We start from the raw sequence: 57671 nt of genomic DNA on the forward strand, positions 1-57671 counted from the left end.
CGGCATCAACACGGTGGTGCTCATCTGTTCCAGCCTGACGATGGCGCTCGCCGTCCGGTCGGCGCAGAAGAGCGACCAGAAGACCACGACGCGCCTGCTCGTGATCACGCTGCTCTGCGCGGCCGCGTTCCTCGTGATCAAGTACTTCGAGTACCAGCACAAGTTCCACGACGGCCTGCTGCCCGGGAAGTACTTCACCGCCCAGGGCTTCACCACGGCCCACGCGGGGATCTTCTTCGCCATCTACTTCATGATGACGGGCATCCACGGCCTGCACGTCGTCATCGGGATGGGGCTCATCACGTGGATCCTCATCCGCAACACGCGCGGTGAGTTCTCGAGCCGTTACTACTTGCCGGTCGAGGGGGTGGGGCTGTACTGGCACCTCGTCGACCTCATCTGGATCTATCTCTTCCCCCTGCTCTACCTGGTGGGCTGAGGCCTAGAGGACAGCATGTCGACACACGCAGAAGCAGCCGACGCGCACGGACACGGGCACGGCCACGGCCACGGCGCCGACCACGTGCCCCACGTCCTGCCGCTCAAGGTCTACATCGCCACGTGGCTCACGCTGCTCGTGCTCACGGTCGTGACCGTGGGCGCGAGCTACGTCGACCTCGGCGCCGCCAACCTGGCCATCGCGGTCCTCATCGCGACGGTGAAGGCGAGCGTCGTGGCGTTCATCTTCATGCACCTCAAGTGGGACCACAAATTCCACACCCTGATCTTCGCCTCGTCGCTCATCTTCCTGGCGATCTTCATCGGCTTCACCATGTTCGACACGACCAACCGGGGCCGGGCCGAGGAGATCGAGGCCGAGCGGCCGGCGGACTGGAAGGCGCCGTTCGACGGCAAGCGCGCCACCGACAACTGGGTCGTGAAGAAGCCGCACAAGGTGGCCCCGCCGCCCAAGCAGGTCCACCAGGGCACCGAGTGACCGGCCGCGGGGCCGCGCGCCCCGCGGTCAGGCGCCGGACGTAAGCTGGCGCACAAACGTAAGCTCCGGGAATTACAGGGGTTTCTCCTGCCGACCCCCGGATGTGGGCGCGGGCGCACCTCGCGCGTGCTCGCGGCTTTGGTGCGCGGTACAAGGGAGCGGTTGAAAGGCAACGTCGAAAGGTTGCTCCCGGCTGAACGCCGGGCGCCTCGACCGCGCCCTGGAAGCCCTCCCTGTCCGCGCGCGGATGCAATCCTCTTTCCAATCCTGGGCGCTTGACGCCGACCCCACCAAGAGCGGCTCGCCGCCGGCCGCGCGGCGGCGGCTCGCGGTGCTGCTGTCCGGGCCGAAGCCCCCGTCCTGGGACACCGCCGACCGCTGGCTGATCCAGCTCAGGTGGGTCGCGATCGCGGGGATGATCGCGACGACGGTCGCGAGCCGGAAGCTCGTGCCCGACCTCCGGCTCGGGCCGCTCGTCCTCGGCATCGGCGCGATCACGGTGGCGAACCTCGCGTGGACCTACCGGGTCCGGCGCGCGCGCCCGCTCGACGGGGGCGAGCCCTCGGCGCGCGAGCCGGCGCAGGAGCTCGCGCGCGCCCAGCTCGTGGGCGACGTGGTCGCGAACGCCTGGATGCTCTGGTTCTCGGGCGGCCTCGAGAACCCGTTCGCGGTCTTCCTCGCCTTCCACATCGCCCTCTCCGGCCTGCTCTGCCCGCGGCGCACGACCGTGCTCGTGGGGCTCCTGACGCTGCTCGCGATCGGCGTGCTCACCGACGCGGAGCCGCTGCCGCTCGAGTCCGCGTCGCTCGACGGCGACCGCATCCGGCAGCTCGGCGACCTCGTCTCGCTCACGTCGCTGACGCTGTTCCTCGGCTTCTTCGTCGTCGTGTACGCGCACCGGCTCGAGGAGCTCCGGCAGCAGAGCCAGCGGAACGAGCGGCTGGCGATGCTCGGGCGCATGGTCGGCGGCATGTCGCACGAGCTCAGCACGCCGCTCGCGACGATCCTCCTCGCGAGCAAGGACCTCGTCGACGTGGCGCGCGAGACGGGCTCCGAGGACGCGGCGCGCATGGCCGAGACGGTGGCCGGCGAGGCCCGGCGCGCGAGCGACATCATCAGCCTGATGCGCGGGCAGATCCGGCTCGACCAGCGGCTCGAGCCGCTGGAGCTCACCCGCTTCGTGCGCGACCTCGCGAAGGCCGAGCTCGCGCGGCTCGGCTACGGCGGCGAGATCGCGTTCGACACGCCGCGGCCGGTGCAGGCGAACGTGCTCAAGCCGGCGCTGCGCCAGGTGCTCGTCAACCTGCTCGCGAACGCGGCCGAGGCGACCGACGACCGGTCCGAGCAGCGGATCGAGGTGAGCGTCATCGAGCGCGGCGACGTCTGCGAGATCGCGGTCTCGGACAGCGGTCCGGGGCTGAGCCCCGAGATCGCCGGGCGGCTCGGGGAGCCGTTCCAGACGACGAAGATGTCGCAGGGCGGGATGGGGCTCGGGCTCTACATCAGCTCGATGATGGCCTCGCGCATGAACGCGGTGCTGCGCATGGAGAGCGTCGAGACCGGCGGGGCGAAGGCGACCTTGCGCCTCCGGCTCGACGGGACCCCGGGCCCGATGGACGCGGATCTGCCCCCCGCGCTGAAGCGCGCCGGGGCGGCCTGAGGTGAAGATGACGCGACGGATCGAGACGGCGCTGCTCGTGGACGACGACGACGCGTTCCGCACCACCTTGCAGGGCGCGCTGCGCCGCCGCGGCGTCGTGGCGAGGACCGCGGCGACGATCGACGAGGGGCTCGTGGCGCTCGAGTACGAGCCGGTGGACCTCGTGGTCATCGACTACCGCATGCCGCGCGGCGACGGGCTCAGCGCGCTCGCCAAGTACCGCAAGCTGCAGCCCGACGCGGCGATCGTGATGCTGACCGGGTTCGGGGACATCCCGCTCGCGGTGGCGGCGATGCGCGAGGGCGCGGACACGCTGCTCAGCAAGCCCGTCGACGCGGACAAGCTCCTGCGCGAGGCCGCGGGCCTCCGCGAGCGGCAGCGGCCGCCCCCCTCCTCGGCGTCGGCCCCGACGCCGCCGCCCGGGAGCCTGAAGCTCGACGACCTGGAGCGCGAGGCGATCCGCGCCGCGCTCCGGGAGTCGGGCGGCGTGGTGGCGACCGCGGCGAAGCTGCTCGGGATCGACCGGCGGACGCTGCAGCGGAAGCTGAAGAAGCTCGGGGGCTAGTGGTTGCCGAGCGCGTCGAGCGCGGCGAGGACGTCCTTCACGACGTCCTCCGTCTCCTCGACGCCGACCGAGAGGCGGATGAGCGCGGGGGAGATGCCGATCGCCGCGAGCTGCTCGTCGCTGAGCTCGTGGAAGCTCATGATGCAGGGCTGCTCGATGAGCGTCTCGACGCCGCCGAAGCTCGGGGCGATCGCGGCGATGCGGGTGCCGTCGACGACGCGCGCGGCCGCCTCGCGCCCGCCGCGCACGATGAAGCTCACGACGCCGCCGAAGCCGCGCATCTGCGCGGCCGCGACCTCGTGATCCGGGTGCGACGGGAGCCCGGGGTAGAACACCCGCTCGACGGCGGGGTGCGCCTCGAGCGCGCGCGCCACCGCGAGCCCCGTCGCGTTCTGCCGCTCGACGCGGAGCGCGAGCGTCTTCATCCCGCGGCCGATCAGCGCCGCGGCGTGGGGATCGATGACGCCGCCGAGGACGCTGCGCATGTCGCGGACGAGCGAGATCAGCGCGCTCGAGCCGGACACCGCGCCGCCGAGGACGTCGTTGTGGCCGGACAGGTACTTGCTGGCGCTGTGGACGACGAGGTCGATGCCGCGCCCGATCGGGTCGGAGTTGCACGGGGTCGCGAACGTCGCGTCGACGATCGTCTTGACGCGCGCCTTCTTGCAGATCTCGGCGAAGCGGGACAGGTCGATGCAGTGCAGGTACGGGTTCGTCGGCGACTCGCTCAGCGCGAAGCGGGTGCGCGGCTTGAAGGCCGCCTCGAGCTGGTCGAACGCGCCCGGGTCGATCAGCGTGTGCTCGACGCCGAGCCGCGAGAGCACGTTGATCACGAACTGCCGCGTGCGGCGGTACACGTCGCGGAAGAGGATGACGTGGTCGCCCGCCTTGAGCAGGGCGAACGCCGTGGTCGTCACCGCCGCCATGCCGCTCGCGAAGAGCACGGCGTCCTCCGCGCGATCGAGCGCCGCGATGCGCTGCTCGACCTCGCGCACGGTCGGGTTGCCGTAGCGGCCGTACTCCTGGCGCTCCGGGTCCGTGTCGCCCCCGGCGAAGTAGCGCTCGAGATCCGCCGTGTTCGCAAACGTGTACGTCGCCGTCTGCGCGATCGCGGGGGCGAGGGTGTGGGACGGCCGGTCGCGGAGCACACCCGCGTGCACAGCATCGGTCGAGTTCGGCAGTTCGGTCTTCATGGGGGCGCTGAGGTGGGGGGGGGCGCCGGGGTGGGGGCGCCGAGGGGCCGGGATCTTCGGTGCACCGGCCTTCAGAATTGTCGCACTTGACGCGTCGGAAATATAGGGAATACCATCGGTTATGTTGCATCCAGTCGAGCGCCTTGCGGCGGCCATCGACGAACACGCCGAGAACGTCGCCAAATTCAAACGTGGTGAGCTGACCCCCGACCAGTTCCGCCCGCTGCGGCTGGCCATGGGGGTCTACGCGCAGCTCGCGCACGTGAAGCACATGCAGCGCATCAAGATTCCCGGAGGGCAGCTCACGGCTGCGCAGCTGGAAGCCCTCGCGGAAGTCACGGAGCGGTGGGGTCGCGGGCTAGCGCACGTCACGACCCGCCAGGACATCCAGCTCCACTACCTGGAGATCGAGGAGACGATCGACCTGCACCGCGTGCTCGTGCGCGCGGGGGTGACGACGGTCGGCGCGTGCGCGGACACGCTCCGCAACATCACCGCGTCGCACCTCGCCGGCGTGGTCGAGGACGAGGTGTTCGACGTGACGCCTTACGCGCTCGCGGTCACCCAGCACTTCCTCTTCCACGAGCACAACCGACGGCTACCGCGGAAGTTCAAGGTGGCCTTCTCGGGGAGCGCGCGCGACCACGCGCAGGTCATGATCAACGACATCGGTCTGTTCGCGAAGATCGGCGACCGCGGGCGCGGCTTCGCGGTCTACGTGGCCGGCTCGCTCGGCTCGACGCCCGAGATCGCGCACCTCTGGAAGGAGTTCATCCCGGAGTCCGATCTGCTGCCGTTGTGCGAGGCCGTGGTGAGCGTGTTCCACCGGGACGGAGAGCGGAAGAACCGGAAGAAGGCGCGCCTCAAGTTCCTGCTGCGCAAGATCGGCGAGGCCGAGTTCCTGCGCAGGCTCGACGAGGAGTTCGATCGCATCAAGGCGGAGCGCGGCGACGCGCTCGCGGCCGAGCTGGCGGAGAATGTGGGCAGGTACCGGGAGAACGATCCGCCCCCGCTCACGCCGCTGCGGGAGACGCTCGGCGACGGCGCGTTCGCGCGCTGGAAGCGGACCAACACGATCGCGCAGAAGCAGCCCGGCTACCGGGTGGCGACGGTCAAGCTGCCGCTCGGCGACATCACGAGCGAGCAGCTGAAGCGCCTGGCCGACCTGTCGCGGCGCTACGGCAACGGCGAGGTGCGGGCGACGAACACCCAGAACTTCGTGCTGCGCTGGGTGCCGGAGGGGCTGCTGCTCAACCTGCACCGTGAGCTCTCGCAGATCGGCCTCGCCGAGGCGGACGCGGGGCACGTCACCGACGTGGTGACCTGCCCGGGCGGCGACTACTGCACGCTCGCGATCACGAAGAGCATGGAGGTCGGGTCGCGCATCCGGGAGCACCTGGTGCCGAACGGCAGCCGCCAGGAGGCCGACGACTTCGTGAGCGCCCTCGGCGAGTTCGACATCAAGATCTCGGGGTGCCCGAACTCGTGCGGGCAGCACCACGTCGCCGACATCGGGATGACGGGGCTGATGGTGAAGGGCAAGGACGGGGTCGAGCGCCCGCACTACTCGCTCCGGGTGGGCGGCGGCTGCGGCCCGAACGCGCGCATCGGCGAGCGCCTCGACGGCCGCATCCCCGAGGAGGAGACGCCCAAGGTGATCGCCGCGATCGCGCGCTTTTACATGGCGGGTCGCGCCGAGGGCGAGAGCTTCCGCGACTTCGTGACGCGCAAGGGCGTGCAGGAGATCACCCGCGCCGGCTTCGCGGCCGCCGAGGGTGCGGCCATCTAGAGCGGCTCTGAGCGGGGACGGAGAGGCCGTGCGCGGTCTCTCGTCCCCGGCTTTCGTTCTGCGGTCCCGCGTCCCCTCTTCTCGTCTCCCGTCTTCCGTCTCCCCTCTTCCGTCTTCCGTCTTCCGTCTTCCGTCTTCCCTCTTCGTGCGCGTGCGCGTGCGCGTTGATTCCGGGGGATCGCGCACGCGCACGCGCACGAAAGACGCGCACGGGAGACGGGAGAGGCGGGACGGAAGACGGGAGAGGGGGGACGGGAGACGGGAGACGGGAGACGGGAGACGGAACCCGGGCCTGTCTCCCGCGCGGGCGAGCCCCGCTCAACGACGACGAGGAATGAGGGGCGGATCGCCGGCGAAGGGGTTCATCGCCAGCGCCGCCAGCACGCCCGCGGCGCCCGCCTTGACCTTCTCCATCCCCGGAGCGACCGGCGCGAGCTCCTCGCGCTCCTCGATGAGCTCGGGGGGAATGTCGAGCAGGAACCTGCTCGGCGTCCTCGGCACCATCTTGCCGCGCGAGCCGCGGTGCTTCGCCCGCGTGAGGTAGAGCCGATCGCGGGCCCGCGTGACCGCGACGTAGAAGAGCCGCCGCTCCTCCTCGATGCTGTGCCCGCCCGTGTCGCCCCCCTCGGCGCCGCTCGGCGCGGCGTCCGTGGCGCGCTCGTCGAGGCTGCGCTGGTGGGGCATCAGCCCCTCCTCCAGGCCGATCACGAAGACGTACGGGAACTCGAGGCCCTTCGCGCCGTGCATCGTGGTGAGCGTCACGCGGTCGGTGGCCTCCTCCTCCTCGGAGTCCTGCCGGAGCGCGAGCAGCCGCAGGAACTCGGCGAAGCTCGCGCGGTCCCCCTTCCCCTTCTCGTCGCGGCGCGCGAAGACGTTGAGCAGCCCCTCGAGGTTGCCCCAGCGGCGCGCGGCGGCGTTGTTCGTGGAGGAGCCGGTCATGATGTCCTCCTTGAAGCCGGCGTCGGCGAGCAGCGCGCGCGCGACCTCCGCGGAGGGCTCGCCGCGCTCGAGCCGCCCGCGCGCGGCCTCGATGATCCGGAGCAGCTGGCGGCACCCCTCGATCGCGGCGGCGCTCAGCTCGTGGACGGCGTGCGGACGCGACACCGCCGTCCAGAGCGAGGTGTCGTGCGCCGTCGCGTAGGCGCCGAGCTTCGCGACCGCGGCGTCGCCGACGCCGCGCGCCGGGTAGTTCAGGATGCGCCGCAGCGACATCTCGTCCTGCGGGTTCAGCGCGACGCGCAGGTAGGCGATGAGGTCCTTGACCTCCTTGCGCTCGAAGAACTGCTGGCCGCCGATCATCCGGATCGGGATCTGCCGCTCCTTGAGGGCCGACTCGATCGCGGCCGCCTGGAGGTTCGACCGGTAGAGCACGGCGATGTCCTTCGGCCGCGCGGCCTCCCGCTCCAGGAGGCGCTGCGCCTCCGTGGCCACGAAGCTCGCCTCGACGTCGGGGTCGACGCAGATGATGGACCGCACCTTGTCGCCGTCCAGGCGGGTGGCGATGAGCGACTTCTTGTGCCGCCGGGCGCCGGACTTCGCGAGCACCGCGTTGGCGACGTCGAGGATCGGCTTGCGCGAGCGGTAGTTGTGCTCGAGCTTGACGACCTTCGCGCCGGAGAAATGCTCCTCGAAATCGAGGATGTTGCGCACGTCGGCGCCGCGCCAGGCGTAGATCGACTGGTCGTCGTCGCCGACGACGACCACGTTGCGGTGCTCGCCGCAGAGCAGGCGCAGGAGCTCGAGCTGGGCGCGGTTCGTGTCCTGGTACTCGTCGACGATCACGAAGCGGTAGCGCATCCGCCAGCGCTCGAGGACGTCGGCCCGCGTCTGCCAGAGGCGGACCACCTCGCAGATGAGGTCGTCGAAGTCGAAGGCCTGGAACGAGCGCAGCGCCGCGTTGTAGCGCGGGTACACGAGCATCGAGATCTCGTCGTAGTCGTCGATGCCCTTGCCTTGCCGCTGCGCCTCGGCCCACGCCTCGGGCTCGAGGAACGCGTTCTTGGCGTTCGAGATGCGCGAGAGGATCGCGCCGACGTCGTAGCTCTTGCCGGCGCGGAGCTCGCGGAGGATCTCGCGGATGACCCCCAGCGCGTCGGACTGATCGAAGATGGCGAACGAGCCGCCGCGCAGGCCGAGGGCGCGGGTCTCGGCGCCGAGCACGTCGAGGCCGAAGCGGTGGAAGGTGCAGACCTTGAGCTCGCGCGCGACCTTGGCGCCGACGAGCTTGCCGACGCGCTCGTGCATCTCGGCGGCGGCCTTGTTGGTGAAGGTCATCGCCAGGATGGAGCGCGCCGAGATGCCGCGATCGAGCAGGCGCGCGATCCGCGTGGTCACCACGCGCGTCTTGCCGGATCCGGCGCCGGCGAGCACCAGCATTGGCCCGAGCTCGTGCTCGACGGCCGCACGTTGAGACGGGTTCAATAAGTCCGACACCGTGCGGTGGCCTAGCCCGGCGTGGGCCGGAGCGGGAGCTTGATTTTATCGGACGGCGGGGCGGGCGCGGGATCACCGCTGGAACGGCTCAAAGTCCGGGCGGCGTGGCGAACTGCCCCGGGAACGGGTTCGCCTCCCGGCGGCGCCGGACGTCGTCGAGCGTCCAGGGCGCCGTGCCGCGCTCGTGGAAGAGGGCGACGCCGATCACGCCCACATTCCTCGTGTCGCCGTGCTTCTGGTTCGCGTAGGAGCCGCGGACCGAGCCGAACCGGAACGCCGCGACCGTGTCCATGCTCTGGCGGAAACCGTCGATCTCGAGCTCGCCGTGGGGCTCGACCAGGTAACCGCGCTTGTCGAACGCCGCGGGCTGGCCGTCCATGACGTCGAGGCCGTCGACGGAGACGACGCACTCGATCCGGTTCGGCGTGAGGTTGCGCAGCACGACGCTGTAGCGCTGGCCGGCCTCGCCGACGACGTGGCTCGTCTCGCCGGCGACGAAGCCGCTCAGGAAGCCGCCGCCCTCGCCGCGCAGCCCGATGGCGACGGCGCCGCCGGCGAGCGTGAAGGCCTGCGGCGACGTGCGGCGGAAGCCGGACGCGCTCGCCATGGCGCGAGCCCCCTCGGCGTCGTTGTAGAACAGGCTCGCGAGCGCGAACGGCCGCTCGACGTCGGCGCGGACGAACGGCGCGGTCGAGATGCGGGACACGCGCGTCTCGCCCCACTCGGTGCCGAGGCCGGGGCGCTCGATCGGCTCCGGCGCGACCTGGCTGCTCGGGGCCCGGCGCGCCGCCCCCTCGGCGCGGCCGGCGCCGTGCGCGGCGGAGGGCGCCTCGAAGTCGGCAGAGGGCGCCGCGGGCGCGGGCGGCGATGCGGAGAGCGGCGGCGGGGCGGGCGCGCCCGGCTCGGCGGCGGCGCCATCCCAGGCGCCGGAGTTGCCCGAGGCGACGAACCCAGGCGCGGGATCGGCTGCCCTCGATGTCGCGGCGTCCGCCGGCCGGGCCGCGGTGCCGCCGCCGCACGAGGCAGCGCCCGCGAGGAGCGATACCGCCAAACAAGCCAGCCCGATTCGTCGCGTCCGGTTCATGGTCCCTCCACTCCGCATTGCGGTGTCGACCGGAGAACGGGCTCGACGAGGCTACCTTACAGCCGAGCGCGCCTCTGCCGCGGCGGGCGCCGACGGCGTCGGCGCGGGGTGATCGCCCGCCGCGAGCCAGCGCTCCGCGAGCGTGAGCCCGAGCGCGGCGGACGCGACGGCGAGCGCGCACACGCCGAGGGCGGCAGCGCGCGACGCGGCGCGGGCGGCGCGCGGCGCCGTGCATGCGCGCCGCCGCGAGCGCGACGGCGGGCGGCGCGCGAGGGGCGCGACGACGGCGCGGCCGCCGCCCTGCGAGGCGAGCGGCGGGAGGCGCTGCGCGGCGGCGGGCGCGGCGGCGCGGGCCGTGGGGACGTCGAAGGCGGTCGGGGTGAGCTCCGCCGTGCTGGCTGCCTCCGCCGCGCCGCGCGGCGCCCCGTCGCGCAGCCGGCGCACGGCGGCGTCCATGTCGTCGGCCGTCTGGAAGCGGTGCTCGGGCGCCTTCGCGATGGCGCGCAGGATCACCCGATCGAGGGCGGCCGGGATCGCCTGCGGCGCGAAGCGCGACGGCGGGGGCGGCTCCCGCTCGCAGTGGGCGAAGCGGAGCGCGTCGCGGCGGCCGTGCAGCTCGTCGAACGGGCCTCGCCCGGCGACGAGCTCGTAGAGGACGAGGCCCATCGCGTAGATGTCGGCGCGCGGATCGATCGGCAGGGAGGCGCACTGCTCGGGCGCCATCGTCCTCGGCGTGCCGATGACCGCGTCCGGGGCGGTCAGCGAGGCGCCGGCGTGGAGGAGCTTGGCGACGCCGAAGTCGAGGACCTTGAGCGTGCCGTCGTCGCACAAGAACAGGTTCTCGAGCTTGAGGTCGCGGTGGACGATGCCGGCCGCGTGCGCGAGCGACAGCGCCGAGAGGGCCTGCTGCACCAGGCCGAGCGCGGTCGGGACCGCGACCACGCCGAGGCGCGCGAGCTCGGTCCTGAGGTCGCGCCCTTCGAGGAGCTCCATGGCGAAGTAGGGGCGGCCGCCTCGGGTGGTGCCGAGATCGAACACCTCGGGCAAGCTCCGGTGGCGCAGGCGAGCGATCGCGCGTGCCTCGGCGCGCATGCGCGCCGAGAGATCGCTGCGGCCGGCGTGGCAGCGGTGCAGCAGCTTCACCGCGAACCGGCGGCCGAGCTCGCGGTGCTCGACCTCGTACACCTCGCCCATGCCGCCCTGGCCGAGCAGGCGCACCACGACGTACGGCGTGCCGTGGATCGGCTCGCCCTCGGCGAGCGCGCGCAGCGGCCGCGCGTCCTCGGACGGCTCGACCTCGCCCAGCGCGCGCAGCAGCCGCGCGTCCGCGGACGGCTCGACCTCGCCCAGCGCGCGCAGCGGCCGCGCGTCCGCGGACAGCTCGACCTCGCCCAGCGCGCGCGGCGGCCGCGCGCGAGGAGCCTGCGGCGCGCGCAGAGCGCCGGGCGCGTACAGGAGCGTGCGCCCGTCGGCGGTCGCGCCGGTCATCGCGCCCCTCCGTCCGCGAGCTGCGCCCGCGCGCCGCGCGCGCCGCGCGCACCGCCAGATGGCGCGGCCTGCCCCGCGCCGTCGGGCGCGGCCGTCTCCCGGCCGCCGTCTTCTCCCTGCGCCTCCGCGAGCGCGGCGGCCATCGCGTCCGCCGTCTGCCAGCGGAGCCCCGGGTCCTTCTCGAGGGCGCGCGCGACCGCGTGGTCGAGCGCCGGAGGGACCCAGAGGAGCGAGCGGAGCCGCGGCGCCGGCGTGCTCAGGTGCGCCCGCATCACCGCCATCGAGTCGACCACCGGAAACGGCCCTCGCCCGGTGATCGCCTCGAACAGCAGGAGCCCCACCGCGTACACGTCGGTGCGCGCGTCGACATCCTCGCCCCGGATCTGCTCGGGCGACAGGTAGCGCGGCGTGCCGAGGACGTTCGAGCCTGTCGGCGGCCCGAGCCCTTCGCGGGTCACCTTCGCGATGCCGAAGTCGATCAGCACCGCGTGCTCGGCCTCGGGCGCGGAGGGCCCGCTCTCCAGATCGGCCGCTCCCTGCTCGGCGCCGCTCACCTGCGCGAGGAAGACGTTGGCCGGCTTGATGTCGCGGTGGATGATGCCGGCGCGGTGCGCCGCGGCGAGCCCGCCGAGCACCTGGATGGCGATGCGCACGGCGGCGGGGATCGCGAGCGGCCCGCGCGCGTCGAGCCGCTCGCGCAGCGTCTCGCCGAAGAGGCGCGGCATGACGAGGAAGGGACGGCCGTCGCTCGTCACGCCGACCTCCTCGACCTTCACGACGTTCGGGTGGCTCAGCGTCGAGAGCGCGCGCCCCTCCTGGACGAGGCGCGCGCCGACCTCGCTCGCCCCCTCGTGCATGGCGCGGAGCAGCTTGAGCGCGCGCAGCTGACCGCGGCGCCCCGTCACCTCGAAGACCTCGGAGCACGAGCCTGCCCCGATCCTCTGGAGCAGGCGGTACGAAGTCCCCGGGAGCGGCTGTCCTTCTCGCTTTTGCACCATGTCCGTCGACCTCCCTTGCGGGGGCGCGCGGCGGAGCGCCGGCGCCTTCGTTCGGGAAGGGAATCGTCGCTCTCGCGGCGGGAGTTGCGCGGACAAACCGCTCAGCTCACCAAAAAACGCGCAATCAACGGATGTGCAGTGGGCGCGGCGCGCCGTTCAGGGCTGTACAGGGGCGCGGGGCGCGCTCAGTGATAGAGGAACCACCGGACGCCCGGCTTGATCTCCATATGGTAATGGTCGGCGTGCGGCGCGTTGTAATTGGGCGTCAGCACGTATGTAAAAATTCCGAGATCCGCCGCCTCGCACACGATCGACCGGAGCTCGCGCGCCTCGGGGAGCTCGGGCTGGGGCGCCCCCTCGCCGCAGGTCTTGTCCCCGATGCGGCCGTGGAAATGGCGCGCGACGCTGATCCAGGTGCCGTCGCGCTTCTTGAGCGCGCCGACGTCGATGGCCAGGCCGGCCGGGTGACGCGTGCCGGGCGGAGCCCACGCGCCGCGGGGCTTCTGGCCCGCGTCGCTGCGCAGCGCCACGTCGCCGCGGGGCTTCTGGCCCGCGTCGCTGCGGGGCTTCTGGCCCGCGTCGCTGCGCAGCGCCACGTCGCCGCGGCGCTTGGTCGCGGACGCCGTGGCCCGGGACGCCGCGGGCTTGCGGCGCGCAGAGCGTCGCGTTCCTGCCTTGCCGGCCGCCGTGGCCGGCGCGCTGCGCGCCGCGGTCGTCCGCCCCTGGGTGTCCGGCGCGCTCGATGCGGCGTTTCGAGGGGGCTCCGCCGCGCCCTTGTCCTTCGCGTCGACCCCCGCCGCGCCCTTGTCCTTCGCGTCGACCCCCGCCGCGCCCTTGTCCTTCGCGTCGACCCCCGCCGCGCCCTTGTCCTTCGCGTCGACCCCCGCCGCGCCCTTGTCCTTCGCGTCGACCCCCGCCGCGCCCTTGTCCTTCGCGCCGGCCCCCGCCGCGCCCTTGTCCTTCGCGCCGGCCTCCGCCGCGGCCTTGTCCTTCGCGCCGGCCTCCGCCGCGCCCTTGTCCTTCGCGCCGGCCCCCGCCGCGCCCTTGTCCTTCATGCGTCGCGGGCGCTCCTCGGGCGCCTTCGACGTCCCATCGAGCGCGCCCTTCTTGCCCAGCTCGACCGGAGGCGCAGGCATCGTCGATTCCTTGCGAGCGTCGCCGTCCGCGGCCTTCGCCTCGACGGCCCCGTGCGCGTGCTCCCCCTCGTGGTCTCCCCGCTCGCGGCCCGGCATCGGCACGTTGGGTCGATACATCGTGTAATGGACGACCTCGTCGATATCGTGCCGCATGAGCACGGCCGCGAAATCGTCGAGGGCGAGCGCGAGGCGCGCGTCCAGGATCTCGAACATGCTCGTCACGCGCTGCTCGGGCGGGAGCACGGAATGGTAGTACACGCCGTTCAGCCGGCCCGTGAGCCGGATCGGCGCGCGCACCCCGGGCGCGTGATCCACCCTGAGGTACAGGATCTTCCGGCGATCCAGCTCGGCCAGCGCCTCGTCGTCCGTCATGTTGGCGTAGCGGTACGCCGGGGAGGCCTCGGCGACGCTCGCCTCCGGCGTCACGAGGAACGGCGACGCGGCCAGCGCGGGCGCCGGATCGAGCGTCGCGACGGACGCGAGCAGCGCGCCCACCAGCGGCTTCAGCAGACAGCGAAGTCGGGAAAACGCCACAGCGGCCGCACTCTAACGTGACCGGGCAGGAAGGCGAAAAAACGGCGACGGCTGGACCGGTGAGCAGCAGCTCGATCGCGGCGCCGCCGCGCTGACCGTCGCGCAGCGCCGTGCTCGCGGTTACGCTGGGCGCGCGGCGCCCAGAACGGCGCGATCCCCGCGCGCATCCCCTCCGCGACGAACACGCCTTTGCAACCACCGACGCCCTTCGAACCGAGCCGCGACGCGCACCCCCGAGCCGGCGCCGAGACGCCCGGCGCGCCGGCCGACGCGGGCGCGCTCCACGGCGAGCGCCCGCGGCCGCCCGAGCCGACCGCCGCGCGCGCGCTCCTCGCCGCGGCCATCACGACCGCCGCCGTGACGGCGGCGTCCTACGCGGCGCCGAAAAGCTACGCCGGCACGCTCGTGGGCCTCGCGTTCCTCGCCGCGACGTACTGGCTCGTGCTGCGGTACGACGAGGCGACGATCCGCGCCCACGGCCTGTCCCTCGGGGGCGTCCTCGAGCCCGCGCCGCTCTCGGCAGCGCGGCTCGCCCGCGCCGCGCTCCGCGCCGTCGCCTGGGCCGCCTTGGTCGCCGCGATCGTCTTCCCGCCGTTCTGGCTCGGCTACCGGCTGTACTGGGGCGTGACCTCGCCGTTCGTGCTGCGCCCGCCGTCCGCCGACGAGATCGCCGCGCAGCTCCTCGTGGTCGCGCTGCCGGAGGAGGCGTTCTTCCGCGGCTACCTCCAGAGCGCCCTCGACCGCGTCTTCCCGCCGCGCGTCCGCGTCCTCGGCGCGCCGCTCGGCCCGGCGTGGCTCATCTCCTCGGCGATCTTCGCGCTCGGCCACGTGCTCACGATCCTGCACCCCGCGCGGCTCGCCGTCTTCTTCCCCGCGCTCGTCTTCGGGTGGCTGCGGGCCCGCACCGGCGGCATCGGGGCGCCGCTCCTGTTCCACGCGGCCTGCAACCTCTTCTCGCTCACCCTCGCGAACGGCTACGTTCACGCGCCGTGAGCACCTCGTCCGACGACACGGCGCCGGGCTCCCCGCGCGGCGGCGGCCGGGCGGGGCAGGACGGCGCCGCGCCGCGGGACGGCCGCGTCGCGCGCCGGCGCGCGGCGCTGTTCGACATGGATCGCACGCTGCTGCGCAAGGAGACGGCGAGCCTCTACGTGAAGTACCAGCGCCAGATCGGCGAGGCGACCGCGCGCGATCTCCTGCGGACCCTGTACTGGGTCGGGCAATACACGCTCGGCGTGCTCGACGCCGAGAAGGTCGCCGAGCGCGCGCTGCTCGCGCTCCGGGGCGTGCCCGAGACCGTCCTCGCGGCCCGCTGCGACGACTGGTTCCGGCTCCACGTCGAGCCGCACATCGCCGACGGGGGGCGCGAGGCCGTGCGGCGGCATCGAGCGGCCGGAGACCTGTGCGCCATCGTGACCGGCGCGTGGCCCTACACCGCGCGCCCGCTGGCCAGGCGGCTCGGGATCGAGCACCTCGTCGCGAGCGAGCTCGAGATCGACGAGCGCGGGCATTTCACGGGCCGCGCCGCGCCCCCGCTCTGCCTCGGGGAGGGCAAGGTCGCGCGCGCGCGGGCGCTGGCCGAGGCGCAGGGCTTCCGGCTGGAGGACGCGACGTTCTACACGGACAGCATCAGCGATCTGCCGCTCCTCGAGCTCGTGGCGGAGCCGATCGCCGTCAACCCCGATCCCCGCCTGCGCCGGGTCGCCGAGCGGCGGGGCTACCGGATCGAGCGCTGGTGAGCGCGCCGGGCGGTCGCCTCACGTAGCCGCGCGGGCGCCTCACGCGGCCGCGTTACGCGGGCGGCGGTCGAGAGCCCGGCGGCGGCCGCGAGGTGGGCGAGCCGAACGAAGGCGGCGGCCGCGACGAGAGCGGCCCCACCGGGAGGCTCGCGCGGGAGAGGCTCGAGCGGGTGTTGACCGCCCACAGGACGATCGCGGCGACGACCGGACCGATGAAGATGCCTGCCGCGCCGAACAGCTCGAGCCCGCCGAAGATGGCGAGCAAGGCGATGAGCGGGTGCATCCCGCCGTGCGAGCTCTGGACCCACGGCCTGATCACGTTGTCCGAGAGCCCGACGAGGACGGCCGCGGCGCACATGCCGATGCCGGCGCCGATGCGCCCGATGACGAACAGGTAGATCGCCGCCCCGACCGTCACCGGCGTGGTGCCGATCATGGGGACGAGCGAGAGCAGCGTGGCGAGGAGGCCGAGGAGGAACGCGCCCGGCACCTTGCAGACGAAGAGCGCGACGGTCGTCAGCGTCCCCTGGACGGCCGCCGTCGCGAGCAGGCCGAGGACGGCGCCGTGCACCGTGTCCTGGATCGAGGCGAAGAGGACGTCGGTCTCCTCGTTCCTGAACGGCGACTGCGTGAGCAGCCAGCGCAGCAAGAGGCCGCCGTCGCGGAGCAGGTAGTAGAGCGCCACGATGAACAGGAAGGCGTCGACGATCGTCTGCGGCACCGCGGCGACCATGCCGCCCGCGAAGCTCGCCATCGAGCTGCCCACCCGCTGGAACAGGTTGCTCACGTACGTGCGGATGTCGTCTCCGGACAGGCCTGCCCTGTTGATGAGCCCCGTCAACCGGCCGTCGTTCAGGAGGCCCTGGACGCGCTCGATGGTGCTGGACCAGTCCCGCGCGAAGAAGCGGCTGATCGAGGCGGAGGCCTCGATGATGATCACGGCGAGCGGGATGCACACGAGGATCACCACGCCGACGGTGGAGATCGCGGGCGCGAACTGGCGGAAGCGGCCGAGTCGCGGCGAGAGGCGGCGCTGGAGCGGCGAGACGAGGAGCGCGACGAGGCCGCCGAGCAGGACGGGGACGAGCAGCCCCTTCACCATCCAGAAGAACAGCGCGACGAGCCCCGCGCGGAGGGCGAACGACAGCCATCGATCCGACTGGGTATCTTGGTTCATCGCCGGGTGCGCTTGCTCGTTGTGCCGCGTTCAGCGGCCTCCGGGGTCAAGGTAGGGTGGGCCTCCGGCGACCACCAGCGATTTCCGCGTTCCGCGAGCGCAGCGCGGCGATTCCGGGATACAGTCAAGCTCGGCCGACGACCGCGGAGGCGACGGCGCCTTCACCGCCGCGTCAGCTGGAGGAAGCAAGATGAGCACGAGCGGTGGCGGGGTTCCGCCCGGGGGCGGAAACTGGGGGAACGGCGGCGGGGGCTGGGGAAACGGCGGCGGGGGCTGGGGAAACGGCGGCGGCTGGGGGTCGAGCCCGCATGGCGGCCAGGGAGTGGCGCCGGGCGGCGGTGCGCCGGCGGGAGGGGGATACCCGCCTGCGGGTGGGGGAGTTGCGCCGCTGGGTGGGGGATCTCCGCCGGCGGGCGGGGGATACCCGCCGCCGGGCGGAGGATACCCGCCGCCGGGTGGGGGATATCCGCCGCCGGGCGTGGGATGGGGGGCGCCGCCCGGAGGAGGACAGGGCGGGCCGCCCGCAGGCGGCTGGGGGCCGCCGCCCGCGTACGGCGGCGGGCCGCCCCCGCCGGGAGCGATGCAGCTCTACTCCGACAAGGATCAGGCGACTGCCTTCCTGCTCGCGGCGTTTCTCGGGATCTTCGGCGCCGACCGCCTTTACCTCGGTCAGACCGGGCTCGGCCTCCTGAAGCTGTTCACGTGCGGCGGCTTCGGCTTCTGGACCCTCATCGATCTGATCCTGATCGGCACCGGATCGATGCGTGATGCCCAGGGCCTCGTGCTCAAGCGCGACGCGCCCGTCGGTTACCCGACCAAGAGCCAGTCCACGGTCTTCTTGCTCTCGTATTTCCTGGGGAGCCTGGGCGCGGATCGCTTCTATCTGGGACAGACCGGGCTCGGCATCGCCAAGCTCTTGACGTGCGGAGGACTCGGCATCTGGTCGCTGATCGACATGCTGATGATCGGAATGGGGCGGTTCCGCGACGCCGAGGGCAACTCGCTGAAGTTCGACCGCTGAGGCGACTACACCTGAGCGGAGGAGAACAGCCCGTCGCTGAAACTGGCGGACTCTCCCCGTCCCCCGTCCCCCGTCTCCGTGCTCGTCTTTCGTGCACGTGCGCGTGCGCGCTCCGTTCATCCCTCTCTGCCCAGAGTCATCCGTTTCCACGCAACTGAGCCGGCACCCGCGACGATCTCGCAAGCATGGCTCTCCTCGATCACGAAAACCTGGACGTCTATCACCGTTCCATCGAGTTCTTGACCCTCGCACTTCGTCTCGTCACGTATCTGCCTCGTGGAGAGCGAGAGCTTCGTGAGCAACTCAAACGCGCAGCCATCTCGGTGCCACTAAACATCGCAGAAGGCTCAGGAAAACCCGCGAAGCCTGACCGAGCGCGCTTCTACGCAATTGCCCGTGGCTCCGCGATGGAATGCGGCGCGCTGATGGACGTGTGTCGCGTGGCGGGCTATCTGGCGCCTGCTGAAGCGGAAGATGCGAAGAGCTTGCTTGCTCGAATCGTCGCTATGCTCACGAGAATGTGCCGCGGGTGAGCATATGACGACATGGTCGCGCACGCGCACGCGCACGCGCACGAAGGACGAGCACGGGAGACGGAAGACGGGAGACGGAAGACGGGAGACGGAAGACGGAGGACGGGAGACGGAAGGCGGGAGACGGCGAGACGGGAGACGGGAGACGGGAGACGGGAGACGGCGAGCGGGCCTCTCAGCGCGCGCCGCCCGAATCACCGAAACGGTCAGCCTCGCTCCCTCACGCCATCACTCCAGCGCCAGCATCCGCACCGAGCGCGGAACGAGCCGCACCTCCAGCGCCCCTCGCCTCGCCTCGAAGTGCGCGTCGTCCAGCACGTCGCGCGCGCGCGCCGCGCTCACCGTGACCCGCGCGACCACGTCGGCGTCGCCGGGGTTCAGCAGGAAGAGCACCCGCGGCGCGCCGGACGCGTCCTCGTGCAGCGTGGCGAACACGCTGTCCGGATCGCACGCGAACGTCGGAAGGCCGAGCGCGTCGATGGCGCGCGACACCGCGGAGTCCGCCGCGGCGGGGTTGTCCTGGAGGAGCGCAGGCAAGTTCTGCCCGGGGGCAAGGAGCCGCCGCAGATCGTAAGGCTGCGGGAGCGCGCGGAACGCGCCGTCGAAGGCCGGCTCGCGCGGGCCCAGCGTGATCAGCGTCCCCTGCCCCGCCGTCGCCTCGAGCCGCGCGAACAGATCCGGGCTCAGGCCGCCCGAGGTCGCGCAAATGACCCAGCGCGCCCCGGCGAGCGAGATGTCGCGATCCTCGCCCCCCACGTGCGCGTAGGGGACGCCGCGCGCGTCGAGCGCCTCCTCGAACGCGCGCACGAACGTGTCGGGCTCCACCCCGAGCGGGTAACCGAGACCCACGTCGTCCTCGAGGCAACGGTCGCGCGGCCCGAAGTTCATGATCGAGAAGAACGCACCGGTGAGCGGGCCGAAGGCGTGCATCACCCGGGTGAGCCGGCGCTCGGTGCGCGGCGTGACGATGCGCACCGGCGCGCGGCGGCGCAGCGCGTGGAACCTCGTGGCCTCGAGGGCCGCGGCGAGCTTCCGCCAGAAGGCGGCGAACGGGCGCGGGCGGCCGTGCGGATCGATCGGCGCGCCGATCCAGCGATCGCGCTCGACCGCCATGTAGATGTTGTACCCGCGCAGCCCGTACGCGAGCGCGGCCATCATCACGAAGATGCTGTCGCGCTCCTCAAGCGGCGGGAAGAACGGCGGGAAGCCGGCGCCCATCTCGCACGCGAACGGCGGCAGGGAGAGCGCCTCGCAGCGCACGGCGAGCTCGCTCGTCCGGCGAGCGATGATCTGGCGGCTGCTCGGGCTCGCGACGCTGTAGTAGTCGAGGCCGACGAGGTCGACGACGCGCGAGATGCGCGCCGGGTTGAGCGGCGTCGCGTCCTGGCCCATCGGGAAGTTGTGCATCGTCGGCAAGCCGTCGAGGCTGGCCGCGGCGAGCGCCTTCGCGAAGCGGCCCATCGCGACCTCGAGGAGGTGCTCGTGGAACTCGCTCCAGTCGAGGTGGCGCGCGAGATCGGCCGGCGCCTCGGCGTCGAACGCGACCGGCGGCATGATCGTGGCGAACCGCAGGTCGCCCTCCTCGGCCGGCGCGCGCTCGCGGGCGACGGCGCGCAGGAGCGCGGCGCCGGCGTCCTCGACCATGGCGCCCTCGGGCGCGGGCTCCGCCCGTCGCGCGTACGCGCGCTGGAGCGCCTCGATCGTGCGGTACTTCTCGCGCAGGAAGTCGCGGTACAGGGAGATCGCGTCGGGGTGGTAGTCCTGGTCGTACGCGCCGTCGCGGAAGTAGAGCGCGCCCTCGTTGTCGATCTGGAAGAGCACGATCGGCCCGTCCGGATAGAGGTGCGGCTTGAGCACCGGGGCGAGCGCGTGGAAGTAACGGGCGACCTCGTCGTGGAACGCGTTGCTCGCGTAGCTCGGGACCGGGAACCCGTAGGGGAGCATCGGGAGCACGACCGGGTTGTTCCGCGGGGAGCGGGCCTGGCAGCTCGGATCCCAGATGACGCGCTCGGGGATGCCGAAGCAGGTGAGCTCCGCGTTGATGTGCGGGCCCGGGCGGGCGATGACGTAGAAGCCGAGGTCGTGCGCGAGGCGGAGAAAGGCGCCGACGTCGCGGCGCACGTCGAGCTGGCCGAAATCGAACTGGCCCGGACCGGTCTCGTGAACGGCCCAAGGCACGTAGATGTCGATCAGGTGAACGCCGAGCGCGCGCGTGGCCTCGAGGCAGGCGCGCCAGTCCGACGGGTCGAGCCGCCAGTAATGCAGGGTGCCGGCGTACAGCGGGACCAGCTTGCCGCCGATGTCCAGGCCGCCTGGGACGAGGCGCACCCCCCGCGTGAAACGTTCCTCTGGAGAGCTCGCGTCCTGCGTCGTGGCCACGCGCGCGCACACTAGCAAGGATCGCAGGGAGATCGATACCGCCGCGTGCGATCGGGCGAGCGCGCGCCGGTCGAGGAGGGCGGCCGCGCGCTCGCTCGACCGCGCGGGGCTCAGCGCAGCATCGTCAGCGAGCGCGCCACGAAGTCGTAAACGGGCGCCCAGTAGACGCCGAGCAGCAGGGTCGGAACCGCGAGCGCGCACGCCGTCGCGCCGAGCAGCGGCCGCACGGCCGCGGGCTCGGCGCGCTCGCCCTGCTCCAGGTACATCGCGCGGAGGACGCGCGCGTAATAGAAGAGCGAGATCACGCTGTTCACCACGCCGACGATCGCCATCACCCAGCGCCACGGGCCGCCGGCGGTGAGCAGCGCCGAGAAGAGATAGAACTTGCCGACGAAGCCCGCCATCGGGGGCAGGCCGGTGAGCGACACCAGGAACACGGCCATCGCCGCGGCGACGAGCGGCGCGCGGCGCCCGAGCCCCCGGAAGGCGGAGAGCGTCTCGTCCCCGCCGCTCTGCTCGGCCACGGCCATCACCACCATGAACGCGCCGAGGTTCATGAAGCAGTACGTGACGATGTAGAACGCGATCGCGGCGACGCCGGCGTCGCTGAACACGGCGAAGCCGAGCAGCATGTAACCGGCGTGCGCGATGCTCGAGTAGGCGAGCATGCGCTTCACGTTCTCCTGGCCGAGCGCCGACAGGTTGCCGACGGTCATGGTCGCCATCGCCAGGCACCCGGCGAGCACCGGCCACGGCGTCGCGACGCCGGGCGGCGCGCTCCCGGCGCCGAGCGCGTCCAAGAAGAAGCGGACCAGCACCGCGAAGCCGGCGGCCTTGGGCCCGACCGAGAGGAACGCGGTCACCGGGGTCGGCGCGCCCTCGTACACGTCCGGCGTCCACATGTGGAACGGGGCCGCGCTGATCTTGTAACCGAAGCCCGCGAGCATGCAGGCGGTGCCGACGAAGACGACCTCGGGCACCTTGCCCTGCTGCGCCGTGAGCGCGGCGATCCGGGCCGCGCACTCGCCGAGGTGCATCGACGCGGTGATGCCGAAGATCCAGCTCATCCCGTAGAGCATGATCCCCGACGCGACCCCGCCGAAGATGACGTACTTGAGCGCCCCCTCGCTCGATCGCGCGTCGCCGATCTTGAAGCCCGCCAGCACGAAGCTGATCACGCTGACGAGCTCGAGCGACAGGTAGATGAGCAGCAGGTGGCGGCTCGCCGCCATGAGGTTCATGCCCAGCGAGAGCACGAGGATCAGCGTGAAGAGCTCGCCCACGTCGCGCCGGAGCTCGGGCGCGGCCGCCGGCCCCGTCGGGGGCACCGCGAAGAGGACGATCGCCGCGGTGACGAAGGCGAAGATCACGCGGAACAGGTTGGAGAAGCGATCGAACGCGAGCATCCCGTAGAAGAGCTCGTGGGGCCCGGCGCCCGTCGCCAGGAAGTAGGCGCCCATCCCGCCCGACGCGCCGAGCGCGGCGAGGCTGATGACGACGAGGCCGGCGATCTTGAGGCGCGCCGGCGACGCGAGGTCCCACACGACGAGCAGCAGGGCGGCGGCGATGAGGACGAGCTCCGGCGCGAAGTACGGGAGGCTCGCGACGTTGTCGAAGGTGCGCGTTTCCACGGCTTATCTGGCGCTGGCGAGGGCGCCCCGGCCCGCCGCGCCGCCCTCCCCCGGGGCGGCCGCGCGGACCGGCGCGCCGCTGTCCACGCCGGGCGCGCCGGCGATCTGGGACGGCCCCGGCCTGTCGACGAGGCGGTGCACCTCGAGGGCCCCGCGGTCGATGAGGCTGAGGAGCGGGCGCGGCCAGAAGCCGAGGAGGAGGACCAGCGCCGCGAGCGGCGCGATCGACGCGAGCTCTCGCCCGTTGATCTCCGGGAACTTCCCGCCGAACGGCTCGAGGTACTTGCTCTGCCGCCACGACGCGCGGAACGTGCCGAGGAACATCCGCTGGAGCGCCCAGAGGTGGTAGGCCGCGGTGATGACGACGCCGACGGCGGCGAGGATCGTGAGGGCGCGGTAGCGCGCGAAGGCGCCGATGAACGTCATCGCCTCGCCCCAGAAGCCGGACAGGCCGGGCAGGCCGAGCGACGCCATGAACGCGAAGCCCACGAACGCCGTGTAGAGCGGCATCTCCGAGGCGAGGCCGCCGAACTTGTCGATGTCGCGCGTGTGCACGCGGTCGTAGACCACGCCGACCAGGGTGAAGAGCATCGCGGTGATCAGGCCGTGGTTGAACATCTGCACGAGGCACGCCTGGATGCCCTGCGGCGTCATCGCGCCGAGCGCGAGCAGCGCGAAGCCCATGTGGCTCACCGAGGAGTAGGCCACGAGCTTCTTCAGGTCGCTCTGCGCCATGGCGCAGAAGGCGCCGTAGAGGATGTTGATCACCCCGAACGCCGCCATCGCCGGCGCGGCCCACTGCGTCGCCTCGGGCAGCAGCGTGAAATTGATGCGGAGGATGCCGTAGGTGCCCATCTTGAGGAGCACCCCCGCGAGGATCACGCTGATCGCCGTGGGCGCCTCCACGTGGGCGTCCGGCAGCCAGGTGTGGAACGGGAACATCGGGATCTTGATGGCGAACCCGAGGAAGAGCCAGATCCAGACCACCTTCACCGCGGCGACGCCGAGGATCTCGAGCCCCTGCGCAGCCCAGGCGACGCGCGAGAGCTCCGGGATGGAGAAGATGCGCTCGGTCGCCTGGCCGTCGACGAGGTAGGTGTGGCCGGCGTTCAGGTAGAACCAGATGAACGCGAGCAGCATGAAGACGCTGCCGGCCAGCGTGTAGAGGAAGAACTTGATCGCCGCGTACTCGCGCCGCGGGCCGCCCCAGATGCCGATGAGGAAGTACATCGGCAGGAGCATCACCTCCCAGAAGACGAAGAAGAGGAACAGGTCGAGGGCGATGAAGACGCCGAACATCCCCGTGACGAGGAGGTTGTACATGGCGAAGTAGCCCTTGAGCTGATCGTGGACGCTGTAGCTCGCGAGCGCGCCCACGAACGAGATCAGCGCCGTCAGGAGGACCATCGAGATCGACACGCCGTCGACGCCGACGAAGTACTCGACGTTCAGCGAGCGGATCCACACGCCGTGCTCGATGAACTGGTAGCCGTCGTTGCCGTCGGCCCGCGTGAAGCTCCGGTCGAACTGGGCGTAGAGCCACCCCGCGAGCACGAGGTTCACGCCCATCAGCACGACGGTCAGCAGCCGGAGCTTGCGGTCGTCCTTGTAGCGCAGGAGGTGCGCGACGAAGACCGCGACCACGCCGAGCAGCGGCAGGAACGTCAGGATCGACAAGATGTGGTCGCCGACGAAGCCGAGGCCGCGCCCGCGCTCCGCGTGGATGCCCATCGCCAGGGTCCGCGGTGTCTCCAGCACGCCGGCCGCGCCGGCCGCGACCGCGTCCGACTCGACGACGACGTGCCCGTAGAGCTCGCGCGCGCGCACGCCCTCGGTCCTCCACCGGACCACGACCTTCCGGCTCGCGCCCGGCGGCAGGCTCGCCGCGGTGCCGCCGCCCTCGAGCTCCGCGCTCACGCCCGGCGGGACGCGCGGGTCCTCGGGCGACGTGCGCACGATCACCCGCGTCACCTTCAGGGGGCCGTCGCCGCGGTTCTCGATCGTGAACGAGCCGGCGTAGTCCGGCCCGCTCGCCGCGAGCTCGACCGGCGCGCCGGGCGCCTCGGCGCGCAGCGCGATCTGGCCGCGCGGCTCGAGCGCCGGCGGCGACGGCGGATCGAGGGCCTGCGCCGCCACGGGCCACGCCGCGCCGAGCACGACGGAGAGCGCGGCCAGCAGGGGGATCAGGAGCTTCATCGAGGTGGACCTCACCGGGGTCGCGAGGGCGACGCCGCGGCGCGTGTTGACGAAGGAGAGGTTCGACATCCGCCGTTCACCGCAGGAAGTAATGAACGATGCTGATCAAGGCGACGCCGCCCAGGAGGAAGTAGACGTAGCTCTGGACGCGCCCCGTCTGCAGGGTGCGGAGCTTCGCGCCCGCGCTCAGCGTGCCCTCGGCGACGAGGTTCACGATCCCGTCGACGAGGTACCTGTCGATGGCGCCCGTGACCCAGGCCGCGGCCCGGGTCAGGACCGCGACCGCGTTGACGATGCCGTCGACGATCCACCGGTCCATCTCGGCGAAGAAGAGGCGCAGCGAGAGGGCGGCGCGCACCACCGTCGCGTCGTAGATCTCGTCGACGTAGTACCGGTTCGAGAGGAGCCGATATCCGGGGAGCCGCCGCTCCTCCTCCGCCCAGCGCGCCGAGCGCCGCTCGCCGTAGCGGGCGCGGGCGCGCGAGAAGGCGAAGATCGCGCCGCCGACCGAGAGCGCCATGAGCGCGAGCTCGAGCCCGAGCCCGTGGCGCTGGAACGAGACGTCCGCGTGGGCGAACACCGGGTGGAGCCACGCCTCGAGCAGGGGCTCGCCGTGGCCGCCGACGAAGTGGCTGGAGAAGCCGAACACCGCGCCCGCGAGCGCCGACAGCACCGCCAGCGCCGCGAGCACCCAGGTGATCGCCGGCGGCGACTCGTGGACCTTCGTCTTGATCTCCTTGCGGGCGTGCGGCCCCTCGAACGTCAGGTAGTAGCTCCGCCACATGTAGAACGAGGTGCAGAGCGCCGCCGCGAGCCCCATCCCGTAGATGAGCAGCCCCGGGATCGGGCCGGTGTTCTCGGTGCCGAACGCCTTCCAGAGGATCTCGTCCTTGGACCAGAAGCCGGCGAAGAACGGGATCGGCGCGGCGGTGATGGCGAGGCACGCGACCTGGTACGTCCGCGCCGTGAGCGGCATGACGCGGCGGAGGCCGCCCATGTTGCGCATGTCCTGCGCCGCGGCCTCGTCGTGCTCCACCGCGTGCATCCCGTGGATCACCGAGCCGGAGCCGAGGAAGAGGCACGCCTTGAAGAAGGCGTGCGTCATCAGGTGGAACACGGCGGCCCAGTACGCCCCCACGCCGACCCCGATGAACATGAAGCCGAGCTGGCTCACCGTGCTGTAGGCGAGCACCTTCTTGATGTCGTACTGGAAGAAGCCGATCGTGGCCGCGAAGAGCGCCGTCGAGGCCCCGATCAGCGCGACGACCCCGCCCGCGACCGGGCTCAGCGAGAACAGGGAGCTGAGGCGCGCGATCATGTAGACGCCGGCCGTGACCATGGTGGCGGCGTGGATCAGCGCGGAGACGGGGGTCGGGCCGGCCATCGCGTCGGGCAGCCAGACGTAGAGCGGGATCTGCGCGCTCTTGCCCGCCGCGCCGACGAACAGGAAGAGGCAGGCCAGCGTGACCAGCGAGACGCCCCACACCGTCTTCGACTCGAGCGCCTCCTTGAGGAACGCCTTGCCGCCCGCGTCCTTGATCACGAGCTGGTCGTGGATCTCGCGGAAGGTGACCGTCGAGCCCACGGTCGCCAGCACGACCTCCTTGCCCGGCTCGACGCGCATCCACTCGATCGCGGCGATCTCGACGCCGTCGCCCCCGATCACGGCGCCGTCGCCCGGCACGATCACCACGGAGTGCGCCCCGGCGTCGATCTCCTTCCGAAGGAAGGGCGACACGCCGAACGGCCGCGGGTTCGACGCGAGCTGCGCGGCGTCGGCGATCCCGAGGTACACGCGCGCGCCGGGGTGGCCGGTGAAGGTGAGGTAGCCCTTGGCGCCGGCGCGCGGCGCCCGGCGCTCGCCGGGCTTGCTCGCGGGCGCGTCGCTCGTCCCGGCGGCGGCGCCGCCGTCGCCGCGCGCCTCCGCGGCCACCGCGATGAAGCGCGCGCGGTAATCGGACAGGTACCGGCCGTCGTCGAGCCACCTGGCGCCGAGGCCCCAGAAGAGGAGCGCGAGGCCGCACACGAAGCCGAAGTCGCCGATCCGGTTCACGACGAAGGCCTTCATGCCGGCGGTGGCCTTCCCGTAGTCGCGGTACCAGAACCCGATGAGCAGGTAGCTGCAGAGGCCGACGCCCTCCCAGCCGAAGAACATCACGATGAGGTTGTCCCCGAGGACGAGGAGCAACATCGCGAAGACGAAGAGGTTCAGGTACGTGAAGAACCGCCAGTACGAGGGCTCGGCCTCCATGTACGACGCGGCATAGACGTGGATGAGCGCGCCGACGCCGGTGATGATCAGCGTCATGAGGCCGCTCAGCGGGTCCATCACGAACGCGAAGTTCGCGTCGAGCGACCCGATGCGCACCATCTGCCAGGCGAAGCTGTAGAGCGCGCGCTCCTCCGGATCGAGCCCAGCGAGCGCCACGAAGTTCGCGAGCCCGAGGGCGAAGGCGCCCAGCATCGCGCCCACGGCGACGAGCGTGACGCCGAAGCTCCCGATGTGGAGCCGCTTCGACAGATCGCGGCCGAACGCGCTCCGCTGCAGCGCGCGGCCGAAGAGCGCGTTCGTCGCCGCGCCGAGCAGCGGCAGGAGCGGGATCCACCAGAGCGGCGTCAGCGACGCGTGGACGTGCGTGACCTGGCCGGAGTAGTCGGGCATCGTTGGGGGCAGCCGGTGAGAACGTGGGCTGGCGCGCGCCCTGCACGGCGAGACGCGGCGCGACAGCGAAACGTTCGGCTCTGGTGACTCCCCCGCGAAGCCGGAGGAGCCGCACGTTCATGGAGGATCAGACGGCGGGTCTATACCTCCATCGGCCCCGCGTTGGGGCGAGATACGCCGCTCCTCCGCGCGCCTCGCACCGCTGCGAGGTCAGCCGTCGGTCGCCCCCCGCTGCTCGTCGCCGCCCGCGGCGCCGCTGCTCTGCGGCGCGGCGCTGCCGAGCAGCGTCGCGCGCCGGATCGCGAGCCACAGCTCCCGCCTGCCCTCGCCGGTGATCGACGAGAAGCCCACCGCGCGGCGGAGCGCGCCGCTCGCCGCCCGCGGCGCCGCGGCGGACACCTGATCCAGCGCGCGCCGCACCGACGAGCTGGGCACCTTGTCGATCTTCGTCGCCACGAGGAGCAGCTCCACGGGCCGGCGCGCCACGTCGCGCGACGCCTCGACGAAGCGGACGAGCTCGAGGTCGTCCTCCTCGAGCCCCCGCCGCGCGTCGACCAGGAGCAGCACCGCGGCGAGCGTGATGCGCCCGCGCAGGTAGCCCTCGATCAGCGACGCCCACGCCGCCTGCTCGGCCTTCGAGCGCCGGGTGAAGCCGTACCCCGGCAGATCCACGAGCTGGAACACCACGCCGTCGCGCGCCCGGGCCTCGTAGAGGTTGATCTGCCGCGTCGAGCCCGGGTTCGAGCTCGTCCGGACGAGCCCTTTGCGCTCGACCAGCGTGTTGATGAGGCTCGACTTGCCGACGTTCGAGCGCCCCGCGAACGCCACCTCCGCGCTCACGGGCGGAGGGAGCGACGCGAGCGAGGCCGCGCCGGCGACGAAGGAGGAGTCGACGATCTGGAACGGATCGAGCTGCCGCTCGGCGCGCGCCGGCGGGGGAGCAGCTTGAGGCTTGGGCGGGCGGCGGGCGGTCACTTGGAGCGGGGCGGCTGGAATTGCGGCTTGCACTCGTCGCACTGGCAGAGCGAGCGCAGGTACCGGAACGTGTAGATCCCCGAGTCGTGCCGGTCTCCCCAGGTGAACTGGAGCGCGTAGTTGCCGACCTGCTCGATCTCGCGGACGTCCAGATCGCCCCCGGGCACGAAGTTGATCGTGCCGCCGTGCCCCTGGCAGTTCGCGCACGGGCAGTACCCGCGCAGGATCTCGTGCGGGAGGACGCTGCGGTGGCCGTCGGCCCAGTGGATCTCCATCACCCGCGCGCCGTGCGGCGCCTTGACCTGCGTGGGCGTGAGCTTCGGATCCTGCGGCATCGTACCCTTCCGGCGCACGGCAGTACCACGCCGATCCGGCGCTGCAAAGCGCGGCGGGGCTCAGCTCGTCGCAAAATGCGCCGCTCCCGTGTTCGCGACGTCCCCGCTGCCCTCGCCCGTTCCGGCGAGGGCCGCCGGACTCGGCCGCCGGGCCTCGCCGCGCCCTCCCGAGCGCGGCGCCGGCGATCGCCAGGCGCGCCGGCCGCGGCTACCCCGCCGCGGCCGCCCGCGCCTCGACCGGCGCGAGCGTCGCCTCGACGCGCTCGAGGACCCGCACCACCGCGGCGCCCTCGTCGAGCGGCGTCAGCGGCGGCGCGCGGTCCTCGACGCAGCGGAGGAAATGCTCGATCTCCACCGAGAGCGGCTCGCGCCACGGCACCTCGACCTCGCGCTCTTCGACGACGCGCGCGAGCGCGTCGCGCTCGGCGCGATCGCCGAGCAGCGCGCACGCCGTGGCGCCGCGCGCGTCGAGCAGCGCCAGCCGGTCGGGCGCGCGCACGTCGTCGAAGAGCGCGACGCGCGCGCTGCCGGCGAGCCGCAGCCGCCGCTCCTTGGTCGGGCTCGACGAGCAGAGCTCGATCTGCGCGGTGAGGCCGCTCTCGAGGCGCGCCGACAGCGTGACGTGCTCGCCGCCCGGCGAGAGGTGGGCCCGCGCCTCGACGAGCGGGCTCGGGTCGAGCGCCGACAGCACCGAGAGGTCGTGCGGCCCGAGCGTCCAGAGCGCCGAGCGGGCCCCGCCGCCGGCGCCGCCCGTCGAGAGGCGCGCCGCGCTGAAGCTCACGAGATCGCCGAGGCGGCGCTCGCGCGCGAGCGCGACGAGGTGCACCACCGAGGGGTGGTAGCGGAGCAGGTGGCCGACCATGCCGACCCGGCCGAGCGCCGCCGCGCGCGCGGCGCAGCGATCCGCCTGCGCCGCGGAGAGGGCCAGCGGCTTCTCCACGAACACGTCGGCGCCGGCCTCGAGCGCGCGCAGCGCGAGCTCGGCGTGGCTCGCCGCGGGCGTCGCGACGACCACCGCGTCCACGCGCGCGGCCAGCGCCTCGTCGAGCGTGCGCACGAGCCGCGCCCGCGGGGCGAGCGCGCGCGCCCGCGCGAGGCGGCCGCGGTCGACGTCCGCCACCGCGACGACGCGCGCCCGCGCGTTCTCCGACAGCGCGCGGAGGAGCTTCTCCCCCCACCGCCCGCAGCCGAGCAGCGCGACGCGGACGCTCACGGCGCCCCCGGCGCGGCGGCGGACTCGGCCGGCGGACGCCCGAGCTCGCCGAGGATCGCCTCGCCGTCGCGGTTGCCCGGGTGGATCGACGGCCCGTTGATGTCGACGAGGAAGTCGTACGCCGCGCGCGGCTCTCCCTCGATCGTCGCGCGCACGCGGACGTGCTGGAAGCAGGCCGACTCGGTGGCGGTGCTCCAGACGGGCGGCTTGCCCGGGTGCCGCGCGCCGATCGCCTCCGGCACGCTCCGGCCGTCCTGCGCCCGGTACTGCTGCACGATGCCGAGCGCCGCCCTGCGATCCGAGGCGTTGAACCGCGACTGAACCCAGAGGACCGCGCCGGCGGCGACCGCGCTGGTGCCCACGAGCAGCAGCGTCCGCGTCGCCTTGCCGTAGTCCATCCGCGAGGCGTATAGCCCCGGCGCCCGGGGAGGGCCAGCCGTAGCGCCCGCGCGGCGCGCCGCCTCGAGCCGCCTCGCGCCCGCCTAGCCCACGAACGATCCGAGCCCGCGGAACCTGCGGTACCGGTCGTCCACGAGCTCCTCCGGGCTGAGCCCGTCCATCGACGTGAGCGTCGCCCAGAGCGCCTTGTCGAGCCGCGCCGCGGCGTCGTCGTGGTCCTGGTGCGCGCCGCCGGTCGGCTCCTCGACGATGGTGTCGACGACGCCGAGCTGCAGGAGGTCCGGCGCGGTGATCTTGAGCCGCGCCGCGGCCTCGTCGGCGCGGGCCCCGTCCTTCCAGAGGATGGCCGCGCAGCCCTCGGGCGAGATGACCGAGTAGCAGCTGAACTCGAGCACCAGCACGCGGTTCGCGACGCCGAGCGCCAGCGCGCCGCCCGAGCCCCCCTCGCCGATGACGGTCGCCACGATCGGCACCCCGACCCGCGCCATCGCGGCGAGCGCGGCGCCGATCGCCTCGCTCTGGCCGCGCTCCTCGGCGCCGATGCCCGGGTACGCCCCCATCGTGTCGATGAACGTCAGGATCGGCAGCCCGAACCGGTCCGCCATCTCGTAGAGCCGGATGGCCTTCCGGTAGCCCTCCGGGTGCGGCATCCCGAAGTTGCGCTTCACGTTCTCCTTCGCGCCGCGCCCCTTCTGGTGGCCCACCACCACGACGCTCCGCCCGTGGTACGTCGCGAGCCCGCCGACGATCGAGCAGTCGTCGGCGAAGCGCCGATCGCCCTTCAGCTCGACCCAGTCCGTGAAGAGCCGCTTCACGTAGTCGAGCGTGTACGGCCGGTTCGCGTGCCGCGAGAGCAGCACCTTCTGCATCGGCGTGAGGCCCGCGAAGATCTCGCGCGCCAGCCGGCCCGTGTTGTCCTCGAGCTGCGCGAGCTCCGGCTCGAAGCGCGGGTCGGCCGCGGCGAGCGACCGCAGCTCCCGCACCTTCTCGATCAGCTCTGCGACGGGTTTTTCAAAGGGTAGAATCGAAGCAGCCACGGCGCGGACCCTAACGCTGCAGCGGGCGGACGGCTACGGCGCTGTGCTGCCGCGGCGCATCGCGTCGAGCGCGTCGCGCCCCCGCGCCCCCGCGACGACGCGCTCGCCCTCCGCCCGGGGCGGAGGCGTCGCGTCATCGCGCTCATTCCTGGGCGGCGTTGGTCGGCTCGACGTTGGCGAAGGCGTTCGCCGGGACCTGCGCCATCGGCCGGCTCCGGATCACGTTGTAGATCGGGATCGGCTTGTCCTTGCCCTTGACCTTGGCGGGCTGCAGCTCCTCGGTCTCGAACCGGCCGCCGAGCTGCGCGTACGTGGTCTCGCTGATCACGATCTGGCCGGCCAGCGCGATCGAGCAGAGCCGCGCCGACGTGTTCGCCACGTCGCCGATCACCGTGTAGCTGAGCGCCTTCGAGCTGCCGATGTACCCGGCGACGAGCGGCCCGGTGTGGATCCCGATGCCGACCGCGAGCGGCTGCTCGTCGCGCTGGAGCCGCTCGCGGTTGAACTCGCCGAGCACCTCGCCCATCTTCAGCGCGCACTCCACGCTGCGGACCGCGTCGTCGCGGTGGGCGACCGGCGCGCCCCAGAGCGCCATGATCCCGTCGCCCATGAACTTGTCGAGCGTGCCCTCGAACTGGAAGATCGTGTCGACCATCCGCTCGAAGTACTCGTTCAACATCACGACGAGCTCCTCGGGCTTCTTGCTCTCGGCCATGCGCGTGAAGCCGCGGATGTCGCTGTTGAAGACGGTGCACTCCTCGACGTGCTGGCCGCCCTGCTTCACGGCGAGCTGGCCGCTCAGCACGCGCTCGGCGATGTTCGGCGAGAGCAGCCGGCGCAGCTGCTCGCGCGTGACGATCTCGTTCTCGATCTTCTTCCCGAGGATGTTGATCTCGATGAACATCGCCGCCTGGTAGGCGATGGCGGTCACGAGCTCGAGGTCCTTGGGCTGGAACTGCGCGAGCGTCTCCGAGTCGAGCCAGAGCACGCCGAGCACCTCGTTGTTGTGCTGCAGCGGGGCCACGAGGGGGGCGACGATGGCCGAGCTTATCCGGTTCAGGATCATGCTCTTGCCCTTCGACGCCGCGAAGTCCATCGCCGCGTCGTGGGTCAGCACCGCGGCGCGCTCGTGCACCACGTGGTTCAGGATCGTCGAGGACACGCTGATCGGCGCCGTCGTCCCGTCGCGCCGCTGCATGGCCTGCGGCGTGAGCTCGCCGCTCTCGTTGCGCAGGAAGATCACCCCGCGGTCGGCGCGGATGAACTTGAAGACGCTCGTGAGGATCTTCTCGAGCAGCTTCGTCGTGTCGCGCTCGGCGGCGATCTCGCGGGACAGCTCGTGCGACAGGCGCAGCCGCTCGTAGTCGGCGCGCAGCTGGTTCATGTCGTTCGCGATCCGGTCGAACGCCAGGAACCCCTTGTCGACCGCGGCGATCTGCGTGCCGATCTGCCGGGCCTGATCGTTCACGTCGATGCGGGTGCCCTGCGCGACGTACGAGCCGCCGTGCGCCCCCGAGCGCCCCGGCAGCGGCGCGGTCCCGCCCGGCCCGGCGACCAGCGGCGGCGGCACGTACGGCGGCTGCCGCGCCACCGGCGGCGCCGCCGGCGTGCCCGACAGCGCCCCCGCCTGCTGCGGCGGCTGCTGGCGCGGGTACTGCGGCTGCTGCGGCGCCGGGTAGGCGCCCTCGCGCGGCGGGTGTCCGTACCCGGGCGCCGGCGCCGCGCCCTGGTGGTTCACCGCGGGGGGCCAGCCCGGGACGAGCGGCGGGGCGGCCGGCGCGCCCGGATCGTCGAAGCGGCCTCGCGTGGACCCCAGGGCGATCTCGTCCCCGTGCTTGAGCGGCGCTTCGCCCCGGACACGCTCGCTGTTGACGAACGTGCCGTTCAGGCTCCCGAGATCGCGCAGGACGAAGTGATCGCCCCGCTGCTCGATGATGCAGTGCTCCTTCGAGACGATCTTGTCGAGCAGCTGGATGGAATTGTTCGGGTGGCGCCCCAGCGAGTTCACGGGCCGCAGCTCGATCGCCTGCTGGCCCTCGGCGGTCTGCAGGATGAGGCGGGCCATCGGTTCTGGGAGATTACCCAGCCGAGCACGGACCGACAATCTTTCCGGCCGGAGTCCAGGACAGGCCGGGGAAAGCGACCGCGCTGATCCGCGGGGACGCGCCCGCGCCCGGCGCGGTCGCCTCGGGCGGCCCCCGCGGCGACCACTGATCATACGTACAGAACACAGAATCGGGATCCGTGTGGAAGTGTCGCCTGGAACGGCTATGCGCCCACGGGCCGCCGCGTTAGTCGGCCGCATGGATTCCGCGTACCTCCTCGCGATCGATCAGGGCACCACCGGCACGACATCCCTCCTCATGGACACGGCGGGCGCGACGCTGGGCCGCGCGACGCGCGAGTTTCGCCAGCATTTCCCGGAGCCCGGGCTCGTCGAGCACGACCCGGAGGAGATCTGGCAGAGCGTTCGGGACGCCGTGGGCGAGACGCTCAAGGCGGCCGGCGTGGCGGGCAGCGCGATCAAGGCCATCGGCATCACGAACCAGCGCGAGACGACGCTCGTCTGGGAGCGCGCGACCGGAAGGCCGATCCACCGCGCGATCGTGTGGCAGGACCGCCGCACGGCGCCGCGCTGCGCCGAGCTGCGCGCCGCGGGCCACGAGCAGGCGGTCGAGGAGACGACCGGCCTCGTGCTCGATCCGTACTTCAGCGGCACGAAGCTCGAGTGGATCCTCGACAACGTGCCCGGCGCGCGCGCGCGCGCCGAGCGCGGCGAGCTCTGCTTCGGCACGATCGACAGCTTCCTCGTCTGGCGCCTCTCGGGCGACGTGGCCGGCGGGGCTCCGGTGCACGCGACCGACGTCACCAACGCGTCGCGCACCCTGCTCATGAGCCTCGCGTCGCTCAGCTGGGACGACGCGATGCTCGCGATGCTGCGGATCCCGCGCCCGCTGCTGCCCGAGATCGTCGGGTCGGCGGGCCGCATCGCCGCGACTCGCGGCTTCCCTCACCTGCCGGACGGCATCCCGATCGCCGGCATCGCCGGCGATCAGCAGGCGGCCCTCTTCGGCCAGGCCTGCTTCGCGACGGGCGACGCCAAGTGCACCTATGGCACCGGCGCCTTCGTGCTCGCCAACATCGGCGATCGCCCGCTCCGGAGCCGCTTCGGCCTGCTCACCTCCGTGGGCTGGAAGATCGGCTCCGAGGTGGTCTTTGCGCTCGAGGGAAGCGCCTTTATCGCCGGGGCCGCGGTGCAGTGGCTCCGCGACGGCCTGGGCGTCATCAAGAGCGCGGCGGACGTCGAGGCGCTCGCCCGCGGCGTGCCCTCCAGCGAGGGCGTCACGTTCGTCCCGGCGCTCTCCGGCCTCGGCGCGCCCTACTGGGATCCGGACGCCCGCGGGATCATCGTCGGGGTGACGCGCGGCACGACCGCGGCGCACCTCGCCCGCGCGACGCTCGAGGGAATCGCGCTCTCCGTGACGGATCTCGTGCGGGCGATGGCCGACGACCTGGGCCACCCGGTGCGCCGGATGCGCGTGGACGGCGGCGCCGCCGCGAACGACCTGCTCATGCAGTTCCAGGCGGACGTGGCGAACGTCGCTATCGAGCGCCCCACCGACCTGGAGACGACGGCGCGCGGGGCCGCAATGCTCGCCGGCGTCGGCGCCGGCCTCTTCCGGACGAAGGAGGACTCGGCCCGCATGTCCCGTGTCGGGCAGAGCTTCCAGGTCGCGATGACCGAGGAGGATCGCGCGTCCCACCTCCGCCGCTGGGCCGACGCGGTGGCGCGCGCGCGCTCGCAGCGCGGCTGATCGCGCCCCGATTCCCCTGAATTTCCACGCTGTTTTCCGCTTGAACCAGGTCTTCCGAAGCTCGCTCCCGAGCCGTCATCGCGCCGCCGGCTCGGCGGCCGAACGGGCTTCCGGATCAAGGAATCAACCCTAGGTTGCGAGAGTTAGGCCCAGAAGCCCCCAACCAGCGTAGAGTGCTATGACGACGGCGCATTTCCGTTCAAACTTGGTGCACTTGAACCGAGGCGCGCGGCCAGCCCACCGCCGCCTCGCTGCTTTCGATGGAGACGAGGAGGACATGCCGACTACCGAGAATGCTTCAGCCGGCGGGACGGCCGTTCGCGACATCCCGATCGACTGGGAGGCGCTGGAGGACGCCTTCGAGAACAACGCCCCAGAGGTGCACTCGTACCTGCACCTCGGCACGGGCGACGTGCTGCGCGTGGTCGACGGCGTGGCCGATCCTCAGATGCACGCGCGCATCGCGGCCGATGCCAACTACCTCCGGATCGATCCCGTGAGCTCCCGCGAGCAGTACCGGTGGATGGAGCGCTACATCCCGATGGTGGAAGACATGGAGCTCCAGGCGAAGCTCAGCCAGGCGATCGACGGCAAGGGCGCGTTCCGGCGTTTCAAGGATGTGCTGATGTCCTACGGCCCGGAGCGGGAGCGCTGGTTCGCCTTCCGGAGCGAGCGGCTGCGGATCTTCATGGAGGCGTGGCTGAGCGCCCACGCGCTGAACCCGGTCCCCCGCCCGCTCTGGGTGCCGGAGGTGCCGGCCCGCCCGGAGGCCGCCGCGCCCGTGGCGCCCGCCGTCGAGCCGCCGCCGCGCGAGCGCGAGCGCGAGCGCGAGGAGGTGCGGGAGCCCCGCCGCGGCAAGAGCGTGGAGAGCCTGCGCAAGAACCTCCGCGACATCGCCGAGGCGCTCGGCCCGCGGGATCTCGACACGCTGACGGCGTTCGCGGAGTTCCTGAAGGCGCGCCGCGCGGCGCGATCGTTCGCGCACCACTACCACGAGGCGCAGGGTCCGGCGGACGAGGAGTCCGGGCCCGCCTCGCAGGAGATCGCGAGCGAGTCGCGCAGCGACACGGCGTGAGGGCGCGCCGCCGGCGCCGCGATCGCGGCGCCGGGGCGCTGGCCTGAGGTGGGATGAAGGGAACGGAGGGGAGCGGCGGCTTCGATCGCCGAGCGGTCTAGAAGTACCAGTCGGTGCGCGCGCCGATGTAGTGGCCGACGGTCGAGCGGGCCCGGAAGTTCGCCGGATCCGACTCGTCGCGGAGGCCGAAGGCGCGGATGTAGGGCGACTGGTTCTGCAGGACCGCCGCCTCGTTGTAGATGGCGGCCGTGTAGATGAGCTTGAAGTGCGGCCGCGCGCCGGTGCTCAGCTCGCCCGTCGGCACGAGGGTCGGGACGACCGAGAGCTTGATCGCGGTCCCGAGGTCGCCGTCGCCGTCCTTCCGCCCCTGGAACGACGCCTCGACGACGGGGTGGAAGACCTTGTGGGCGAAGATCGCGGCGTTCGCCTGGACCGAGAAGTCGAACTGCTTGTCGGCCTGCCCAAGTGCCGCGGCGCCGTCGGCGTCGGCCGCGCCCTTCGTGTAGTGGAAGGTGGCGAGGCCTTCCAGGGCGGCGACGTCGCCGATCCGGAAGCCGAGGTGCTCGACGGCCTCGACGGCGAACGAGCCCGAGTAGGTGCCGTCGTCGTTGGGCGCGCCCCAGGTCTGGTACGTCTTCGCGCCGCCGGCGGCGCCGTTGGCGATGCCGGTGCCGAAGCGCACGGACGTGTCGCTCCAGTTGCCCTGGCCGAGCCCGAGGTGGAGCTTCGCGCCGATGACGCCGCCGACGTCGCCCTTGCCGTCCTCGGGCGCATCCTGATCCGGCCCCCGCGACGCGCCCGGAAGGACATGGAACTCGCCGTGGACCTTGACGTGGTGCTTGGCTTCCCCGCCGAACTCGAACTTGTAGTTGCCGGCGAAGATGGTGCGGAAGCGCTCGACCCCGCCCGGGAAGTTGTAGAACGGGGGATTGTTGCCGGGGGTGCCGGACGCCGCGTCGCTCCGATACCCGAGGATGGCGAGCTTCAGGTTCTCGTACGTGATGCCGCCGCCCTGGCCGCTGAGGTCGTCGAGGTAGAAGTAGTCGCCGATCGGCGCGTACTGCTCGCGGAAGAAGCGCCCGCCACCCCAGACGCTGAGGCCCGGGACGAGGAAGTTGCCCGCCTCGATGTAGGCCTGGTTGAACTGGACCGTGATCCCTTCACCGCCCTGCGAGGCAGGCTGCATGAACATCTGCCCCCGCGGCTTCCAGATGGCGAAGGTCATCTCGGACTTCACGTAGAAGTCCTGCGGCGTCGCGCCCTTCACCACGTGGGCGACGAACGACGGCTCGGAGTAGTCATCCTCCTCGTAACGGCCGCCGATGCCGAACCCGAGCAGGTTCATCGACTGGCCCTGAGCCCTCTGTCCGTAGAGCGACCACGCCATGCCGAGGCGTGAGTACCAGTGCCACTCGAAGTTCTCGCTTCCCACGGCGTGGGCCGACTTCGGCGCCGCCGTGAGGCAAATGGCGGAGACGGAAACCAGCCCGAGGGCTCGGACTGCGGCGCGCCGACCCGCGATTCGCATGCTGGGAACCGACGACCTGTCTCTCTTAAGTGATGTCATCGAACGACGCTCCTATCCATTTCTTGGAGTGTGCTTGGGGTGATGGGGAGGTGATTCGGCCAGATGGCCAGAGCGGCAGAGGAAGCGGCCTGTCAAGAGAATCTAAGGATGGCTCTGTGTGACAGAGCCGCCCGGCGCCACACACGTGGGGCTCGCGGGGGGCACAGTTAACAGGAACGTTCTGTTCATGTCAAAGGTCTCCGAAGCACCCTCAGCAGTTTGTTGCCTTCTGCGATGCGTCAAGATTAAGTGACCGAAATCACTTGTCTTAACGAACCTTAACCGTTCCCCCGGGCTACAAGCCGAGGCGCAGGATGACGCATTGCGCCAAAACAGCTCGATCCGGATGAAGTGCAGCCAAAAGAATCCACGCGACGCCTGGCGCGTTACCGGGAGTGCTCGGCGCGCGCGCGACGCGACTGCGAGGCTGCGTTCGCGAGCCGCGGGGGGCGCGGTTTCCGTGCTGCGGCGGCGTCGCCAGAGCGCGCGACGCGGCGCGGATTGTTTCGGGACCTCGAACTCGGTTTTTCGTCTCGAGGCGAGCGGGGCATCGCCAGCGGGGCGCGTCTCGCTCTCCTGCGTTGTGCCCCGGCGCGCCCTCCCCTCCGAGGAGCGTCATTGACGATCGCGCGCGCCGCGCCCGTGGCGCCCGCGAGAACCCCTGCGCGCGCGCGCAGGGCGACGCGGCCGCGGGAGAGGCCCGCTCCGGGTACGCGGTATAACGCAATGCGTTGTCGCGGCGTCACGCTCGACGCAGATCGCGAGCGGGGCAGTCTCGACTGCCGTGCACCGCGAGGTGGACACGTTCATGTCCAGGAAGGGCGTTACGCGGTCGCCGCGAGACACGTCATGTTCTCGCCGCGGGCGGCGCGGCGCTCGGACGACAGCCACGATCCCGCCGCGCGAGACGCATGGACGCGGATCGCTGGCCGGCGAGGGCCAGCGGCGGCTCAGCGCTCGTCGGCGACGGCGGCGATCACCCCGTCGAAGAACTCCGCCACGCCGGTGCTGTCGAGCAGCCGGTTCCAACCGATCTCGTCGAAGGGCTCCGGCAGGCCGTGATTCGTCAAGAGGATCCCGAAGAGCTCGCGCGCCGGGTCGATCCACACGAACGTGCCGGTCCCGCCCGCCTTGCCGAAGGAGCCTGGGGACAGCCGCGTTCCGCCGTTCGAGAAGCGCGGCGTCCAGATCTCCCAACCGAGGCCCTTCGGCGCGAGCAGGAGGTTGTTGAGGGGCGAGGTGTCCGTCGCCGCGGCGGTGACCCGAGGCGTCTGGTTCCGCGTCATGGCGCGGACCGACTCCGGGGTGAGCACCCGCGCGCCGCCGTAGCTGCCGGAGCCCATGATCATCTGGCAGAAGATGGCGATGTCCATCGCCGTGGTGAACACGCCGTCGCAGCCCGTGATCCCGCCGAGCGCGAAGTCCTGCTCGTCCTGCACCTCGCCGCGCACGAGGCGACCGCGGCGCGCCGAGGCCCCGGTCGCCGCGATGCGCGGCGCGAGCTCCGCCGGCGGGTTGAACATCGTGTCGTGCATGCCGAGCGGGCCCCAGATGTGCGCGTGCGCGAAGGTGCTCAGATCCGTGCCGGAGGCGACCTCGACCAGCCGGCCCAGCAGGCGGTAGGTGAGATCGCTGTAGAGCACCGACGATCCCGGCGCGACCTCGAGCGGCGTCTCGGCCATGGCCTGCCACGCGGCCTCGTCGTCCGGCGCGTCGAGGAGCTGGTGGTCCATGGGCAGCCCGGCCGAGTACCGGAGCATATCGAGGACGGTGACGCCCGACTTCCCGTTCGCGGCGAAGCGCGGGAGGTACGACGCCACCCGGTCGGAGAGCTGGAGCTTGCCCTGCTCGACGAGCGCCAGGGTCGCCGTGGCGGTCGCCAGCACCTTCGTGATGGAGAGGACATCGAACATCGTGTCGAGCGTGACCGGCTCGCTGCAGCCGGCGACCTTGTTGCCGAACGCCCGGTGACCCACGATGACGCCGCGCCGCGCGACGAGCGCGGTCGCGCCGGGGAAGAGGCCGTCGTTCACGCGGCGCTGCACGCGCGCGAAGACATCGTCGATCCGCTCCGAGCTCATGCCCACCATCTCCGGGAAGCCGGTGGCGAGCACGGCCGACGTCGTCGCGCCGGCGGAGGCGCTGCCGAGCACCGCGGGAGCGACCGCGGTGAGCGTCGCGATGCCGCCGAGTCCGCGCAACAGATGCCTGCGATGAAACGAACGTTCTCCGGGTTCCATGTGAACAGCTCCTTGCGAGGTCTCCTCACGATGCTCGTCGCCGACGCCGCCGAGCGGCGGGCGCGCGCTCTCCCACCGCCTCTCCCGCACACGAGGGCACGGCCGCGGCACACCGGATCACAGAGCGCCGCGCGCGAGCGCGACGCGACGGCGCCGCGCCCCGACGTCGAGGCCTGCGCGCCGGGTTCGCGGCGCGATCCCGGAGACGCCCGGCGGGGAGGCCTGCTCAGCCCGCTCGTCGGAGTGGCTCCCCGAGCGCGCCCACGCCCGGGATCGACCCCGCCGCAAAGGCCGCTCGCGACATCGCCGTCGGCCCGGCGCCGCGCCGCGCCGGCGCGATCGCGCTCTCCGGCGGCTCACGAGCGGCGCACGGCCAGGGTCTCGTGCTCTATCTCATCGCTCCTGGAACGCGTCCTCCAACGCCGATCGCCGGCATGTAGCCCCAGCGAACACCCCTACGGATACGGCGCACTGGACCCCCCTCCCGCGCGATCAGCACGGAAGCGCCCGCGCTCCAAGTTGCCTGGAGTGAACACCAGGCGACGCTGCAGTATCGCTTCGGTGTCCTTCAATATCAAGAGATAGAATCCACCTGCGTTATCTCTTCGACCTCTTCCACTTCTTCCACCTCTTCCGCGCCTCGAGCAGCGTAGTTCCGCGTCGTTCCGCGTCGTTCCGCGTCGCACCACAGGCGCCGATGGGCGCTCTGGCGGGCGCCATGGGTCGCAGAAAGCGGGCGGACGCACGTCGGGATAGGCACGTTGCACCGGCGCAACGCGGAGACCACGCGAAGGGGGTTTTCCCGAGGCGGAGGCGCCGGAGGGCCGGCGCCTGGCGATGCGTGAGGCGCGCGGCGCTCTTCGTTCGCGCGCCTCGCGACGCGCGTTTCGTCCGCCGCCCGGCGCGCGCTCAGCGCGCGGGCACGACGCTCAAGGAGACCCGGGCGCGCGCGCTCTGGTAGTAGGTGTCGAGCGCGTGGGCGAGCCGCTGCGCGACGTACCAGCGCTTCAGCGCCGGGGCGACGTCCTCGTAGCGCTGATCCTTGAACGGCGTGGCGCCGGAGCGCAGGACGAGCTTGAGCTCGAACTCGCTGGGCTCGAGCATCGGCGCGACCATGCGGTCCAGGTACAGGCTCGCGCGCGCCTGTCGGCGCAGCAGCGCGTCCAGCTCGTCGGAGCTCACCCCCTCGGCGGCCGCCGCGGCGAGGAGGCGCGCGCGGCCGCGGGCGCGCTGCTCCAGCGAAAACCGGGCCGCCTCGGCCCGCTGCGCGACCTCCGCCGACGTCGGCGCCGGCGAGATCGGCAGGCTGGCGAGCAGCGTCTCGGCGATGTGCCGATCGAGCGCGGCGCGGACGTGCCGGTCCCGGTAGAGCCCGGGCTCCGCGTCGGGGTCGGCGAGCGCCTCGATGCGCGCCTGGAAGGCGAGCTCCCGCTCGAAGACGAACTGCGGGCGGCGCACGCCGCCCGTCTCCGGCGCGTGCCAGCGCACGACGACGCGGTCGAGCAGCATGGGCGCCGGCGCCGGGACGCCGGCGTCCTGGCCGCGGGCGCTCCGGACCGGCGACGCGAGCGCGAGCAGCGCGGTCAGCGTCGTGAGGAGCCCGAGTCGGCGCACGGCGGCAGGCTAGCGCAAACCGCCCTGCGCGTCCTAGGCGCGCGCCGCGGCCGGCGGCCAGGCGCGCGCCGCGGCTGGCGGCCAGGCGCGCCGCGGCTCGCGGAACGATCGGCGCGCGGCTATAGGAGGAGGGTATGTACAGGCAGTTCGCGCTCGAGGGCGAGGTCCACGCCTCGCTCGACTGTGTGCCGCTCTCGGTGCGGCGGAAGCTCGACCTCGCGGAGCTCAAGATCTCGCTCGCGGGGTGGCAGGCGCTGTCGCGCGCGGAGCGGCTCGCCCTGTGTCACCTGCCGGTCGATACGGACGAGGACCTCGCCGTCTATGCCGAGGTGCTCCGCGGCTTCGCGGCGCGCGCCGGGGTCGACCTCACCCCGCTCGCGGGCGCGCCGGTGCGCCGCTCCGCCTGGGATCCGGAGAGCGTCGTCGCGCGGCTGCGCGAGCGGCTCGGCCCGGACGGCGCGCTCGACGGCGCCGCGCTCGGCCGGCTGGCGGCCCTGACCGAAGAGGAGCGCTACGCGATCGTCAAGCTTGCCGATCCGAAGCGCGGGCCCGAGAAGCTGCGGGCGCTGCTCGGCGAGCTCGGGCTCTCCCGGGGCGACGGCAGCGAGGCGACGCCCGGCTGAGCGGCCGAGCGGCGCCGCCGTCGCCGCTCGAGCCCATGCCCGCCGCGCTGTCCCTCCGACGTGTCACCGCCGCCGTCGCGGCGCTCGCCGCCCTGTCGCTGCTCCTCCCCGCCCGCGGCGAGCCGCCTCGAGGGGCCGGCGCGCGCGCCGCGATCCGCGTGGGCCTCGTGTTCGACGTCGGCGGGCGCGGGGACAGGAGCTTCAACGACGCGGCCGACCTCGGGCTCGCCCGCGCCGCGCGCGAGCTCGGCGTCACCACCGAGGTGCTCGAGCCGAGCGGCGCCGAGGACCGCGAGGCGGCGATGCGGCTGTTCGCGGCGCGCGGCTTCGATCTGGTGATCGGCGTGGGCTTCATCTTCTCGACCGACGTGGAGGTCGTCGCGCGCGCTTTCCCGGCGACCCGCTTCGCGTGCCTCGATTTCGCGGCCGTGCCCGGCCGCGCCCTGCCCGAGAACCTCGCCGGCCTCACCTTCCGCGAGGAGGAAGGGGCCTTCCTGGTCGGCGCCATCGCCGGGCTCACGACGGCGACGGGGCGCGTCGGCTTCATCGGCGGCATGGACATGCCGCTCGTCCACAGGTTCGAGGCGGGCTACCGCGCGGGCGTGCGAGAGGTCTGCCCCGCGTGCGGCGTCAGCGTCGCGTACGCGGGGACGACGCCCGACGCGTTCCGCGATCCGGTCAAGGGCAAGGCGCTCGCGGTGAGCCAGGTCGCGGCGGGCGCCGACGTCCTCTTCCACGTCTCCGGGGCGACGGGCCACGGCGTGTTCGAGGCGGCGCGCGACATGGGGGTCAAGGCGATCGGCGTCGATCGAGACCAGCACGACGAGATGCCGGGGACGGTGCTCACCAGCATGATCAAGCGCGCCGACGTGGCGGTCTTCGAGGCGATCCGCGCGCTCGTCGAGGGCCGCTTCGAGGGTGGGATCGCGTCGTTCGGCCTTGCCGAGGGCGGCGTCGGCTACGTGAGCGAAGGCCCGCACGCGGCGGGGATCCCGGCCGCGGCGAGGGCGCGGGCCGCCGCGCTCGCGGCGCGGATCGCGCGGGGCGAGCTCGAGGTGCCGCCCGCGCCGACGCCCGCCGCCGCGGGGCGAAGGGGCGGCGCGCTCACCACTTCACCATGACCTTCGCGGGGTTGACCTCAGCGGTGACGCGCGGGACGTCGACGAGCACGTCGAGGAAGTCGCTGCCCGGCTGGCTCAGATCGAGGTTCGCCGCCTTGGGCTCGACGCGCGCCACGATCGAGTCGGGGTTCACGGCGCCCACGTCCTCCGGCGTCCCCGTGATCCTCACCTGCACCACGGCGGGCGAAACCGTGGCGCGCGGGATCCCGACGACCTCGACCCTGCGGTCGAAGGTGCGCGTGGCGAGCTCGCGCCCGATCTCGAGCGTCGCCATCACGCTGTCGACGTCGTACGTCACGAGCTTCGGCGGCCGCTCGAGGGCGAGCTGCCGCTGGTACGTGCCCTCCGTGAGCCCGCTGATGTCGAAGGGCGCGGTGCGCGCGAGCTGCATCACGTCGACCACCGAGCGCGGGCCGCGGGCGCTCACCGACGGCGGCTCGACCGAGATCATCCCCTTCACGAGGAACCCCTGCGCGGTGTCCCCCGTGCGCGGCACGTGCACCGGGATGGACCGCGTGACCACGTCGTCCCAGCGGAGCTCGATCGTCGACGGGTAGATCTGATCGACGACCAGCCCCGCCGGCATGTGGAACATCGAGGAGTCGAGATCGATGCGCGTCTTCGCGCCGTCCCGGAGGTCGAGCCGCAGCGTCCCGAGGCTCTCCGAGCGGAGGTCGTCGAGCTGGGTCCGGGGGCCCCGCACCGTCACCGCCACCGCGTCCGTGACCTGGGTCATGAGCTGCCGGTGGCTCGACTCGGGCGGGAGGATCAGGACGACGCTGAGCATCAGCGTGCGCTGGGCATTCTCCGCGCCGTGGATGAAGGCGTAGAGGCACAGCGCGAACGTGATCGAGAGCAGCTTGAGGCCAAGGTTGTCGAGCAGCGCCGAGCGGAGCGCCTCGCGGATGCCGGCAAGCGTCATGGCTCATCTCGCGGAGGGACCCCCTCCGCGCTCCCCTTGGACGCGGCGGTCGTCGCGACCTGCCCCGTCGGAACGAAGGTGCGCTGCGACGGGACCGGAGAGTCCGTCGCGGCGGCGGTGGCGTCGACCAGCGCCGGCCGGCCGCGCTCGGACGGGCGCTCCACGTCCTGCGTGGTGGAGGTCGCGCCCGGGCTCCGCGCGTCGGCGCTCGTCCCCACCGCGGCGCGGAGGTCGGCGCTCGACCCCGCCGCGGCGCGCGCCTCGGCGCCCGAGCGCATCGGCGTGGAGGTCGACATCCGCGCCATCGGCCGCGCCTCGGCCTCGGCGGGCGGCTTGATCATCGACGACGTCTTCGTGACCGGCGCCGCGGGCTTGGCCTCGATCGGCGCGGGCTTCGCCGCGACGGCGGCGGGCTTGCCGGGCTCGTGGCCCGGCGCGGCGGCGACCGGCGTGGGGCTCACCGCGGGGCTGCGCGCCGGCGGCGCCGGGAGGCTCGTGCGGCCGCTCTGGGCGACCTTCTTCGCGAAGCGCCGCCGGCGCGACGAGCGGCCGAAGAGCCCGAGCAGCGCGTGCCGCAGCGACTGGCCGTCCAGGTTCGAGACGATGTTGCCGCTGAAGCAGAAGCTGATCGTGCCGCGCTCCTCGCTGACCACGACCACGACCGCGTCGGTCTCCTCGGTGATGCCGAGCGCGGCGCGGTGCCGGGAGCCGAGGCTCGCGTCGAGGATCTTGGTCTCCGGCATCGGGAAGAAGACGCCGGCGCGCGCGATCTTGAGATCGCGGATCAGCACCGCGCCGTCGTGCAGCTTGTTCACCGACTCGGGGACGAAGAGCGAGACGAGCAGCTCCCGGGTCACCACCGAGTCGATGTGGATGCCGTCGCTCTTGACGAACTCCAGCACGTTCGCGTCCTGCTCGAAGGCGATGATCGCGCCCATGCGGTGGCGGGCGAGCTCGGTCGCGGCCGCCACGACCTCGTCGATGACGCGCGACTGCTGCTCGCGGCCGCTCGTGAACCAGTTGCTGCCGCCCACGCGGATGAGGGCGCGGCGGATGTCGTTCTGGAAGACGACGACCACGATGAGGATGATCGACGAGAGCAGCCACGAGAGGAGGTTGAGGAGCGTCGTCAGGCCGAAGATCTTCGCCCCGAGGTAGATGAGGAAGACGATGCCGAGCCCGAGGCCCATCTGCATCGCGCGGGTGCCGCGCAGCACGAGCAGCGCGCGATAGACGACGTACGCGACGATGAAGATGTCGACGAGGTCCCGGACGATCTGCGTCACCGGCCTCGCCGAGAAGAGGCGGAGGAACCCCTCAACCATCGTCGCGCGCCCCCTGGGTGAGGGGAGCCCCGGCGCCGCGCCGCTCGCGCGGGCCCGCGCGGTCGTTCGCGCGATCGTTCGCGCGATCGTTCACGCGGTCGTTCACGCGATCGATCGCGCGCATCACGTCGAGCGCCTGTCGGACGGCGCGGACGTCGTGGACGCGCACCGCCGCGGCGCCGCGCGCGGCGCACGCGAGCGCGGCCGCGACGGTGCCGCCGAGGCGCTCCGAGGGCGGCGCGAGCGCGGCGCCCGCGCCGTCGCCCCGCTCGGCGGCCTCGGCCGCCGCGGCGCGCGCGAGGAACGACTTGCGGCTCGGCCCGACGAGCACCGGGAAGCCGAGGGCGCACAGCTCGTCGAGCCTCGCGCACAGCTCGAGCGACTGCCGCGCGTTCTTGGCGAAGCCGAGGCCCGGGTCGAGGACGAGCTCGCCCCTCGGCAGGCCCGCCTCGATCGCCCGCTCCGCGGCGCTCGACCACTCGCGCGCCACGTCGGCGACGACGTCGCCGTAGGCGCCGTCGGGATAGGCGGAGAAGCCGGCCATCGCCGACATCGGGCCGCGGCTGTGCATGAGCACGAGCGACGCCCCGCGGCGCGCGCAGAGCGCGCCGAGCTCAGCCGCGCTGTCGAGCGAGATCGTGTTGACCACCGCCGCGCCGTCGTCGAGCGCGCGCGCCGCGACGAGGGGAGAGGTCGTGTCGATGGAGACGACGGCCCCCCTCCTCACCGCGCCGCGGACGCTCCCGCCGATGCGCGCGATCTGCTCGTCGTCCGGCACGGGCTGCGCACCCGGCCGCGTGGATTCCGCGCCGATGTCGATCATGTCCGCCCCCTCGGAGAGCATCGCATCGATCTGCGCGAGAGCCGTATCTTCATCCGCGAAGCGACCGCCGTCGGAGAAGGAGTCCGGCGTGCGGTTCAGCACCCCCATGATCACCACGCTCCTGCGGCGTTCGAGCAGCATGCGCAGCGGGGACATTTCCTGTGGGTAGCAACTTTTGCGCCGAACGGCAATTGTCTGCTCGAACCGATGTTTTCCAGGAGCAGTTGGAACATCGTGAGGGTGGTCCGGCGCCGCGCTCCGGCGTCGCGGTCGTGGCCAGCGGGCGCGCGCCGGCGTTCTCGACGTCGCGCCGGCGCGACGGCGCGAGCATTCGGCGCCGACGCCAGAGCGTAGCGCTCCGCGCGCCGCTGACTCGGCCACGCTTCTTTGCTAGGGTCGCGGCTACACCTTGACATCGGCGGCCGCCAGCGGCCGTCCGGTGGCGGCGGGATCACGCGCGAGCGTGCCCCGTCAACCGTTTCTCAGGCTGCATCCAGCGGACGAGACCGAGCGGTTCCATGCTGCGCACGCGTATCCGGGCAGGTCCCCTCGCCGGCTTCGTCTTGAGCGTCCTGTTCGCGGCGTTCTTCGCCGTGCTCGGCGTGGGCGAGCTCTTGGTCCCGTCGCTCGCGCCCGAGATGGGCAAGCCTGCGCCCGTGACGCTGCGGGTCCCGTACGGTCCGCGGATCGTGCGCGACACGCACGACGGGAGCTTCTCGCTCTCGTACGAGCACGCGCGCGTGATCGTGCCGCGCGGCACGGTGCTGTCGGAGCAGAACGAGGATCACAACGCCGCGATGGCGTACGAGACGGTGCGGCGCATGCGCCGGCCCGGGCTCGGCGCGCGCGTCGCGAGCATGTACGTCATCTATCTCATCGTCTGCCTGATGCTGACGGTCTACCTGCGCCGCTTCGGGCAGAACCGGGTGCGGCTGCTCCGGACGCAGGTGGGCATGTTCGTCCTGATGACGGCCTCGCTCGTCGTCGCGAAGCTCCTCTTGCTCTTCACGGCGCTGCCCGAGTTCTGGATGCCCGTCGCCGCGCTCCCGCTCTGGGTGGCGATCGCCTTCGATCGGCGGACCGCGTTCCTCGTCGAGGTGGGCGTCGCGTTCATCGCCGCGTCGCTGCTCCGGTTCGACGTGGTCCTCCTGTCGGTGCTGCTCGTGCGCGGCATCGCCGCGACGATGTTCTTCTTCAAGCGCAAGGGCTCGCGGCAGCTGCTCGTCGCGGGCAGCCTCGCGGGCCTCGCCGGCGCGATCGGGTTCGTCGCGCTGACCGTGCTGTTCGAGGGCAGCTTCGACCTGGTCTCGGATCTGAAGCTCTGGCTCGGGTCGAACGTGCTGTCCTGCATCGGCGGGGGGCTGCTCGTCGGCGTGCTCGGTCGGAGCCTCAGGGAGCCGGCCGAGCGGGCGATGGGGCACGTGCCCCGCGACAAGCTGCTCGACCTCACCGATCTGGAGCAGCCGCTGCTCAAGAAGATGGCGGCCGAGGCGCCGGGCAGCTGGGAGCACGCGCGCGCGATGGCGAACCTCGCCGAGGCGTCGGCCGCGGCGATCGGCGCCGACGCCCTGCTGACGCGCGTGGGCGCCTACTACCACGACCTCGGCAAGACGGTGCAGCCCAAGTACTTCATCGAGAACCTCGCGCACGGCGAGCGCTCGCCGCACGAGGATCTCGATCCGGAGGTGAGCGCCGACGCCATCATGGCGCACGTCGTGATGGGCACGAAGATCCTGCGGGAGGGCAACATCCCCGAGCCCGTGGTGGAGTTCGCGTACACCCACCACGGCACGCAGGTCGTCGAGTACTTCTGGCACAAGTGCGTCGAGCAGGGGAATCCGAAGGAGCTCACGCAGGAGCACTTCCGTTACCCCGGCATGAAGCCGCAGACGAAGGAGACGGCGATCCTGATGCTCGTCGACTCCATCGAGGCGGCGTCGCGGACCATCTGGCCGCCCGAGCACAAGAAGTTCGAGGAGATGATCCAGCGCGTGATGTTCTCGAAGCTCGCGTCCGGCCAGCTCGATCAATCCGGGCTGACGATCGAGGACCTGCGCATCATGACGACCCGGATGGCGTCGACGCTGGTCAACATGTACCACGGGCGCATCAAGTACCCGTGGCAGCGGGAGGCCGATCGCGCCGGGCACACGCCCGCGCTCCCGACGGCCACGCCGCACCCCGTGCGCCCCGCCACGCCCACGCCGGTGCCGCCGTCCGGCGCGGTGGGGCGGGACGGGAGCGCCGCCCCGCCGCCCGCCTCGACCGCGCGGGGCGCGGCCGCGGCGGCGCCGGCGGTCAGGGACGACGCCGGGGGCGCCGCGAAGGACGAGAGCCCGGCGGAGTCCGTGCGGACGCCGAAGAAGACGCACTGAGCAGGCCGCGCGTTCGCGCGGAGGCGCGGCGGCCTGCCCCTGGAAAGGACGGTCCGATGCCCCCGACGATCGAGCAGAGCTTCATGAAGGCCCTCTTCCACGGCATCATCGCCGAGGACATCATCTTCCCGTACCCCGAGATGCCCGCCGAGGACCGGGAGACGACGTCGATGATCCTCGACAGCGTGCGGAGGTTCTTCGGGTCGAGCGTCGACAGCGCGAAGATCGATCGAGAGCACGCGATCGATCCCGGCCTCCTGGCCGAGATGAAGAAGCTCGGGCTGATGGGCCTGCAGATCCCGGCCGACCACGGCGGCGTCAACCTGAGCAACATGGCGTACACGCGCGTCATGCAGGAGGTCGGCGGGCTCGACGCGTCCATCGCCGTCACGCTCGGCGCGCACCAGTCGATCGGCTTCAAGGCGATCCAGCTCTTCGGGACGGAGGAGCAGAAGCAGCGCTACCTCCCGAAGCTCGCGACCGGCGAGTGGATAGCCGCCTTCGCGCTGACGGAGCCGGGCGCCGGCTCGGACGCGGCGGCGATCCGGACGCGCGCCGAGGTGTCGGCCGACGGCTCGTACTACACGCTGAACGGGTCGAAGATCTGGATCACGAACGGCGGCTTCGCCGACGTCTTCACGGTGTTCGCCCGGACCTCCGCCCTCGAGGAGGGGAAGAAGCCGAAGCTCACGGCCTTCATCGTCGAGCGGGGCATGGGCGTGAAGAACGGGCCGAACGAGCACAAGCTCGGGATCCGGGGCTCGTCGACGACGGAGCTCTTCTTCGACGACGTGAAGGTGCCGAGCGAGAACGTGCTCGGCGAGGTCGGCAAGGGCTTCAAGGTGGCCGTCGAGGTGCTCAACAACGGGCGGCTCGGGCTCTCGGCGGGGTGCGTGGGCGCCTGCAACACGCTGATCCGCCTGGCGCTCGACCGCGTCCAGGAGCGGCGCGCGTTCGGCCGGAGCATCGGCGATTTCGGGCTCATCAAGGACAAGATCGCGACGATGCTGGCGCACACGTACGCGCTCGAGTCCATCACCTACCTGACGGCGAGCCTCGTCGACGCCAAGGTCCCGGACTTCTCGATCGAGAGCGCGATCTGCAAGGTCATGGGGAGCGAGACCCTGTGGTTCGTGGTCAACGAGACGCTCCAGATCGCGGCCGGCATCGGCTACATGCAGGACTACCCCTACGAGCGGCACCTGCGCGACGCGCGGATCAACATGATCTTCGAGGGGACGAACGAGATCCTGCGCTGTTTCATGGCGCTCTCCGGGATGAGCGGCCCGGGCAAGGCGCTCGCGGACGTGGCGAAGGCGATGCGAGAGCCCATCAAGGGCTTCGGGCTGCTCAGCGACTTCGCGATCCGCAAGGCGAAGTCGGTGCTCGGGCGCGAGCGGATGTCGAAGGCGCACCCGCTGCTCAGCCGGGAGGCGGTCATCTTCGAGGACTACACGGCAGAGCTCGCCACGCACAGCGAGGACATGCTCCGGAAGCACGGGCGCGAGATCGCCGAGATGCAGTATGCGCAGCGCCGGATCGCGGAGATGGCCATCGACCTCTACTGTATGGCCGCGTGCATCTCACGCACGACCCGGGCCATCGAGCGGCGCGGCGAGGAAGGCGCGCGTCGTGAGATCGATCTCACAACCGTGTTCGTCGGCATGGCGCAGAAGCGGCTCAGGGAGCATGTTTCGGACTTCCAGAAGAACGACGACGAGCTGCGCAAGGCGATCGCGGTGCGAGCCTATGCGGATCGCGCCTACCCGTTCGATATTCTCTGATCGCATCCCGGCGCACCTCGGCTGACATCGAGTACCATGGAGTCACCTCCAGGGAGATGAGCGCCCCACATCTCCTGCGCCCACGCGGATCAGGCGTGTCGCGCGCTGCGCCTCGATGACCCGATGACCTGATGACCCGATGACCGCCCGAGCGCGCCGAGCGAGTCAGAATGACACGCTCCATTTCCGGAAGTTTTCACCGCACGGCGTGGACGGATTGCGATACAATCAACGGGAGTAGTACTGGCGTAGACCCTTCGACAGGAATCGGGTGATCACTTGTCCCAGGCTAGGGCATTGGGTAGCAGGTGCGGAGCCATGAAGGAGACTGCTGAAGGTCGGGCCGTCATGGAGAAGTACCGCCTCGAGCGCCGGCTCGGGGGCGGGGGCATGGGGGACCTGTGGCTGGGCTTCGACATCAAGCTCCGGCGCCGGGTGGTCATCAAGTTCATCCGGAGCTTCGCGGCCACCGAGCCCGAGCTGATCGCCCGCTTCGAGCGCGAGGCGCGCGCCTCCGCGCGCGTCCGGAGCCCCTACGTCATCGAGACTTACGATTACGGCGTCGATCGCGGCTGCGCGTTCATCGTCATGGAGTACCTTGAGGGTGAGGACTTGAACCGCCGCCTCGAACGGGATCAGAAGCTCCCGCTCGCGCAGGCGACGGTCCTGTTCACGCAGCTCGGCAAGGCCCTCGACGCGATCCACGCCGCGGGGGTGATCCACCGGGATCTGAAGCCGGGGAACATCTTCATCACGAGCTCGGGCGGCGATGAGCTCATCAAGGTGCTCGACTTCGGCGTCGCGAAGTCGTCTTGCTCGCGCGACCGGATCACCAAGACGGGCATGGTCCTCGGGACCCCTCGGTACATGAGCCCCGAGCAGACCATGGCGCCCAGGCAGGTCGATTACCGGAGCGATCTCTGGTCCATGGCGGTGATCCTCTACCGCGCGATCACCGGCCAGTGCCCTTTCGCCGGCGCCAACATCAACGAGCTCGTCCGGCACATCTGCCAGACCTCGTTCCCCAAGGCGTCCGAGCTCGCGCCGGAGCTCCCGACCGGGGTCGACGCGTTCTTCTCCCGGGCCTTCGCGTTCGAACCCGACGCGCGGTTCCAGTCGGGCAGGGAGATGATGGAAGCGTTCTCCGCGCTCTTCCCCGCGCACGCGCAGGCCTCCCGGGAGCCGCTGCCCGCGAGCTCGTCGCCGTACGAGCGGAGCGCCATCGTGAAGCGAGGCGCGCTGGGCGGGCCCGCGGCCCCGCCGCGCTACGCCATGGATCAGACGACCATGGCCGCCATGCTGGCGACCCCGGCGAACGATCTCGGCGGCGCGCCGACGACGGGCGACGCCGGAGGCCCCGCCTCGGACGACCGGCAGAGCGAGGTCGTGCTGGACAGCCGTGTCCTGCCGCCGCTTCGGCTCCCCTGGCTGGTCGCGATCGCGCTGCTCCTCGCGGCCGCTTCCGTCGTGTGCCACAGCATGGCCCAGGGCGCGCCGTGGTCGACGGAGCCCGCGGAGAGCCCGACGTCGATGGACCCGTGAACGGGCGCGGCGCCGCGCGCAGACCGGCGGCCGCGCAGCAGCCCGCCGGCAGGGCCTACCGCGCTTCGGTCTTCGGCGCGTCGGAGAGGCCGGAGATCCACCGGAGCTTCGGGGCGCCCTCGTCGATCCAGCGATCGCGCACCCGCCGCGCGAGCTCGGGGTGCTCGGTCGCCTTCACGGCCAGCACGGACACGAGGCACGTCCCCGGCCACGACTCGTAGGCGGCGACGGCTCCGGCGTAGTCGTCGCTGGCGAACACCGACGCGATGCTGCCGTCGAGGACCTTGAACACGAGCGGCCGCACCTCGCCGTCGATCTCCTGCGTCGTCCGGATGATCTGCGCCTCCCCGAGCCGCACGCCGTAGCCGTCGGCGAGCGGCGCGTGCTTCGCCCAGAACTCGTCGAGGCAGCTGTCGGGGTCGCTCGGCCCCGAGGTGCTCGTGTAGAGGACCGACAGCGCGGCGTAGTGCTCGTCGCCGTACCGGAACGTCGCGCGCGTCGGGTGGCTCCAGATCCGCACGCGGCGCCAGCTCTTCCCGTCGACCAGCGGCACGTCGAGCGTGTTGAAGCGGTCTCGCCGGCTCCCCCACGGCTCGGCCAGCAGCCGCTCGAGCGCGGCCCGCTCGGGGTCGGCGGCGTCGCCGCCCGGGTTCTCGCGGGTGACCGACGCCGGCGTCGGGGGCAACCCGGGCGGCCTCGACGGGGGGGTGCTGCTGCAGGCGGCGGCCGCGAGGGACGCGAGGAGAGCGGCCGCCGACGCGGCCCTCCGACCGGTGGAAGAGCGCGCAGTCGGCCTGGAGCAGGGCATGGGCAACACGAGCCTCGGCAAGCGGTTCTCAGCGACGGCAGCCCCGCGAGCGAATCCCGCGGCGCCGCTACAATCGGACCTCGCGCATCGAAATTTTATTCTTGTCGAAGATGCCCAGCCCGAGCTCGCCCGCGATGCGGATGTACGAGGGCTCGCGGCTCGCCTCCTTGAGCGTGGGCAGCCCGTTCTCCTTGCGCCATCCCTCGACAACGCCCCAGCCGATCACATCCATGGCGACCGGATCGGTCGTGGCGTACACCGACTCGTGCAGGACGCGCCGCTTCGGGTTCTTGTCGAGCGGCCCCTGATCGTAGATGAGCTTGAAGCCGTCCGTGATGTGCAGCCGGACGCGGCTCTTCACCACGTCCTGAGCGTAGAGCTCGGCGATCTGCGGGCTCGCGGTGTGCTCGTGGAAGGAGTGCGGGTTGATCGTCGCGCCGTGGGTGATGTTCTTGAGACAGCCGGTGTAGCCGCAGATCGAGTGGTCCTTGATCAGCGAGACGTTGATCACCGCGGTCGCCTCGGTGAAGGGGCGGACGAACTTGGTGGGGATGCCGCAGACCGAGATGCTCGGCATCACCGCGTCCTTGTTCTCGTGCACCGCGGCGCGGATCCCGGCCGGGAACTCGGCGGCCGGCTTGGCCGTCCGGTCGGCGCAGCGGGTGCCGGCGAGGAAGGACGGGTACTGCTCGAAGATCATGACGTTCTCCGCGGGGACGCCGGCGGCGATGACCCCGCGCACGATCTCGAGCACGAGCTCCTTGTTGGTGGCCATGGTCGCGCCCTTCTGGCCGGCGATCCCGTTGGCCTTGATCGCCACGCGGTCGTCCTTGTGGACGAACCGGCCGAACGCGGCGCCGAGGTCGCTCTTCCCGGTGAGCTCCGCCATGGCCCGCTCGAGCATCGCCTTCGCCGCGGACGCCTCGGGCCAGAGCCCGTTCGGCTGCATCGAGTTCGACTTCGTGACCTTCACGATCTTCCCTGGAATGGAGAGCGGCGTGAAGCCGGCGGGCGGCCTGGCCGCGAGGCTCGGCGGCGCGTCCGCGAGCGCGGCGTGCGGGCCGAGGAGCACGGCGCCCGCGGTGCCGGCGGCGAGGCCGCCGAGGAAGGCTCGGCGCGAGCGCCCCGCGGGGCCGGGATCAACGAAGCGACGGGGATCGTAGGGCATAAGACCTCGTGGTGAGCGCCTTGCGGCGGGGTGGATGCCGCCGGGTCGCCGGGCGCCCGGAGCGCTGATGGTAGCCGAGCTTCGCGCTCGAGACACGACGCCCGGCCCCGGCCCCGGGCGCGCCGGCCTCCCGGACGGCGGCGCCCGGGCCTCCACCCGCGGGGCGCGGGCTGCCCGGGCGGCCTCCGTGGGGAGCGAGCTCGACCGGCGAGCGCGCCTCCGCCATGGCGGCGCCAGGCCGGCGAGCGCCGGTCGCGCGCCATTCGCCCGGTTTTTTCAGGGGATCCCGCGCCGGCATGCCGCTCGCTTGGCGGCGCCGCCGAGGAGACGAACGCCGCTCGCGTGCGCGGAGGGCGACGTCCTTTGCACGAAAGGAGGCGCAGAGCGATGCAAGCGACATCGAAAGGGACGGGCTCGCCCGGCGGGCGGGCCGATGCAGGACAGGACGCCCATCCAGGGCAGGACGCCCATCCAGGGCAGGACGACGAGGTGCATCGCCCGTGGCGGGAGCGGGCGCTGGCAGCGCTGAGGGACTCGGCCTGGACCGCGCTGGGCGGCAAGGTCGTGGCGTACGTCGCGGGGTTCTTCGCGCTGGCGCTCGTGGGCTCCGGCCACGCGCAGAGCCTGCTCCCGGACCGGAAGGCAGACCCGTCCGCCGGCCTGGCGATGGCCGCCGGCGACCCGGCGCCGCTCGGCGCCGCCGGAGGAAGCCCGCCACCCCAGGCCACGGCCGAGCCTGTCGCCGATGCGGGGGTCGCAGCGGCGACGGCTCCGCCCGGCGATGCGGCGACGGCGCCGCCCGGCGATGCGGCGGCGGCGCCGCCCGGCGATGGCGGGGCGGGCGCCCCGGCGGGAGGCGGCGTGACCGCAGACGGAAAGGTCGTGCTGAACCTCGCGACCGAGGCGGACCTCATGCGCCTTCCGGGCATCGGTCCGGCGAAGGCGGCGGCGATCCTGGCGCTCCGCGCCAAGATCAAGCGCTTCCGGAAGGTCGACGATCTGCTCCGGGTGAAGGGGCTCGGCCGGCGGTCGCTGAAGCGGCTCAGGCCGCTCGTGCTCATCGATCCTCCCTCGATCGATCCTCCCTGAATCGAAGTTCCCATCGCCAGACTGCGCTCGAATGTCTCGTCTCGGGCGCGCCGCGCCTCGGTCGCGTCGTGCAGAGCGGGAGGCGCCATGACCGGTGAGCGCGGCGGGCTCTCGCGCGGGAGGCCCCTTGCCCTCCGAGGGCGCTCGGGCACACTGCGCCGCGATGCACGTCCACTTCGTCGCCGTCGCGGGCACCGGCATGGGTGCGCTGGCGGGGCTCTTCAAGGCCGCGGGACACGAGGTCTCGGGCTCCGACGTCTCCTTTTACCCGCCCATGGGACCGGCCCTCGAGCGGTGGGGCATCCGGCTGATGACCGGGTTCGACCCCGCGCACCTCGATCCGCGGCCGGACCTCGTCGTGATCGGCAACGTCTGCCGCCCGACGAACCCCGAGGCGCGCGCGGCGATCGACGGCGGCATGCGGGTGACCACGATGGCGCACGCGCTCGCGGACCACATGCTCGCCGGCCGCTCCCCGCTCGTCGTCGCCGGTACGCACGGCAAGACGACGACCAGCTCCATGTGCGCGTGGCTCCTCCACGAGGCCGGCAGGGACCCCGGCTTCCTCATCGGCGGGCTCCCGAAGAACTTCGAGGCGAGCTTCCGGCTGCCCCAGAGCGCCGCCGCGGCGAGCGACCGGCGCGGCCTGCCGCTCCTCAACGAGGCAGGCGCCGATCGCCGCCGGACGCCGTTCGTCGTCGAGGGCGACGAGTACGACACCGCCTTCTTCGAGAAGACGCCGAAGTTCTGGCACTACCGGCCCGAGGTCGGCATCGTCACGTCGATCGAGCACGACCACATCGACATCTACCCCGACGCCGCGTCGTACGAGGCGGCGTTCCGCGGGTTCGTCGAGCGGATCCCGGAGACGGGGCTCGTCGTGGCGGCCGCGCACGATCCGCGGGTCGTCGAGGTGGTGTCGCGGTCGGCGCGCGCCGAGGTCGCGTGGTTCGCGCTCGAGGGCGACGACACGCACGGAAAGCCGCCGCACTGGCTCGCCGCGCCCGCAGAGGCCGGCGCCGACGGCCAGTCGTTCGATCTGTACGCCGGCGGCGTGATGGCGGGGCGCTTCGCCCTGAAGATGCCGGGGCACCACAACGTGCGCAACGCCGTCGCGGCGATCGCGGCCGCGGCGCAGGGCTTCGGCGTGCCGCTCTCGACCGTGACCGCGGCGCTCGCCAGCTTCGAGGGCGTGCGGCGCCGGCAGGATCTCCTGTTCGAGGCGCGCGGCGTCCGCGTCTACGACGACTTCGCGCACCACCCGACCGCCGTGGACGAGACGCTGCGCGCGCTCCGGTCCAGGCACCCGAGCGGCGCGCTGTGGGCGGTGTTCGAGCCGCGCAGCGCGACGGCGTGCCGCGCCCTGCACCAGGAGCCCTACGCGCGCGCCTTCGACGCGGCCGACCGCGTGGTGCTCGCGCCGCTCGGGCGGCCGGACATCGCCGCGGCCGAGCGGCTCGATCTCGACCGGCTGGCGCGCGACCTCGCGCAGGCGGGCAAGCGCGCCGAGGCGGCGGCCTCGGTGGACGCGATCGTCGCCGCGATCGCGCGCGACGCGCAGGAGGGCGACACGGTCGCGCTCCTGTCCAACGGGGCGTTCGGCGGCATCTACGACAAGCTCCGCGGCGCGCTGTCGACGAGGTCGCGATGAGCGGGCGCGGATCAGCGGAGCTGCTCGAGCTCTCCGGGATCGCGCTGCGCGTCGCCGAGGAGGCCGCGGCGCTCGTGCAGGCCGGGTTCCGCGCGGGCCCGCGCGGCCTGCGCGTGGAGGAGAAGGGGCCGCACGATCTCGTGACCCAGTTCGACCGGGCGAGCGAGGACCTGCTCGTCGCGCGGCTCGGCGCGCTCACGCCGGGCATCGCCGTGGTCGGCGAGGAGCAGGGCGCCGCGCGCGCCGCGGAGCCGCGCGGCGGCCTCGTCTGGTACGTCGATCCGCTCGACGGCACGACGAACTTCGTCCACGGCCACCCGTTCTGGTGCGTCTCCGTCGGCCTGATGGACGACGACACGCCCGTCGCCGGCGCCGTGGTCGCGCCCATGCTCGGGCTCCGCTGGACGGGCTTCAGGCCGCGCGAGCCAGAGCCGCTCGGCGCCTCGTCGGAGGCGCCGGGGGTCGCCGGCGAGGCGCGCCGCAACGGCGAGCGCTGCGCGGTGAGCGCCACGGCGTCGCTGGCGCACGCGATGGTGGCGACCGGCTTTCCGACGGTGCGCGACCGGGCTCCGGACAACAACTTCGACGCCTTCGTGACCGTCAAGCGCAAAGCGCAGGCCGTGCGGCGCTGCGGCAGCGCGGCGATCGATCTCTGCATGGTCGCCGACGGGACGTACGACGCCTACTGGGAGCGCCGGCTCCATTCCTGGGACGTGGCCGCCGGGAGCGCGATCGTGCGCGGCGCGGGCGGCGTGATCACCGCGCTCGACGGCGGTCCACCGGACTACCACGTCGGAAACATCGTGGCGTCGAACGGCCTGGTCCACGACCCCATCATCGCGCTCTTCACCTAGCCCGGCTCGCCGGCCCGCTCGGTCGCCAGGTCGTTCGACAGCCGGCTCAGGACCATCCGTAGGGCGTCGGGCGCTCGCGCACGAGCGTCGCGGCGTGAGCGCGAGACGTACGCGGCGACGCGACCGACGCGACGACCAACGGCCACAACCGACCAACGGCC

General features: G+C 72.2%; 44 protein-coding genes and 1 pseudogene (1 of these 45 running past the window's edge). 19 read left to right on the forward strand and 26 right to left on the reverse strand.

The genetic code is table 11. The features are described 5' to 3' along the window. The 4 genes from WME98_RS14900 to WME98_RS14915 form a co-directional block, all read left to right on the forward strand. Window positions 1–439: the 3' portion of a cytochrome c oxidase subunit 3 family protein gene (locus WME98_RS14900; RefSeq protein WP_437333890.1), read on the forward strand. It extends 248 nt beyond the left edge of the window; the window shows 439 of its 687 coding nt (coding positions 249–687); its start codon lies beyond the left edge, outside the window; its stop codon occupies window positions 437–439. Between the two features lie 15 nt (window positions 440–454). Then, window positions 455–937 (forward strand): cytochrome C oxidase subunit IV family protein, encoded by a 483-nt coding sequence (locus WME98_RS14905; RefSeq protein ID WP_061629766.1) that lies wholly within the window; start codon window positions 455–457, stop codon window positions 935–937. Window positions 938–1184: 247 nt separating this feature from the next. Next, window positions 1185–2597, forward strand: a complete 1413-nt coding sequence (locus tag WME98_RS14910; RefSeq protein ID WP_437951898.1) for a sensor histidine kinase — start codon at window positions 1185–1187, stop codon at window positions 2595–2597. Between the two features lie 7 nt (window positions 2598–2604). Then, on the forward strand, window positions 2605–3162 hold the full coding sequence (locus WME98_RS14915; RefSeq protein WP_437315626.1) for a response regulator transcription factor: 558 nt from the start codon (window positions 2605–2607) through the stop codon (window positions 3160–3162). On the opposite strand, the gene WME98_RS14920 is transcribed toward WME98_RS14915, so the two are convergent. After that, the gene (locus WME98_RS14920; protein WP_061629764.1) at window positions 3159–4355 is read right to left on the reverse strand and encodes a trans-sulfuration enzyme family protein; all 1197 of its coding nucleotides are present in this window, start codon (window positions 4353–4355) and stop codon (window positions 3159–3161) included. The genes WME98_RS14915 and WME98_RS14920 overlap by 4 nt on opposite strands. A gap of 121 nt (window positions 4356–4476) precedes the next feature. Here WME98_RS14920 and WME98_RS14925 point away from each other — a divergent pair, with 121 nt between their 5' ends. Next, window positions 4477–6144, forward strand: coding sequence for a nitrite/sulfite reductase (locus tag WME98_RS14925; RefSeq protein WP_437951899.1), 1668 nt, complete (start codon window positions 4477–4479; stop codon window positions 6142–6144). A 318-nt stretch (window positions 6145–6462) separates the two neighbouring features. On the opposite strand, the gene WME98_RS14930 is transcribed toward WME98_RS14925, so the two are convergent. The 5 genes from WME98_RS14930 to WME98_RS14950 all read right to left on the reverse strand — a co-directional run bounded on the left by WME98_RS14930 (window position 6463) and on the right by WME98_RS14950 (window position 13778). After that, window positions 6463–8577: an ATP-dependent helicase gene (locus WME98_RS14930; protein WP_269084088.1), complete on the reverse strand. Its 2115-nt coding sequence runs from the start codon at window positions 8575–8577 to the stop codon at window positions 6463–6465. 88 nt (window positions 8578–8665) lie between these two features. Next, on the reverse strand, window positions 8666–9628 hold the full coding sequence (locus WME98_RS14935; protein WP_437951900.1) for a hypothetical protein: 963 nt from the start codon (window positions 9626–9628) through the stop codon (window positions 8666–8668). Between the two features lie 84 nt (window positions 9629–9712). Then, window positions 9713–11149 (reverse strand): serine/threonine-protein kinase, encoded by a 1437-nt coding sequence (locus WME98_RS14940; protein ID WP_437951901.1) that lies wholly within the window; start codon window positions 11147–11149, stop codon window positions 9713–9715. After that, entirely contained in the window at window positions 11146–12147 is a 1002-nt protein-coding gene (locus WME98_RS14945) for a serine/threonine-protein kinase (RefSeq protein ID WP_437333897.1), read from the reverse strand. Before WME98_RS14945 ends, WME98_RS14940 begins: the two co-directional genes overlap by 4 nt. A gap of 185 nt (window positions 12148–12332) precedes the next feature. Continuing rightward, window positions 12333–13778 (reverse strand): extensin family protein, encoded by a 1446-nt coding sequence (locus WME98_RS14950; protein WP_437951902.1) that lies wholly within the window; start codon window positions 13776–13778, stop codon window positions 12333–12335. A 228-nt stretch (window positions 13779–14006) separates the two neighbouring features. Here WME98_RS14950 and mrtC point away from each other — a divergent pair, with 228 nt between their 5' ends. Then, entirely contained in the window at window positions 14007–14810 is an 804-nt protein-coding gene (gene mrtC / locus WME98_RS14955) for a myxosortase MrtC (RefSeq protein ID WP_437951903.1), read from the forward strand. Next, window positions 14807–15556: an HAD family hydrolase gene (locus WME98_RS14960; protein WP_437333900.1), complete on the forward strand. Its 750-nt coding sequence runs from the start codon at window positions 14807–14809 to the stop codon at window positions 15554–15556. Before mrtC ends, WME98_RS14960 begins: the two co-directional genes overlap by 4 nt. A gap of 52 nt (window positions 15557–15608) precedes the next feature. Here WME98_RS14960 and WME98_RS14965 read toward each other — a convergent pair whose 3' ends face one another. Beyond that, window positions 15609–16733 (reverse strand): AI-2E family transporter, encoded by a 1125-nt coding sequence (locus WME98_RS14965; protein WP_437333901.1) that lies wholly within the window; start codon window positions 16731–16733, stop codon window positions 15609–15611. A 190-nt stretch (window positions 16734–16923) separates the two neighbouring features. On the opposite strand from WME98_RS14965, the gene WME98_RS14970 reads away from it, so the two are divergent. Further along, window positions 16924–17754, forward strand: coding sequence for a TM2 domain-containing protein (locus WME98_RS14970; RefSeq protein WP_437951904.1), 831 nt, complete (start codon window positions 16924–16926; stop codon window positions 17752–17754). 185 nt (window positions 17755–17939) lie between these two features. Then, window positions 17940–18287 carry a four helix bundle protein gene (locus WME98_RS14975; RefSeq protein ID WP_437951905.1) on the forward strand — a complete coding sequence of 116 codons (348 nt, stop codon included), beginning with the start codon at window positions 17940–17942 and terminating at the stop codon, window positions 18285–18287. 43 nt (window positions 18288–18330) lie between these two features. Here WME98_RS14975 and WME98_RS14980 read toward each other — a convergent pair. The 11 genes and pseudogenes from WME98_RS14980 to WME98_RS15030 form a co-directional block, all read right to left on the reverse strand. Continuing rightward, window positions 18331–18447 (reverse strand): annotated as a pseudogene (locus WME98_RS14980) (hypothetical protein); the annotation flags it as partial. 68 nt (window positions 18448–18515) lie between these two features. Then, entirely contained in the window at window positions 18516–20615 is a 2100-nt protein-coding gene (locus WME98_RS14985) for a beta-galactosidase (RefSeq protein WP_437951906.1), read from the reverse strand. A 161-nt stretch (window positions 20616–20776) separates the two neighbouring features. Continuing rightward, on the reverse strand, window positions 20777–22297 hold the full coding sequence (locus WME98_RS14990) for an NADH-quinone oxidoreductase subunit N (protein ID WP_437951907.1): 1521 nt from the start codon (window positions 22295–22297) through the stop codon (window positions 20777–20779). Between the two features lie 3 nt (window positions 22298–22300). Then, complete coding sequence (locus tag WME98_RS14995) at window positions 22301–24562, reverse strand: complex I subunit 4 family protein (RefSeq protein WP_437951908.1); 2262 nt, start codon at window positions 24560–24562, stop codon at window positions 22301–22303. A 7-nt stretch (window positions 24563–24569) separates the two neighbouring features. Next, window positions 24570–27155 (reverse strand): NADH-quinone oxidoreductase subunit L, encoded by a 2586-nt coding sequence (locus tag WME98_RS15000; protein ID WP_437951909.1) that lies wholly within the window; start codon window positions 27153–27155, stop codon window positions 24570–24572. Window positions 27156–27365: 210 nt separating this feature from the next. Beyond that, window positions 27366–28130, reverse strand: coding sequence for a ribosome biogenesis GTP-binding protein YihA/YsxC (gene yihA, locus WME98_RS15005; RefSeq protein ID WP_437951910.1), 765 nt, complete (start codon window positions 28128–28130; stop codon window positions 27366–27368). Next, entirely contained in the window at window positions 28127–28465 is a 339-nt protein-coding gene (locus WME98_RS15010; protein ID WP_020740654.1) for a gamma-butyrobetaine hydroxylase-like domain-containing protein, read from the reverse strand. The genes yihA and WME98_RS15010 overlap by 4 nt, the downstream gene beginning before the upstream one ends. A gap of 208 nt (window positions 28466–28673) precedes the next feature. Continuing rightward, on the reverse strand, window positions 28674–29678 hold the full coding sequence (locus WME98_RS15015; RefSeq protein WP_437951911.1) for a Gfo/Idh/MocA family protein: 1005 nt from the start codon (window positions 29676–29678) through the stop codon (window positions 28674–28676). Then, the gene (locus WME98_RS15020; protein ID WP_437333911.1) at window positions 29675–30076 is read right to left on the reverse strand and encodes a hypothetical protein; all 402 of its coding nucleotides are present in this window, start codon (window positions 30074–30076) and stop codon (window positions 29675–29677) included. Before WME98_RS15020 ends, WME98_RS15015 begins: the two co-directional genes overlap by 4 nt. Window positions 30077–30160: 84 nt before the next feature. Then, window positions 30161–31114: an acetyl-CoA carboxylase carboxyltransferase subunit alpha gene (locus tag WME98_RS15025; RefSeq protein WP_437315646.1), complete on the reverse strand. Its 954-nt coding sequence runs from the start codon at window positions 31112–31114 to the stop codon at window positions 30161–30163. 142 nt (window positions 31115–31256) lie between these two features. After that, window positions 31257–33179 carry an adenylate/guanylate cyclase domain-containing protein gene (locus WME98_RS15030; RefSeq protein WP_437951912.1) on the reverse strand — a complete coding sequence of 641 codons (1923 nt, stop codon included), beginning with the start codon at window positions 33177–33179 and terminating at the stop codon, window positions 31257–31259. Window positions 33180–33417: 238 nt separating this feature from the next. Here WME98_RS15030 and glpK point away from each other — a divergent pair, with 238 nt between their 5' ends. After that, window positions 33418–34929, forward strand: coding sequence for a glycerol kinase GlpK (gene glpK, locus WME98_RS15035; RefSeq protein ID WP_437951913.1), 1512 nt, complete (start codon window positions 33418–33420; stop codon window positions 34927–34929). 277 nt (window positions 34930–35206) lie between these two features. Next, entirely contained in the window at window positions 35207–36004 is a 798-nt protein-coding gene (locus WME98_RS15040; protein WP_061623802.1) for a UPF0158 family protein, read from the forward strand. A gap of 97 nt (window positions 36005–36101) precedes the next feature. Here WME98_RS15040 and WME98_RS15045 read toward each other — a convergent pair whose 3' ends face one another. The 3 genes from WME98_RS15045 to WME98_RS15055 all read right to left on the reverse strand — a co-directional run bounded on the left by WME98_RS15045 (window position 36102) and on the right by WME98_RS15055 (window position 41425). Further along, complete coding sequence (locus tag WME98_RS15045) at window positions 36102–37436, reverse strand: carbohydrate porin (RefSeq protein WP_061623801.1); 1335 nt, start codon at window positions 37434–37436, stop codon at window positions 36102–36104. 1085 nt (window positions 37437–38521) lie between these two features. Further along, entirely contained in the window at window positions 38522–39772 is a 1251-nt protein-coding gene (locus tag WME98_RS15050; protein WP_437951914.1) for a serine hydrolase domain-containing protein, read from the reverse strand. Between the two features lie 948 nt (window positions 39773–40720). Then, window positions 40721–41425: a hypothetical protein gene (locus WME98_RS15055; protein WP_437333917.1), complete on the reverse strand. Its 705-nt coding sequence runs from the start codon at window positions 41423–41425 to the stop codon at window positions 40721–40723. Between the two features lie 134 nt (window positions 41426–41559). Here WME98_RS15055 and WME98_RS15060 point away from each other — a divergent pair, with 134 nt between their 5' ends. After that, a complete protein-coding gene (locus WME98_RS15060) occupies window positions 41560–42048 on the forward strand; it encodes a nitrate reductase associated protein (protein WP_020740663.1) in 489 nt (162 codons plus the stop codon). 35 nt (window positions 42049–42083) lie between these two features. Next, complete coding sequence (locus WME98_RS15065; RefSeq protein ID WP_437951915.1) at window positions 42084–43169, forward strand: BMP family lipoprotein; 1086 nt, start codon at window positions 42084–42086, stop codon at window positions 43167–43169. Here WME98_RS15065 and WME98_RS15070 read toward each other — a convergent pair. From WME98_RS15070 to folP, 3 genes are read right to left on the reverse strand one after another with little or no spacing between them, the layout of a single operon-like run. Beyond that, complete coding sequence (locus WME98_RS15070; RefSeq protein WP_437333919.1) at window positions 43153–44091, reverse strand: CdaR family protein; 939 nt, start codon at window positions 44089–44091, stop codon at window positions 43153–43155. The two genes, WME98_RS15065 and WME98_RS15070, sit on opposite strands and share 17 nt — an antisense overlap. Further along, window positions 44088–45416, reverse strand: a complete 1329-nt coding sequence (gene cdaA / locus WME98_RS15075) for a diadenylate cyclase CdaA (RefSeq protein ID WP_437951916.1) — start codon at window positions 45414–45416, stop codon at window positions 44088–44090. Before cdaA ends, WME98_RS15070 begins: the two co-directional genes overlap by 4 nt. Further along, window positions 45409–46380, reverse strand: a complete 972-nt coding sequence (folP, locus tag WME98_RS15080; RefSeq protein ID WP_437951917.1) for a dihydropteroate synthase — start codon at window positions 46378–46380, stop codon at window positions 45409–45411. The genes cdaA and folP overlap by 8 nt, the downstream gene beginning before the upstream one ends. 377 nt (window positions 46381–46757) lie before the next feature. Here folP and WME98_RS15085 point away from each other — a divergent pair, with 377 nt between their 5' ends. The 3 genes from WME98_RS15085 (at window position 46758) to WME98_RS15095 (ending at window position 51940) form a co-directional block, all read left to right on the forward strand. Further along, a complete protein-coding gene (locus tag WME98_RS15085) occupies window positions 46758–48614 on the forward strand; it encodes an HDIG domain-containing metalloprotein (RefSeq protein ID WP_437951918.1) in 1857 nt (618 codons plus the stop codon). A gap of 56 nt (window positions 48615–48670) precedes the next feature. Beyond that, window positions 48671–50398 (forward strand): acyl-CoA dehydrogenase family protein, encoded by a 1728-nt coding sequence (locus tag WME98_RS15090; RefSeq protein WP_437333923.1) that lies wholly within the window; start codon window positions 48671–48673, stop codon window positions 50396–50398. 318 nt (window positions 50399–50716) lie between these two features. Next, window positions 50717–51940: a serine/threonine-protein kinase gene (locus WME98_RS15095; RefSeq protein WP_437951919.1), complete on the forward strand. Its 1224-nt coding sequence runs from the start codon at window positions 50717–50719 to the stop codon at window positions 51938–51940. A 55-nt stretch (window positions 51941–51995) separates the two neighbouring features. Here WME98_RS15095 and WME98_RS15100 read toward each other — a convergent pair whose 3' ends face one another. Then, window positions 51996–52625 carry a hypothetical protein gene (locus tag WME98_RS15100; RefSeq protein ID WP_437333925.1) on the reverse strand — a complete coding sequence of 210 codons (630 nt, stop codon included), beginning with the start codon at window positions 52623–52625 and terminating at the stop codon, window positions 51996–51998. Window positions 52626–52815: 190 nt separating this feature from the next. Further along, window positions 52816–53916 carry a DUF362 domain-containing protein gene (locus WME98_RS15105; protein WP_437951920.1) on the reverse strand — a complete coding sequence of 367 codons (1101 nt, stop codon included), beginning with the start codon at window positions 53914–53916 and terminating at the stop codon, window positions 52816–52818. Between the two features lie 387 nt (window positions 53917–54303). On the opposite strand from WME98_RS15105, the gene WME98_RS15110 reads away from it, so the two are divergent. From WME98_RS15110 to WME98_RS15120, 3 genes are all read left to right on the forward strand, one after another. Further along, complete coding sequence (locus WME98_RS15110; RefSeq protein WP_437951921.1) at window positions 54304–55005, forward strand: ComEA family DNA-binding protein; 702 nt, start codon at window positions 54304–54306, stop codon at window positions 55003–55005. Window positions 55006–55168: 163 nt separating this feature from the next. Beyond that, window positions 55169–56656, forward strand: coding sequence for a UDP-N-acetylmuramate--L-alanine ligase (locus tag WME98_RS15115; RefSeq protein WP_437951922.1), 1488 nt, complete (start codon window positions 55169–55171; stop codon window positions 56654–56656). Then, window positions 56653–57510 (forward strand): inositol monophosphatase family protein, encoded by an 858-nt coding sequence (locus WME98_RS15120; protein WP_437951923.1) that lies wholly within the window; start codon window positions 56653–56655, stop codon window positions 57508–57510. The genes WME98_RS15115 and WME98_RS15120 overlap by 4 nt, the downstream gene beginning before the upstream one ends. Window positions 57511–57671 lie beyond the last annotated feature (161 nt).

Origin of the sequence: Sorangium sp. So ce296 (assembly GCF_051529605.1) — a bacterium.
Classification (GTDB): Bacteria; Myxococcota_A; Polyangia; order Polyangiales; family Polyangiaceae; genus Sorangium; species Sorangium cellulosum_D.

Bases quoted from the DNA above. Each gene is read 5' to 3' on its own strand.
- folP (WP_437951917.1), bottom strand. From the start codon at position 46,380: ATGCTGCTCGAACGCCGCAGGAGCGTGGTGATCATGGGGGTGCTGAAC.
- WME98_RS14965 (WP_437333901.1), bottom strand. From the start codon at position 16,733: ATGAACCAAGATACCCAGTCGGATCGATGGCTGTCGTTCGCCCTCCGC.
- WME98_RS15030 (WP_437951912.1), bottom strand. From the start codon at position 33,179: ATGGCCCGCCTCATCCTGCAGACCGCCGAGGGCCAGCAGGCGATCGAG.
- WME98_RS14925 (WP_437951899.1), top strand. From the start codon at position 4,477: ATGTTGCATCCAGTCGAGCGCCTTGCGGCGGCCATCGACGAACACGCC.
- WME98_RS15085 (WP_437951918.1), top strand. From the start codon at position 46,758: ATGCTGCGCACGCGTATCCGGGCAGGTCCCCTCGCCGGCTTCGTCTTG.
- WME98_RS14915 (WP_437315626.1), top strand. From the start codon at position 2,605: ATGACGCGACGGATCGAGACGGCGCTGCTCGTGGACGACGACGACGCG.
- WME98_RS15090 (WP_437333923.1), top strand. From the start codon at position 48,671: ATGCCCCCGACGATCGAGCAGAGCTTCATGAAGGCCCTCTTCCACGGC.
- WME98_RS15065 (WP_437951915.1), top strand. From the start codon at position 42,084: ATGCCCGCCGCGCTGTCCCTCCGACGTGTCACCGCCGCCGTCGCGGCG.
- WME98_RS15000 (WP_437951909.1), bottom strand. From the start codon at position 27,155: ATGCCCGACTACTCCGGCCAGGTCACGCACGTCCACGCGTCGCTGACG.
- WME98_RS14970 (WP_437951904.1), top strand. From the start codon at position 16,924: ATGAGCACGAGCGGTGGCGGGGTTCCGCCCGGGGGCGGAAACTGGGGG.
- WME98_RS14940 (WP_437951901.1), bottom strand. From the start codon at position 11,149: ATGACCGGCGCGACCGCCGACGGGCGCACGCTCCTGTACGCGCCCGGC.
- WME98_RS14945 (WP_437333897.1), bottom strand. From the start codon at position 12,147: ATGGTGCAAAAGCGAGAAGGACAGCCGCTCCCGGGGACTTCGTACCGC.
- WME98_RS15020 (WP_437333911.1), bottom strand. From the start codon at position 30,076: ATGGACTACGGCAAGGCGACGCGGACGCTGCTGCTCGTGGGCACCAGC.
- WME98_RS15110 (WP_437951921.1), top strand. From the start codon at position 54,304: ATGCAAGCGACATCGAAAGGGACGGGCTCGCCCGGCGGGCGGGCCGAT.
- WME98_RS14905 (WP_061629766.1), top strand. From the start codon at position 455: ATGTCGACACACGCAGAAGCAGCCGACGCGCACGGACACGGGCACGGC.
- WME98_RS15070 (WP_437333919.1), bottom strand. From the start codon at position 44,091: ATGACGCTTGCCGGCATCCGCGAGGCGCTCCGCTCGGCGCTGCTCGAC.
- WME98_RS15010 (WP_020740654.1), bottom strand. From the start codon at position 28,465: ATGCCGCAGGATCCGAAGCTCACGCCCACGCAGGTCAAGGCGCCGCAC.
- WME98_RS15040 (WP_061623802.1), top strand. From the start codon at position 35,207: ATGCCGACTACCGAGAATGCTTCAGCCGGCGGGACGGCCGTTCGCGAC.
- WME98_RS15095 (WP_437951919.1), top strand. From the start codon at position 50,717: ATGAAGGAGACTGCTGAAGGTCGGGCCGTCATGGAGAAGTACCGCCTC.
- WME98_RS15120 (WP_437951923.1), top strand. From the start codon at position 56,653: ATGAGCGGGCGCGGATCAGCGGAGCTGCTCGAGCTCTCCGGGATCGCG.
- WME98_RS14920 (WP_061629764.1), bottom strand. From the start codon at position 4,355: ATGAAGACCGAACTGCCGAACTCGACCGATGCTGTGCACGCGGGTGTG.
- WME98_RS15115 (WP_437951922.1), top strand. From the start codon at position 55,169: ATGCACGTCCACTTCGTCGCCGTCGCGGGCACCGGCATGGGTGCGCTG.
- WME98_RS15105 (WP_437951920.1), bottom strand. From the start codon at position 53,916: ATGCCCTACGATCCCCGTCGCTTCGTTGATCCCGGCCCCGCGGGGCGC.
- WME98_RS14910 (WP_437951898.1), top strand. From the start codon at position 1,185: ATGCAATCCTCTTTCCAATCCTGGGCGCTTGACGCCGACCCCACCAAG.
- WME98_RS14995 (WP_437951908.1), bottom strand. From the start codon at position 24,562: ATGTCGAACCTCTCCTTCGTCAACACGCGCCGCGGCGTCGCCCTCGCG.
- WME98_RS15060 (WP_020740663.1), top strand. From the start codon at position 41,560: ATGTACAGGCAGTTCGCGCTCGAGGGCGAGGTCCACGCCTCGCTCGAC.
- glpK (WP_437951913.1), top strand. From the start codon at position 33,418: ATGGATTCCGCGTACCTCCTCGCGATCGATCAGGGCACCACCGGCACG.
- WME98_RS14975 (WP_437951905.1), top strand. From the start codon at position 17,940: ATGGCTCTCCTCGATCACGAAAACCTGGACGTCTATCACCGTTCCATC.
- cdaA (WP_437951916.1), bottom strand. From the start codon at position 45,416: ATGGTTGAGGGGTTCCTCCGCCTCTTCTCGGCGAGGCCGGTGACGCAG.